Source organism: Antrihabitans stalactiti (assembly GCF_012932915.1).
GTDB lineage: Bacteria > Actinomycetota > Actinomycetes > Mycobacteriales > Mycobacteriaceae > Antrihabitans > Antrihabitans stalactiti.
Genome location: NZ_VCQU01000018.1, coordinates 1 through 57671 on the forward strand (window position 1 = coordinate 1; position 57671 = coordinate 57671).

At 64.8% G+C, this 57671-nt stretch carries 50 protein-coding genes and 1 tRNA gene (1 of these 51 running past the window's edge); 25 read left to right on the top strand and 26 right to left on the bottom strand.

Going from position 1 to position 57671, the window contains the following annotated elements; genetic code table 11:
* Positions 1-149: 149 nt before the first annotated feature.
* Complete coding sequence (locus tag FGL95_RS30990) at positions 150-1016, bottom strand: SDR family oxidoreductase (protein WP_169594686.1); 867 nt, start codon at positions 1014-1016, stop codon at positions 150-152.
* Positions 1013-2596, bottom strand: coding sequence for a bifunctional 3-(3-hydroxy-phenyl)propionate/3-hydroxycinnamic acid hydroxylase MhpA (gene mhpA / locus FGL95_RS30995; RefSeq protein ID WP_169594688.1), 1584 nt, complete (start codon positions 2594-2596; stop codon positions 1013-1015). The genes FGL95_RS30990 and mhpA overlap by 4 nt, the downstream gene beginning before the upstream one ends.
* A gap of 208 nt (positions 2597-2804) precedes the next feature.
* Here mhpA and FGL95_RS31000 point away from each other — a divergent pair, with 208 nt between their 5' ends.
* Positions 2805-4004: a L,D-transpeptidase gene (locus FGL95_RS31000; protein WP_169594690.1), complete on the top strand. Its 1200-nt coding sequence runs from the start codon at positions 2805-2807 to the stop codon at positions 4002-4004.
* Positions 4005-4038: 34 nt separating this feature from the next.
* Here the strand turns inward: FGL95_RS31000 and FGL95_RS31005 are convergent, their stop codons facing one another.
* On the bottom strand, positions 4039-4182 hold the full coding sequence (locus tag FGL95_RS31005; RefSeq protein WP_169594692.1) for a hypothetical protein: 144 nt from the start codon (positions 4180-4182) through the stop codon (positions 4039-4041).
* 87 nt (positions 4183-4269) lie between these two features.
* Between FGL95_RS31005 and FGL95_RS31010 the strand changes: the two genes are divergently transcribed.
* The 3 genes from FGL95_RS31010 to FGL95_RS31020 are packed head-to-tail and all read left to right on the top strand — an operon-like array spanning position 4270 to position 6060.
* Positions 4270-4725, top strand: coding sequence for a GAF domain-containing protein (locus FGL95_RS31010; protein WP_169594779.1), 456 nt, complete (start codon positions 4270-4272; stop codon positions 4723-4725).
* Positions 4726-4754: 29 nt separating this feature from the next.
* Positions 4755-5354, top strand: coding sequence for a DUF2231 domain-containing protein (locus FGL95_RS31015; RefSeq protein WP_206072492.1), 600 nt, complete (start codon positions 4755-4757; stop codon positions 5352-5354).
* A gap of 34 nt (positions 5355-5388) precedes the next feature.
* The gene (locus FGL95_RS31020; RefSeq protein ID WP_169594694.1) at positions 5389-6060 is read left to right on the top strand and encodes a phosphodiesterase; all 672 of its coding nucleotides are present in this window, start codon (positions 5389-5391) and stop codon (positions 6058-6060) included.
* 5 nt (positions 6061-6065) lie between these two features.
* On the opposite strand, the gene FGL95_RS31025 is transcribed toward FGL95_RS31020, so the two are convergent.
* The 6 genes from FGL95_RS31025 to FGL95_RS31050 form a co-directional block, all read right to left on the bottom strand.
* On the bottom strand, positions 6066-7382 hold the full coding sequence (locus tag FGL95_RS31025) for an MFS transporter (RefSeq protein ID WP_169594696.1): 1317 nt from the start codon (positions 7380-7382) through the stop codon (positions 6066-6068).
* Positions 7379-8533 (bottom strand): TDT family transporter, encoded by a 1155-nt coding sequence (locus FGL95_RS31030; protein ID WP_277351843.1) that lies wholly within the window; start codon positions 8531-8533, stop codon positions 7379-7381. The genes FGL95_RS31025 and FGL95_RS31030 overlap by 4 nt, the downstream gene beginning before the upstream one ends.
* A 46-nt stretch (positions 8534-8579) precedes the next feature.
* Entirely contained in the window at positions 8580-9803 is a 1224-nt protein-coding gene (locus tag FGL95_RS31035; protein WP_169594698.1) for a serine hydrolase domain-containing protein, read from the bottom strand.
* Between the two features lie 155 nt (positions 9804-9958).
* Entirely contained in the window at positions 9959-11248 is a 1290-nt protein-coding gene (locus tag FGL95_RS31040) for an ATP-dependent 6-phosphofructokinase (RefSeq protein WP_169594700.1), read from the bottom strand.
* A 21-nt stretch (positions 11249-11269) separates the two neighbouring features.
* Positions 11270-12250: an alpha/beta hydrolase gene (locus tag FGL95_RS31045; RefSeq protein WP_169594702.1), complete on the bottom strand. Its 981-nt coding sequence runs from the start codon at positions 12248-12250 to the stop codon at positions 11270-11272.
* Between the two features lie 188 nt (positions 12251-12438).
* The gene (locus FGL95_RS31050; protein WP_169594703.1) at positions 12439-12660 is read right to left on the bottom strand and encodes a DUF3618 domain-containing protein; all 222 of its coding nucleotides are present in this window, start codon (positions 12658-12660) and stop codon (positions 12439-12441) included.
* A 110-nt stretch (positions 12661-12770) separates the two neighbouring features.
* Here FGL95_RS31050 and bcp point away from each other — a divergent pair, with 110 nt between their 5' ends.
* From bcp to FGL95_RS31065, 3 genes are all read left to right on the top strand, one after another.
* Positions 12771-13244, top strand: a complete 474-nt coding sequence (gene bcp / locus FGL95_RS31055; protein WP_169594705.1) for a thioredoxin-dependent thiol peroxidase — start codon at positions 12771-12773, stop codon at positions 13242-13244.
* A 214-nt stretch (positions 13245-13458) separates the two neighbouring features.
* On the top strand, positions 13459-14868 hold the full coding sequence (locus FGL95_RS31060; RefSeq protein ID WP_169594707.1) for a DEAD/DEAH box helicase: 1410 nt from the start codon (positions 13459-13461) through the stop codon (positions 14866-14868).
* A 248-nt stretch (positions 14869-15116) separates the two neighbouring features.
* The gene (locus FGL95_RS31065) at positions 15117-15659 is read left to right on the top strand and encodes a hypothetical protein (protein WP_169594709.1); all 543 of its coding nucleotides are present in this window, start codon (positions 15117-15119) and stop codon (positions 15657-15659) included.
* A 153-nt stretch (positions 15660-15812) separates the two neighbouring features.
* On the opposite strand, the gene FGL95_RS31070 is transcribed toward FGL95_RS31065, so the two are convergent.
* A complete protein-coding gene (locus FGL95_RS31070) occupies positions 15813-16523 on the bottom strand; it encodes a TetR/AcrR family transcriptional regulator (RefSeq protein WP_169594710.1) in 711 nt (236 codons plus the stop codon).
* Positions 16524-16618: 95 nt separating this feature from the next.
* Here FGL95_RS31070 and FGL95_RS31075 point away from each other — a divergent pair, with 95 nt between their 5' ends.
* Both FGL95_RS31075 and FGL95_RS31080 read left to right on the top strand, forming a co-directional pair.
* Positions 16619-17572 carry an ATP-binding cassette domain-containing protein gene (locus FGL95_RS31075; RefSeq protein ID WP_169594712.1) on the top strand — a complete coding sequence of 318 codons (954 nt, stop codon included), beginning with the start codon at positions 16619-16621 and terminating at the stop codon, positions 17570-17572.
* Entirely contained in the window at positions 17569-18327 is a 759-nt protein-coding gene (locus FGL95_RS31080) for an ABC transporter permease (RefSeq protein WP_240963455.1), read from the top strand. Before FGL95_RS31075 ends, FGL95_RS31080 begins: the two co-directional genes overlap by 4 nt.
* A gap of 66 nt (positions 18328-18393) precedes the next feature.
* Here FGL95_RS31080 and FGL95_RS31085 read toward each other — a convergent pair whose 3' ends face one another.
* Complete coding sequence (locus FGL95_RS31085; RefSeq protein ID WP_169594713.1) at positions 18394-19098, bottom strand: DUF8020 domain-containing protein; 705 nt, start codon at positions 19096-19098, stop codon at positions 18394-18396.
* A gap of 348 nt (positions 19099-19446) precedes the next feature.
* Here FGL95_RS31085 and FGL95_RS31090 point away from each other — a divergent pair, with 348 nt between their 5' ends.
* From FGL95_RS31090 to FGL95_RS31100, 3 genes are read left to right on the top strand one after another with little or no spacing between them, the layout of a single operon-like run.
* Positions 19447-20139, top strand: a complete 693-nt coding sequence (locus tag FGL95_RS31090; RefSeq protein ID WP_169594715.1) for a TetR family transcriptional regulator — start codon at positions 19447-19449, stop codon at positions 20137-20139.
* A 23-nt stretch (positions 20140-20162) separates the two neighbouring features.
* A complete protein-coding gene (gene fusA / locus FGL95_RS31095; RefSeq protein ID WP_169594785.1) occupies positions 20163-22178 on the top strand; it encodes an elongation factor G in 2016 nt (671 codons plus the stop codon).
* Positions 22179-22197: 19 nt separating this feature from the next.
* Entirely contained in the window at positions 22198-22869 is a 672-nt protein-coding gene (locus FGL95_RS31100; RefSeq protein ID WP_169594717.1) for a lysophospholipid acyltransferase family protein, read from the top strand.
* 1 nt (position 22870) lies between these two features.
* On the opposite strand, the gene FGL95_RS31105 is transcribed toward FGL95_RS31100, so the two are convergent.
* The 4 genes from FGL95_RS31105 to FGL95_RS31120 all read right to left on the bottom strand — a co-directional run bounded on the left by FGL95_RS31105 (position 22871) and on the right by FGL95_RS31120 (position 35101).
* On the bottom strand, positions 22871-23671 hold the full coding sequence (locus tag FGL95_RS31105) for a polysaccharide deacetylase family protein (RefSeq protein WP_169594719.1): 801 nt from the start codon (positions 23669-23671) through the stop codon (positions 22871-22873).
* Between the two features lie 111 nt (positions 23672-23782).
* Complete coding sequence (locus FGL95_RS31110; protein ID WP_169594720.1) at positions 23783-25363, bottom strand: FAD-binding oxidoreductase; 1581 nt, start codon at positions 25361-25363, stop codon at positions 23783-23785.
* Positions 25364-25383: 20 nt separating this feature from the next.
* Entirely contained in the window at positions 25384-25803 is a 420-nt protein-coding gene (gene acpS / locus FGL95_RS31115; RefSeq protein WP_169594722.1) for a holo-ACP synthase AcpS, read from the bottom strand.
* An 88-nt stretch (positions 25804-25891) separates the two neighbouring features.
* The gene (locus FGL95_RS31120; protein WP_169594724.1) at positions 25892-35101 is read right to left on the bottom strand and encodes a type I polyketide synthase; all 9210 of its coding nucleotides are present in this window, start codon (positions 35099-35101) and stop codon (positions 25892-25894) included.
* Between the two features lie 444 nt (positions 35102-35545).
* On the opposite strand from FGL95_RS31120, the gene FGL95_RS31125 reads away from it, so the two are divergent.
* The 4 genes from FGL95_RS31125 to FGL95_RS31140 all read left to right on the top strand — a co-directional run bounded on the left by FGL95_RS31125 (position 35546) and on the right by FGL95_RS31140 (position 36950).
* Complete coding sequence (locus FGL95_RS31125; RefSeq protein WP_169594726.1) at positions 35546-36031, top strand: HNH endonuclease; 486 nt, start codon at positions 35546-35548, stop codon at positions 36029-36031.
* 12 nt (positions 36032-36043) lie between these two features.
* Positions 36044-36125 (top strand) — tRNA-Leu (locus FGL95_RS31130).
* Positions 36126-36222: 97 nt separating this feature from the next.
* Complete coding sequence (locus FGL95_RS31135; RefSeq protein WP_169594727.1) at positions 36223-36600, top strand: transcriptional regulator; 378 nt, start codon at positions 36223-36225, stop codon at positions 36598-36600.
* The gene (locus FGL95_RS31140; protein ID WP_169594729.1) at positions 36597-36950 is read left to right on the top strand and encodes a DUF3817 domain-containing protein; all 354 of its coding nucleotides are present in this window, start codon (positions 36597-36599) and stop codon (positions 36948-36950) included. Before FGL95_RS31135 ends, FGL95_RS31140 begins: the two co-directional genes overlap by 4 nt.
* 130 nt (positions 36951-37080) lie before the next feature.
* On the opposite strand, the gene rdgB is transcribed toward FGL95_RS31140, so the two are convergent.
* The 10 genes from rdgB to clpS form a co-directional block, all read right to left on the bottom strand.
* Positions 37081-37698 carry an RdgB/HAM1 family non-canonical purine NTP pyrophosphatase gene (rdgB, locus tag FGL95_RS31145; RefSeq protein ID WP_169594731.1) on the bottom strand — a complete coding sequence of 206 codons (618 nt, stop codon included), beginning with the start codon at positions 37696-37698 and terminating at the stop codon, positions 37081-37083.
* Positions 37691-38473, bottom strand: a complete 783-nt coding sequence (gene rph / locus FGL95_RS31150) for a ribonuclease PH (protein WP_169594732.1) — start codon at positions 38471-38473, stop codon at positions 37691-37693. The genes rdgB and rph overlap by 8 nt, the downstream gene beginning before the upstream one ends.
* Before the next feature lie 27 nt (positions 38474-38500).
* Positions 38501-39262, bottom strand: a complete 762-nt coding sequence (locus tag FGL95_RS31155; RefSeq protein WP_169594734.1) for a cyclic nucleotide-degrading phosphodiesterase — start codon at positions 39260-39262, stop codon at positions 38501-38503.
* Positions 39263-39375: 113 nt separating this feature from the next.
* A complete protein-coding gene (locus FGL95_RS31160; RefSeq protein WP_169594735.1) occupies positions 39376-40077 on the bottom strand; it encodes a rhomboid family intramembrane serine protease in 702 nt (233 codons plus the stop codon).
* A 23-nt stretch (positions 40078-40100) separates the two neighbouring features.
* Positions 40101-41063 (bottom strand): cysteine synthase, encoded by a 963-nt coding sequence (locus FGL95_RS31165; protein WP_169594737.1) that lies wholly within the window; start codon positions 41061-41063, stop codon positions 40101-40103.
* Positions 41064-41065: 2 nt separating this feature from the next.
* Entirely contained in the window at positions 41066-41338 is a 273-nt protein-coding gene (locus FGL95_RS31170; RefSeq protein ID WP_169594739.1) for a MoaD/ThiS family protein, read from the bottom strand.
* 8 nt (positions 41339-41346) lie between these two features.
* A complete protein-coding gene (locus tag FGL95_RS31175; protein WP_338080103.1) occupies positions 41347-41775 on the bottom strand; it encodes a M67 family metallopeptidase in 429 nt (142 codons plus the stop codon).
* A gap of 3 nt (positions 41776-41778) precedes the next feature.
* Positions 41779-42828, bottom strand: coding sequence for a P1 family peptidase (locus FGL95_RS31180; RefSeq protein ID WP_169594741.1), 1050 nt, complete (start codon positions 42826-42828; stop codon positions 41779-41781).
* A gap of 8 nt (positions 42829-42836) precedes the next feature.
* The gene (gene aosR / locus FGL95_RS31185) at positions 42837-43421 is read right to left on the bottom strand and encodes an oxidative stress transcriptional regulator AosR (protein WP_169594743.1); all 585 of its coding nucleotides are present in this window, start codon (positions 43419-43421) and stop codon (positions 42837-42839) included.
* A gap of 45 nt (positions 43422-43466) precedes the next feature.
* On the bottom strand, positions 43467-43799 hold the full coding sequence (gene clpS, locus FGL95_RS31190) for an ATP-dependent Clp protease adapter ClpS (protein WP_169594745.1): 333 nt from the start codon (positions 43797-43799) through the stop codon (positions 43467-43469).
* 125 nt (positions 43800-43924) lie between these two features.
* Here clpS and FGL95_RS31195 point away from each other — a divergent pair, with 125 nt between their 5' ends.
* The 7 genes from FGL95_RS31195 (at position 43925) to FGL95_RS31225 (ending at position 51671) form a co-directional block, all read left to right on the top strand.
* Positions 43925-45178 (top strand): nicotinate phosphoribosyltransferase, encoded by a 1254-nt coding sequence (locus FGL95_RS31195; protein WP_169594789.1) that lies wholly within the window; start codon positions 43925-43927, stop codon positions 45176-45178.
* 12 nt (positions 45179-45190) lie between these two features.
* Complete coding sequence (locus FGL95_RS31200) at positions 45191-45751, top strand: isochorismatase family protein (protein ID WP_169594747.1); 561 nt, start codon at positions 45191-45193, stop codon at positions 45749-45751.
* A gap of 55 nt (positions 45752-45806) precedes the next feature.
* Positions 45807-47843 (top strand): helicase C-terminal domain-containing protein, encoded by a 2037-nt coding sequence (locus FGL95_RS31205; RefSeq protein WP_169594748.1) that lies wholly within the window; start codon positions 45807-45809, stop codon positions 47841-47843.
* Positions 47840-48589 (top strand): alpha/beta fold hydrolase, encoded by a 750-nt coding sequence (locus FGL95_RS31210; RefSeq protein WP_169594750.1) that lies wholly within the window; start codon positions 47840-47842, stop codon positions 48587-48589. Before FGL95_RS31205 ends, FGL95_RS31210 begins: the two co-directional genes overlap by 4 nt.
* Before the next feature lie 57 nt (positions 48590-48646).
* Positions 48647-49933, top strand: coding sequence for a serine hydrolase domain-containing protein (locus tag FGL95_RS31215; RefSeq protein ID WP_169594752.1), 1287 nt, complete (start codon positions 48647-48649; stop codon positions 49931-49933).
* A gap of 64 nt (positions 49934-49997) precedes the next feature.
* Positions 49998-50978 (top strand): GlxA family transcriptional regulator, encoded by a 981-nt coding sequence (locus FGL95_RS31220; protein ID WP_169594754.1) that lies wholly within the window; start codon positions 49998-50000, stop codon positions 50976-50978.
* An 18-nt stretch (positions 50979-50996) separates the two neighbouring features.
* The gene (locus FGL95_RS31225; protein WP_169594755.1) at positions 50997-51671 is read left to right on the top strand and encodes a DJ-1/PfpI family protein; all 675 of its coding nucleotides are present in this window, start codon (positions 50997-50999) and stop codon (positions 51669-51671) included.
* Between the two features lie 7 nt (positions 51672-51678).
* On the opposite strand, the gene glgP is transcribed toward FGL95_RS31225, so the two are convergent.
* Positions 51679-54255 (bottom strand): alpha-glucan family phosphorylase, encoded by a 2577-nt coding sequence (gene glgP / locus FGL95_RS31230; RefSeq protein ID WP_169594757.1) that lies wholly within the window; start codon positions 54253-54255, stop codon positions 51679-51681.
* A 57-nt stretch (positions 54256-54312) separates the two neighbouring features.
* On the opposite strand from glgP, the gene FGL95_RS31235 reads away from it, so the two are divergent.
* Together FGL95_RS31235 and glgB are read left to right on the top strand one after the other, a co-directional pair.
* Complete coding sequence (locus tag FGL95_RS31235) at positions 54313-56316, top strand: maltotransferase domain-containing protein (RefSeq protein WP_169594759.1); 2004 nt, start codon at positions 54313-54315, stop codon at positions 56314-56316.
* Between the two features lie 8 nt (positions 56317-56324).
* Positions 56325-57671, top strand: the 5' portion of a protein-coding gene (gene glgB / locus FGL95_RS31240; protein ID WP_420838104.1) for a 1,4-alpha-glucan branching protein GlgB. It continues 816 nt past the right edge of the window; the window shows 1347 of its 2163 coding nt (coding positions 1-1347); it begins with the start codon at positions 56325-56327; its stop codon lies beyond the right edge, outside the window.

Consider the following 57671-nt stretch of genomic DNA (forward strand, 5'->3'; position numbering starts at 1 on the left):
TCGGCCACCTGATGATCGATCCGACCAAGCGCTACCAAGGCCAATTCCGGGTCGCGGCCTAAAATGTGTCCCACATGTATCTAGACACATCTGTGCCACATGTATCTAGACAGCACAGAGTCCCTGGACTCCAAAAAGACTCACAGGAGTTAGCGTTTGAACGCGCTGGCGTGCTCGGCGGCGAAGCTCTCGATGGTCCGAGGAGCATGGCCGGTGAGGTCGCGCACGGTGGTGCTGACCGTGGCGCCGGCACCGGCTCGGAACAGTTCGGCCATCTCGACGAGATGCTCGACTTTCCAGTCCGGCTGTCCTTGGCGCCGAAGCGCTTTCGCGGCGAGACGGGGCGGGGTGTCGAGATAGCGGACCCGCCGACCGGTCGCCCCGGTGAGAACCGCAGCAAGTTCGGAGTAGCCGAAAGCACGCGGTCCGGTGACGTCGTACACGCGGTCGTAGTGGTCGTCGCTGGTCAGCGCTGCAACCGCGACGGCAGCGATGTCGCGGGCGTCGACCATCGCGATCGGTGCGCCGTTCATCGGCGCCGCGAGCAGTCCGAGTTTGGCGACCATCGGCGCAGCCGTCTCGAGAAGGTTCTGCATGAAGAACCCCGGGCGCAGGAAGGTGAACGGCACGCCTGTCGCCTCGATTCGGTGTTCGGTCTGCCAATGCTGACGCCCGATCTCCGCTGGACCGCCGGGCGAGACCGACGGGGCAATGCCGGAGACCTTGACGATGTGACCGACCTCGGCACGGACCGCGGCATCGACTGCGTTGCCTTGCAATTCGGCCTGCCGCAGGTCCTGAACCGACAGGAGGAACACGCGGTCGACGCCGTGCATTGCCTTGTCGAGCGAGGCGGCGTCGCCGAGGTCGCCGGTTGCCAGCTCGACTCCCAGGTCGGCGAGTGCGACCGCTTTCGACGGGTCACGGACGAGTGCGCGGACCGACGATCCTGCCGTAACCAGTTGGCGTGCAACCTCGCCGCCGATTTTTCCGGTGGCACCGATGACGAGAATCATGCGACACCTACCAACGACGTGTAGAGGTCGGCCGCGTTGTCGAGGTCGCCGGCGTCCGGCATCGCGAACACGATGCGGTCCGGTCGCACGATCGCGAAGTCGCCGCCGTGTCGGTCGAAGAAGTCGAGCACGTAGCCGTCGAGGTCCTCGACCACGACGGTCCCTGCCGCGCAACGCGTCCGGCGATGACCAGGCCGACTGACGGACAGGTAGGCGGCGCCGAGCGAGGCCCACAGCTCCCGGCTCTCCGAGGGCATGTTCGCTTGTGGATCGAGATCGCGACCGACCACCGCCCAACCGCTGCCGATCAGGTCGTCGAGGGGCCGCAGTCGGCCCGCCGACGTACGAACCGTCGGCTGAGGGAACGCGTGTCCTGCGCCGGAGCGGCGTCTCGAACTGTCGAAGGCTCCGGACGAATACCGCAGGTGGGGTTTGAACCGGCCCTCGGTGAAGTAGGACACGCGTGCAGCTTTTGCCAGAGCTATGTCGCGAATCTTGGCGACTCGGCGACGGCGAGTCTGGACCAACGCGCCGGAGAACCGCGTCAGCCGCGTCATGCGCGTGACGTGGGGACGCCGCTCGCTCTCGTAGCTGTCGAGCAGCGATGAGTCGGCCGTTCCGGCGATGACGGCCGCGAGTTTCCAAGCAAGGTTGTGGGCGTCGCGCATGCCTGCGCTGAGCCCTTGCCCTGCGAACGGCGGCATCAAGTGGGCAGCGTCGCCGGCGAGAAGTACACGCCCCGAACGCCATCGGTCCGCCGCGCGAGCGTGAAAGGTGTAGACGATGTGCCGCAGAATCGTCACCCGGTCGGGGTCGACCCATGGGGAGATGAGTCGTCGCGCGTTCTCCAGAGTTGCCAGCGCCGCCTGGTCTTCGCCTGGGAGAACCATGAATTCCCAACGGTGGTGCGTCCCGGGTAGCGGCAGCGTCACGGCTGGACGGTCCGGGTTGCCGACGAACTGGAAACACGTGACATCGTCGAGCGGGGCCTCGAGTTTCGCGTCGACGACGAGCCACGGCTGCGCGTAGGTCGAACCCGTGAAGGCAATGGAGCAGAGGTTGCGAACGGTACTTCGCCCGCCGTCACACGCGACGACGTAACGAGCGCGGATCGCAGTCTGCCGTCCTCGGTCGCCCGTGCGGGTCCACACGGTCACGCCGTCGCCGTCGTCGTGGACCGCCTCGACGCGAACGCCCATCCGGACCGAGACCTGCGGATATCGCGCGACCCCGTCGTGCAACACGCGCTCGAGGTCAGGCTGGTAGAAGAACGCGAGTTGGGGAAAACCGTTGCGGCCGCCGCTCGGACGCATCGTCACCAGCTGGTCGCCGTTCGCAGCGACGAACTGCGTGCTCTGCCCGAGGTCCAGCAGGGGAAGTAGCTGATCGTCCAAGCCTGCCGCCTGAAAGATGCGAATCACTTCGTCGTCTGTCGCGCCTGCCCGCGGCATGGTGTGTGGCTTGACATCGCGCTCGAGCACGATCGTCGCGACGCCGGCTTGGCCGAGCAGGTTCGCGACCATCGCACCCACAGGTCCGTAGCCGACGACCACAACATCGGTGAGTTCAGAATCGGTCATGAGTGAGACCCGCCTATCGTTACTGACGTTTTCGTCATAAATGACTATATCGTCACCAGATGGCAAGTCAACACCCCTGTGAGTCTTTTGCGAGTCCAGGGACTCCGAAAAGACTCACAGGCAGTTATGCCTTTCGCCCAGTGTCGATTCCACCGACCGGTCGCGCCGCCTCGATATGATGAGCGCTCACAGGAAGTGGGTTCGAGCGATGACTAAGCGCGGATATATCGGTGCAATGCTGGCGGCCCTCGTGCTTGCTTTGGCGCTTGCGTCGTGTTCGTCGAACGGTGAGCAGGGCTCGGACGCGCAATCAGCGGACGCGGCGCCCGTCATCTCGATCTCGCCGGACCCGACCAAGCCGATCAACGTGACCGACACTGTGACAATCACCGTGCAGCCCGGCACGCTGACGACGGTGTCGTTCACCAACGAAGCAGGCACCGAGGTCAAAGGCGTGATGACGCCGGACAACCTGACCTGGAAGACCACCGAGCCGCTCGGCTACGACAGGTCCTACACCGTGCATGCCGAGGCCGTGAACTCGAAGGGAGTGTCGACCACCCGGGACGCGGTCGTCACTACTCTGGCGCCGAGCAACCAGACCCAGGTCTACCTCAACACCTCGAACGGCGGATCACTCACGGACGGCGCGACTTACGGAGTTGGGATCGTGGTCGTCGCACACTTCGATGAATCGATTCGCGACAAGGCGAAGGCAGAGGCCGCGATGACGGTGACCACGAATCCGCCCGTCGCGGGCGCGTGGCGCTGGTTCGATGATCAGAACGCGCACTGGCGTCCGGAGAACTACTACACGCCAGGGACCACCGTGACCGTTGCCGCGAAGCTCTACGGCGTCGACGTCGGCGGCGGATTGTTCGGCCAATCCGACACCGAAGTGTCGTTCAAGATCGGCGACGCGCACATCTCGACTGCCGACGACAACACCAAGATCGTCACGGTGACCGACAACGGCAAAGTCGTGCGCGAGATGCCGACGTCGATGGGCCGCGGCGGGACCGAAACCATCGGCGGAACCACTCTCTCGTTCTGGACGCCGGCCGGGACCTACACCGTGCTCGGCAAGTCGAATCCGGTGATCATGGATTCGTCCACCTACGGTCTGCCGGTCAACTCGCGCCTCGGCTACAAGGAATCGATCAACTGGGCCACCCAGATCAGCGGCGACGGAATCTATCTGCACCAACTCGACGAAACAGTGTGGGCGCAAGGCAACACCGACACATCGCACGGCTGCCTGAACCTCAACGGGGAGAACGCCAAGTGGTTCTTCCAGTTTGCTCAAGTCGGCGATGTCGTCAAGATCGTCAACACCGGCGGCGCGCCACAGAACCCATCGAACAACGGCGACTGGTCGATCGCGTGGGCGGACTGGACGCGTCGCTGACGTCGCAACGTCCGTGCCTTGGGGTCGCAGTCGATCAGTCGGCTGATTCGTCTTCGGTCAGCTCAGGGGCGTTCTCCCGAGTCGCCATGCCGCCGTCCCGACCGTGGTCGACAGGTCCTGGACGGCCACCTTTGGGTTCACTCGCCTTGTCGGTGGTGTCCTCGTTCGAGCTGTCCATCGTGTCTCCTCGTCATTCGTGTTTGTAGCTGTACCCATTCGGGCACACCGTCATGTGTCCGAACTCGAATCGATCTACCGCGCGCCGATGCGGTCGAGGCGAGATGACGTCGATGCCGACGAGACGATCGAGCGTGCGATGCGCTTGTCGGTCTGTGGCTTCGGCGGCCGACTGGACCCAGCTCCGGCCACCCTCGAGGAAGCAATTTCTGCGACGAGCGAGCAGTACGACGAACGAACTGCGCGGCGACTCGAACGGTTCGCCCAGGTGCCCGACGGGTCGTTCGTGTGGTCGAAATTGGATGGGCGCTACTTCCTCGGGCGGATCACCGGGGAATGGCGGTACGACGACAGCAGCGCTGCCGCCCGCGTCGACCTTGTTCACATCCGTCCGTGCGTGTGGTCAGCGCAGTCATATTCCGAAGCCACCACGCCGCGTGCCGTGGCGGCGACCTTTGCTCGCGGGGGCCGAAACTTCCAAGAGATCCACAGCGCCGACGTCGTTGAACTCACCTGCCGGCTGTGGAGCGAGCCACCGAGTTAACCGTCGCCACTATTGGGTACACACCTCCAATGAACCTCGGTGAACTTTTCCGTCCGCTGGAATCGCTGTCCAACCTCGATCCGGCCAGCGACGCGATACAGAAGGCGTTGACGACCATCTACGACACGACGCACCTAGGTGGTCTGCTGCGGGGTGAGTGGCTGGGGCACCCGATTCATCCAGCGTTGGTGACGGTGTCTGCCGGGTCTTTCATCGGCGCGTCCGTGCTGGACTACACGGCCGAGCCGAGCGCCGCGCGACGACTGCTGGGGTTCGGCCTGGCCACCGTCCCGGCCTCGCTGGCGACGGGCTGGGCCGACTGGTCGACGCTGGACCGAACCCAGCGTCGAGTCGGTCTGGTCCATGTGGCGTCGAATGCCACCGGCCTGTCGTTGATCCTGGCGTCCTATCTACGGCGACGCCACACCACCGATCGCACGGCACGCGTGCTCAATGTGCTCGGATTGTCCGCCATCAGCGCCGCTGGAGCAATCGGCGGGCACATGGTGTTCAGTCAGGGCACCCGTGTCGAACTGGAAGCCGAACCCGCCCTTGCAGGCGCGGCATACGACCCTGCGCAGCAGCCCATCGCCATGGACAGCGCGAGCGGCCGACATTCAGCTCTCTAGAACGATTCACACTCCTATCGAAGGATCACAACTGATGGATTTGCCAGCGAAACTGTTCGAGACCGCGTTCGACGTGGTCGCAAAAGTCCGGAACGCCCGCGTGTTTCACCCCGGCGGGATAGCCCTCTCCGGCCGATTGCACGCCGAGCCCGAGTTCGAGGACTTGTTCGGCGAGGGCGAACGCGCCGTCATTGCGCGCCTCTCGAAAGGGACCAGCACACCTGGCATCGTCCCCGATATCCTCGGTTTCGCGTTCCGGGTCCTCGACCGCGATGACCGCCGCTGGGATTTCGCTCTTGCGACCACCGGAACCGGAACGCTCGGACGGTTCCTGCTCACTCCGGCGCGCGGTTGGGCAAGTGCGCGCTACGGCAGTCTGATGGCCTACCGATTCGATGGTCAGCCGCTGTGGCTGTTCGCCGAGCCCGACTCCGATCAGCCGTCGACGGCGTCGATCGCAGCAATGACCACGCATCTCCGCGAGAATGCGCTGACCTTCACTCTTTCGGCAAGCAGCTTGCGGGGCCCGTCACGAAAGGTAGCCACGATCACCTTGCATCGCGCCGACAGCACCGAGCGAGCAGTCGTGAACGCTTTCGACCCGATGGAAAACCGGCCGAACGACGTTGAGTTGCTCCCGAAGTTCGTCAGCGACATTCGTGAACTTGCCTACGCCGGAAGTCGACAGGGGCGCGACGCTCAGTAATCCACTCAGGCCGAGATATGTTCGAGCCTGCGCCGCGTGGCGTTGGGGCCTAGCAGTGCGACGACCCCTGCGGCGAGGCCGGTGAGCCCGATCGTGGTGAAGCCGGCGCCGAACGACCAATGTGTGACGAGCACCGGCAGCAGAAGCACACCGACCGCGCCACCGGCGTGACCGATGCCGTCGGAGAGCGCGAAGCCCGTAGCGCGAATGTTCGTCGAGAAGCACTCCGCGGTGAACGTGTAGGCGACCTGCAGGAAGCAGCCGAGCGACATCGACGCGAGCAGGCAGCCGATCGCGATGACGACATCACCGGCAAATGATCCGACCGCCGCCATGGCTATCAGCCAGACGACCGATGCGGCAAGTATGACAAGGCGACGCTCGAATCGGTCCACGGTGCGCAACGCCGCAAGGGCCCCGAGCGGGTAGCCGATCGCGCCGATTGCAAGCAGTGCGATCGACCCGCCGATAGCGGCGCCCCTATCGGCGAGCAATTGCGCGCCGTCGCCGAGAAAGGCGTAATTACCGATGTACCACAGGAACCACATCGCGATGAGGATCGTCAGGCGCCTGTAGAAGTGCTCTCCGCCACGCTGTGGTTCGTCGGGTTCGCTTGCTGATTGTGCGTCGAGGTCGACGCACTTCTCACGGCAACATTGCTCCATCGCGTCGATCGTTCGCGCCGCGGATTCGTCGCGACCGTGCGTCACCTCCCAGCGGGGCGATTCCGGCAGGACCGTACGCACAAGCAGGCCGAGGACCGCGATCGCGCCGCCGATGACGAACATCAGACGCCAGCCGAAGTCGAAGTGCGGCACCAGCGCCCACGCGACGAACGGCGTGATCGCTTGTCCGAGAATGCCGATCATGAAGGTCGCCACCGCGATGCGGCCGCGGACCCGCGCGGGTGCGAGTTCACTGATGTAGGTCGTGACCAGGTTCAGGTCCGCGCCGACGCCCATTCCGGTGATGAATCGGAACACCGCCAGGCTGATCAGGCCCTGCGCTGCAGCGTCGCCGAACGAACCGATGGCCGTCAGCACCATCGTCAGCACAAGCATCCGGTAGCGGCCGAACCGATCGGCGAGCACCCCGATCGACAGCGACCCCAAGGAGTATCCGAGCAGCCCGATCGCCACCGCGACGAACGCGCCCTCCGACTTCGTCAGCCCGTACTCGTCGGAGATCGCAGGCAGCGCATAGCCGATATTCGCGATGTCGAAGAACACGAAGAAGTAGCCCAGGCCGATGATGGCCAGGTAGCGGTGCGGCAGCGCCCAGATCGGGATGCGATCCAGTCGAGCAAGTAGGTCGGTGTTCATGTGGCGCCCTGTCGGGCAACGGGCGGATCCTTGTGCGCCTTGATCGGTCCGGTGCTCGGTGGCGGGAGGAACAAGTTGCCGCGCAAGCCGCCTCGCGCGGTCCGTACGGCGACCAGGCCCCAGGTACCGAGTAGGCCGATGTAGGCGACGACCGCGGCGACCTTGAACGCGGGCAGGCCGGTATGCAGCGCCAATTGCGTTGTGCCGGTGACGAACGTGCCGACGGGGAAGGTAAGGCTCCACCAGGTCAGCGCGAAAGGCATTCCGCGGCGGGCAGTTCGAACGGTCAAGGCGGTCGCCAAGCCGATCCACAACACCGCGAAGCCCCAGATCGGGACGCCGTAGAGGATCGCGAAGACCTCCATGCCGTCGGCGAGGTCCGGGTCGACGGAGATGGCTGCCTTGCTGCCGAGAAGGCCTGCCGCCGTGATGGATTGGCCGAGCGGACCAAGCACGATCCAGAGCGTCGGAACGCGTGCGGTTCCTGATGTGCCGAAGTGTGCGAGCCGGCTCCAGACCATCGTGATGACGATGATCGACGCGAGCAGCGACAACCCGAACATCGCGTAGCAGCCGTAAAGCATTGTCTCCCGGCCGGTCCCGGGCGCCATGTGCGGGATGAGCAGCGCGCCGGTCGCGGCAGACACCATCGGCGGCACGATCGGCATCAACCACCCCCCGAACGCTGCGTCTGGCTCGACGTTGATCTGCGTGAACATCAGATACGGGATCGTCATCGCGGTGAACAAGCCGCCGACCGTTCCCGCGCTCCACAGCACCCAGTCGAGGTTGACCGCGGCCCGCTCCCCGATCAGGTCCTTGCCGATGAGGATGGCCCCGGCGCCGACCGTGAGCAACGCCATCGGCGCCGCGCCATAGAAATGCGCCATCTGAGGGTTGTACGCATGACTGCGCGCGACCGTCGGGTGGCGAATCCAATGTGCCGTCACCGCAACGATCAACACGACGAGCAGCACGGCGGCGAGCACCCAGACGACTCGCCCGAAGACGTGCAGCCCCGGGATCCGGACTGGCAGCGTCGCAGCCGCCGTGGCAACGATGCCGGTTCCCATGACTGACGCGAACCAGTTGGGTCCGAGGTTGCCGAGCACCTGACCTGGCGACTGTAGCGACGACAACAACCAGGGCAGGTTCGTGGACGTGCGCGATGTGGTCACGTCGTGCAGTGTGCCGCGGCTACTTCGGCGGGTCCGTGGTCGGGGTCCCGAGTGTGTAGACGTGATCGGGAGACAGAATCTCCGTAACCGCCGTCGCCACAATCGAGCTCGGCTCGTGGCCCTGGTAGTCCTCGTCGGTGTTGATTTCGATGATGAGCGACGTCTGCTTCTCCGGCAGGTACACGCATACAGTTTGATAGCCGGGCAGGCTGCCGTTGTGCCCGACCCAACCCCCGATGTTGAAGATGCCCATGCCGTAACCGTCCCCCGCTGGCTTACCCGGCAGAGCCACGACCTTCAGTCGGTCCGTCTGCGTTTCGGGCTTCAGCAACTTCCCCGTTCCCAGCGCGGGTGCCCATTTCTGCAGGTCTTCGAGCGTCGAAATCATTGCACCCGCAGCCCATCCCCACGACGGGTTCCAGTCGCTCGCGATGGCTTCCTTGTTGTCCAGCGTCTGAACGGTGTAGCCCTGCGCGTGCGGTTCCGGGAACGTGGCGTCGGTCGGAAAGATGGTGTGGTCCATGCCGAGTGGCTTCGTGATGTGCTCTTTCACGTAGTCCGGCAACATCTGACCGCTGATCTTCTCGATCACCAGACCCAGGAGTATCAGGTTGGTATTGGAATAGAAGAAGTCCGCGCCAGGCGCGAACATGTTCGGAAGCGCGAAGGCGTAGTCGAGCAATTCCTTCGGAGTGAAGGACCGTTTCGGATCGGTGAGCAGGTCTTTCACGAACGCATCCGAGGCGGAGTAGCTGGCCAGGCCGCTCCGCATTTCAGCCAACTGGCGAAGCGTGATGTTCTCGCCGTTCGGCACACCGTCGATGTATTTGCTGATGGGATCATCGACGCCGACCTTGCCTTCGTCAACAAGCTGCAGCACACCGGTGACCGTGAATGTCTTGGTGACACTCCCGATTCGGTGGTAGAAGTCGGGCTTCATCGGCTCTTTGGTGGACTTGTCGGAAACGCCTGTGGTGTAGACGTACTGACCGTCCGGTCCCGAAATGCCCACGATCGCACCGGGAATCCCCGCCTCGCCGATCGCCTTGTCGATCGCGGCGTCGAGCTTCTGGGTGAGGGCGGAGTCCAGCTTCTTCGTCGCCGCGGCCGATGTCGTTTCCGTCGACGATGTCGAATCCTTCGAATCGTCGCCGCACGCCGACGCCGAGATCAACAACGCCGCTGCCGCTACGGTCACCACCATCCGACGCCGATGAATCGCACCCACAGTCCATGCAGCCATTGCGTTTTCCGTTTCCGAGAGGGGCCCGACCAGCGGGAGCAACGCTACTCTGCGGAACCGGCAAATCGGTCTTGAATCGAGCGCGCTCGTGAGTCTTTTTGGAGTCCAGGGACTCCAAAAAGACTCACGAGTAGAGGTTCGTCCAGGTCGCTAGATCAGCGCAGATCCCGAGGCTGTCCGGTCGCCGACAAGACGCCTTGCCAGAGTCGTCCGTCGACGTTGACCTTCTTGCGCGTCGACACGGCCAACGGGATGGGGACATGCGTGAAACGGCGCCGCCACAGCCCGACGACGATGTCGGTCTTGCCTGCCATCCCGGCGTCGACGGCGGCGAACCCGAGTAGCTGACAGAACGCCGCATCCCGAGTGTTGGCCGGCAGGCTGCGAATCATGTAGCTCGGGTCGATGTACTTCAGGCTCACGTCGACACCGTTGGACCTGGCCAGTTTTGGGATCTGTTCCTTGAGGAACACGCCGATATCGCCGTAGCGCACGTTGCCGGACGCGTCGCTCTGGTCGGAGGCTGCAAGCAGATCTTGCCCGGCGCCTTCGGCGACGATGACCACCGCGTGACCGTCAAGTTCGATCCGACTCAACACCGCACGGACCACACCGTCGAGGCTGAACGGGCTTTCCGGAATCAGGCACATCCCCACATGGGTGTCGGCCAGTGCGGCGAAGCCGGCGATGAAACCCGAATCGCGACCCATCAGCTTGACCAGGCCGATTCCGTTGCGGTGACCCGATGCCTCGACGTACGCAGCCTGTGTCGCGTTTCGGGCGGCCGCGACCGCGGTCTCGAAACCGAACGACGTCTCGACGAACGAGATGTCGTTGTCGATCGTTTTCGGAACCCCGATCACACCGATCGACAGGTTGCGCCGCCGTATTTCGAGGGCAACCTCGTGCGCCCCTTTCAGGGTGCCGTCGCCGCCGACTGCGAAGAGAACGTCGATCCCGAGCCGCTCCAGGGTGTCGACCATGTCGGTCGCGGGCTGGGCGCCGCGGGATGTGCCGAGGACCGTCCCGCCTCGCTCTTGAATCCACCCGACCCGTTGCCTTGTGAGTTGAACGGGCTTGTGGCCGTACGACTCGACCAGCCCCTCGAACCCGAACCGGAGCCCGAGCACGTCGTCGACGCCGTACTTGTCCCGCAGGCCGATGACGATCGCCCGGACCGCGTCGTTGAGCCCGGGGCACAGCCCGCCGCAGGTGACGATCGCGCACTTGACGTTGGCTGGGTCGAAGAAGATGCGCTCCCTCGGACCAGCCAATTCGAAAGACAGTGGCGCGACGCCATTTTCGAGAGCGCTCCGCAGCGAGGCGAGGTCGTCCCGGAACAACACCCGATCGCTTTCGGCAACGAACCGCGTGTCGCTCAACGGCGATGCCACGGTGCGCTCACCGAGCTGGGCGACCTCGAATTCCGCAGGTGAGAGGGTCATCGCTCTCCCTTCCCAACCTGGTTAGATTCCAAGCGGCGCAGAGATCACCGGCCATGAATCCTTCAGGTCGTCCTGCCAGTATCCCCATGAATGGGTCCCGGAGTCGCGGAATTTGAACTGCGCGGGTATCCCCAGGCCGCCCAACTTCTCCGCCAACTTGTGGGCGCAAATATTCGTTGCAGCCTCGATCACGCCGCCGATCGCGATCTGTTGCGCGATACCGTCGAGACCAGGGAGGGCGCGGGGCTCGCCTGGATAGTCGTAGCGGCCGGGAATGCCGTTGCCGTTCGAAATGTAGAGCGCCACACCGCGCAGCTTGTCGGCGTGCACGTACGGGTCGTTGGCCGCCCACGCCGGGTCGTCGAGTGGCCCGTACATGTTGAGGGTGTTGCCGTGCCCCCACGTCTCGACTGTGACTTTGACCAGCTGCTGATGAACGGGGTCGCTGATCTCCGCGCACCCGCTGTAGGACGCTGCGCTTTGGTAAAGGCCGGGCGCTGCTTCGGACAACGCGAGCACAGTTGTCCCCGAAGTGGAAATTCCCGCGATCGAGTTCTTGCCATTCGTGCCCAGACCCGCATCGATGATCGGCGGCAGCTCCTCGGTCAGGAACGTCTTCCATTTGTTGACGCCGAGAACGGGATCCGGATGTTTCCAGTCCGCGTAATAGCTCCAGCTTCCCCCGATGGGCGTGACGACGTTGACCTTCTTGTCCGCGAGGAACTGCAGCGCGTCGGTCTTCAGCGTCCAGGACGCCAAGTCCTCGCCACCACCTGCTCCGTTCAACAAGTACAGAACGGGTCGGGGCGCAGACGTGTCGTCGGGGCGCTGCACCTGCACCGGAACCGTCTTGTCCATCGAGGCCGAATGCACGAAGACGTACAGGTGCTGATCATCTACAGCTCTGACCTTCTCTACATACGAGCCATTCGGCGACTGCACATAGGCTTGGAGTTCGCCGGGTACACCGAGTTCGTCCGCAACAGCTGGGCGGACATTCATCACGGGGACCACCACTGCAGCGGCAACCAACGAAACGAGCGAACGTCCTACAAGGGCCGTCCGGACGCGTTCATAGAACATAAATCCCTCTTCACTCACCGGTCCCGAGATCGACAACCTATCACCGCAGACGCGACGAAGCCCCCGGCCGGAAGAGCAGTCGGGGGCTTCGTTTTGCAAACTGAGCGTCAGCGGAAGATCTTGAGCAAAAGCAGCAGGACGATCAGGCCGGCGGCACCGATGAGGCTGTACTTCACCTTCGGTTCGTTGACCTTTGCGATGGCCTTCTGCTTGGCGTTGTCAGCGATTCGCTTCGGGTGAGCGCGGACACTGAGTTCGTCGAGTGTTAGGGCGAGCTGATTGCGAGCGGCCTCGATCTCCCGCTCGATGCGCTCTGTGTCTTTTGACACGTTGTCCTCCAAGAAGTAGCTCGATGTCGTGCAGCTGACACAACCGTAGAGCAGATCCAACCCGCATACGTATGCGCGGCCTCAAAACTGTTCGCCTAGGCTGACGTACTGTGACCGCGACGAGCAGACTTACCGTAGGCGACGACGCCCCTGACTTCACTCTTTCCGACGCCGATGGCAACGAAGTGTCGCTGAGTGACTACCGCGGTCGCAAGGTGATCGTCTACTTCTACCCCGCCGCGTCGACCCCCGGCTGCACGAAGCAGGCCTGCGATTTCCGCGACAGTCTCGCCGAGCTCAACGGTGCTGGGCTTGCCGTCATCGGCATCTCCCCCGACAAGCCGGAAAAGCTCGCGAAATTCCGTGACGCCGAGGCGCTGACCTTCCCGTTGCTGTCGGATCCCGACCGTACGACGTTGGAGGCATGGGCTGCCTACGGCGACAAGATGATGTACGGCAAAACAGTCCGTGGCGTCATCCGCTCGACGTTCGTCGTCGACGAGAACGGCAAGATCGCCGTGGCCCAATACAACGTCCGCGCGACCGGCCATGTGGCCAAACTGCGTAAGGATTTGTCGGTCTGACCTGCGCTTGCGGGAGGGTGACGCGCGCGACACTCGCCCGCATCGAGGCGAAAGTACGTTACTGTCGCTAACAACGGCGCACTCGGTGTGCGCCCCACGTCGTTGATTGCTTCCCTCGCCCGGCCTTTCTGCCGTTTGGCGCACAAGCTCTTTTGCGGCGATCGATTTTGGCCATTGCCAATCTCGCCACAGCTTGAAAGGCACTCGTATTCCTATGTCTTCGTCTACATCCACGTCCTTCGCCGATCTCGGCGTCGGCGACAACCTCGTTCGCGCACTTGCGTCGGCGGGGATCACAGAGCCGTTCCCGATCCAGGTCGATACCCTTCCCGACACGCTCGCGGGCCGTGACGTCCTCGGTCGCGGAAAGACCGGCAGCGGAAAGACTCTCGCGTTCGCCATTCCGATGGTCGCGCGCCTCGCCGGCACCAAGCGCGTGCCCGGCCGCCCGACCGGGCTGATCCTGGCTCCTACCCGCGAACTCGCGACCCAGATCGCCGCCGCGCTCGAACCACTCACCACCGCGCACAATCTGCGCGTCACCACGATCTTCGGCGGGGTGTCGCAGAACCGCCAGGTCCAGGCGCTGGGCGGCGGTGTCGACATCGTCGTCGCATGCCCCGGTCGCCTCGAGGACCTGCTCAAGCAGCGCCACCTCACCCTCGACGGCATCGCCGTGACCGTGCTGGACGAGGCCGACCACATGGCCGACCTGGGCTTCCTCCCCGTCGTCACCCGACTGCTCGCGGCAACGCCTGCGCGCGGTCAGCGTCTGCTGTTCTCGGCGACGCTGGACAACGGTGTCGACAAGCTCGTCAAGCGCTTCATGAACAACCCCGCGACCCACTCGGTCGACGAAGCCAATTCCCCGGTCGCGGCGATGACGCACCACGTGTTCGGCGTCCCCAGTGTCGAAGCCAAGCGCGTGCTCGTGCACAAGCTGGCCTCAGGCAACGGCCGTCGCATCCTGTTCATGCGCACCAAGCATCAAGCGCGCAAGCTGGCGCGTCAGCTCACCGAAGCGGGCATTCCTTCGGTCGACCTGCACGGCAACCTCTCGCAGGTCGCCCGTGACCGCAACCTGGCCGCGTTCTCTGCCGGCACAGCGCGAGTTCTGGTCGCCACCGATGTCGCCGCCCGTGGTGTCCACGTCGACGACGTCGCACTCGTCGTCCACGTCGACCCGCCGGCCGAGCACAAGGCCTACCTGCACCGGTCCGGCCGGACCGCGCGAGCGGGCAGCGCGGGCGACGTCGTCACCGTCGTTCTGCCCGAGCAGCGCAGCGACCTTGCCGCACTGATGCGCAAGGCCGCCATCAAGGTCACCACTCAGCAGGTCACCGCCGATTCGGCGCCGGTCACCGAGTTGGTCGGCGAGGTCGCGGCGTACGTGAAGCCCGAGATTCGGGTCGAGACACAGGTCGGCGGCAAGCCTCGCCCGCACAACGGGCGTAGCGGTGGCCAGAACCGCCCCAAGACCGGCGGCAGCGCCGGTGCGAAGTCGCACAGCTCGGCATCGGGCTCGCGTCGCTCCGGCGGCCGAACCACGTCGACTGCCGGCACCGGTGGCGGCCTCGCAGCCTTCTCACGTGACGGCGGCGGTTCGCGTCGGCGTGCGCGCTAGGTACTGCGACCTGAATAACCAAGATTGAGTTGTTGGGGCGCGAACTGTGCGTCCCCTTGGTTTGTGGACCTGACTTGCTTCCCGGTTTCAGGCTGTAAGGGCGGCGATTGTGACCATCCTCGCAGTTCAGCGCTACTCCAGACGATTCAGCACCCCGACGGTTTTTCAGATCGAATTGGCTAGGCCTGCTCGTGGAAGGTGTGCGACGCTGAGTTCATCCACGCCGACGAACCAGGCGGAAGGCGACCATGGCAATCGAAATCCACCGGCGACCGCGCAGTGTCCTGTTACCTCTCGTCGTCGGCTGCGTGCTGTTCACCGGGTGCAGTACAAGCGACGACGAAAATACACAAGGCGCTTCGGCCGCTAGCTCAGCCCCAGCCTGCGTGATCCCGAACGACGATGACCCCGGCGTCAGTGTCTACAGCTCCAACGGAGTTACTGTCGCCGTCATCATCGCGTCGGATCCCAACGCCGTCACCGGAGAAAATGCGCTCGCTCCGAACCAAATCGTCTACGGGCAGCTATTCGTCATGCCGAACGAGCCAGACACCACACTCACCGGCACAATCACTTACCGGTGGCGTCGCGAGGACCTCCCCAATAACCGAACGCTCTCCGAGAACACGACCACCGAAACGGTGAGCGGATGCAAGCGGATTACGACACAGATCGGACCGCTCGAATCGGGCGGTTGGTACGGCATCTCAGTCGATTTCGCCTGGACCGACCCGAAAAACCCGTCGTGGGGGTTGAGTGCAGGCACCGGAGGTAGCTTCCGAACTACGTGATCGATTGCATCAGGCGCCACCGCAATCCTGAAGCAATAACCGAGACGTAGGCGTCGCGCGGTGACGCTGCCACAGCGGGTCGAAAGCTTGATCGGCGTCGTCGCAGAGCCGGCGCCAGGTGATCTCTTCCGAGCGGTTTCCAGGCGACGCTAGTTAGAAAGACTCCACATAGCGCTCGAATCCGTCGAGGAGTCGGTCGAGGCCGAACTTGAAATCGTTGATTTCCCAGTTGTTCTCGTCCATGTCGAACGCCTGCGCCGATATCGCCTTTAGCAACGCGGGAAAGCGCGCCGGATCGAGCACCCGCCCCAGTACCAACGTGTAGTTGTCCGGCGCGTCGGTCGACGCGGTCATTTGTAGGACCAACCGCGTTCGGCTGATGACGTACAGCGACATGTTCATCACTAGCTGCAGCCGGATCGGGTCGGGCACGGCGGTCTCGCTGAATGCGGCGAGACCGGCCTCCAACCACCCCATGTTGTTGGGTCCGGCCGGTGGCGCAGTGAGTGGAATTTCGAGCCACCAAGGATGGGCGCGGATCGATTCGAATTCCGCCATCGCCCACATTTCGAGCGCTTCTCGCCACGGCGTCGTCGACGCGATTGTCGGCGGCGGACCGATCACCCGGTCGGAAATGAGATCGATCAAGGTGTCTTTGCTGTCGACGTAGCGATACAGCGACATCGTGGTGAATCCGAGCTGCTTGGCCAGCCGGCTCATCGACAGCGCAGCGAACCCCTCGGCGTCACAGACGTCGATCGCGGCGTCCACCACTTGCATGAGGGTGAGCCCCTTTTTGGGCCCCCGGCTGCCGGGTTCGTCCAGCCCCCACAGCAATTGAATCGCTTTGGGTATCTCGTCCATCGTCACCAAATCCCACGTAAGTCTTGCGTCGGTTCTAAAACTGCGTACCGTATACACTTAGTGTAGGTCGTACACAGTTTAGAGAAGAGGCAGAGATGACACTAGCCACTCCCCAACCAGCGATAAGTGCGGTCGGGCTCAGAAAGAGCTTCGGCGACAAGACGGTCCTCGCCGGCATCGACCTCGAGGTCGCTGCAGGCACGATCTTTTCGCTGCTTGGACCGAACGGAGCAGGAAAGACGACGACCGTCCAGATCCTGTCCACCCTGGTCTCCCCCGACGCTGGTGACGTCCGGATCGCGGGTTTCGACCTGCGCCACGACGCCGACGCGGTCCGGGAATCGATCGGTGTGACTGGTCAATATTCGGCGGTGGACGACGTTCTGACCGGCGCCGAGAACCTGACCCTGATGGGCGATCTGCACCACCTCGGTCGGCGTGAATCGCGCCAGCGCGCCGCCGATCTCCTCGAGCGGTTCGATCTGGTCGACTCAGCACGCGCCCGCGCGGGAACGTATTCCGGCGGCATGCGCCGCAGGCTGGACCTGGCGATGAGCCTGGTCGGCGATCCGAAAATCCTGTTCCTCGACGAGCCCACGACCGGCCTGGACCCACGCAGCCGCCGTAACATGTGGCAGATCATCCGGGACATGGCGGCCGGCGGCATCACCGTCTTCCTCACCACTCAATACCTCGACGAAGCAGACGAACTCGCCGATCGCATCGCGGTCCTCGACCGCGGCCACCTGGTCGCCGAGGGCACCGCCGACGAGCTCAAGCGACTCGCTCCCGGCGGGCACATCGCACTCAGATTCGCCGACAGCGCCGGATTGAACTACGCAGCACACACCTTCGGTGAAGTCGCGCGCGACGACGAGAACCTGGTCCTGCAGGTGCCGTCGGACGGCAGCGTCAAATCCCTCAAGGCCATCCTCGACCGATTCGACGACGAATCCATCGCCATCGACGACCTGACCATCCACACACCCGACCTCGACGACGTCTTCTTCGCACTGACAACCCACTCAGAGAAGGCCACTAGGCGATGAGCACGGCAATTATCGACTCGGTGACGATGACGCGGCGCAGCCTCAAGCACACCCTGCGAAGTCCCGACACGATGGTCATGACCATCGCCCTGCCGATCATGATCCTGCTGATGTTCGTGTACATCTTCGGCGGCGCGTTCGACGTCGGTGGCGAATACATCGACTACGTCGTTCCCGGAATTATCTTGCTGTGCGCTGGATTCGGCGCCGGGACCGCTGCCGTGAGTGTCTCCACCGACATGACGAACGGGATCATCGATCGATTCCGCACGATGGCGATATCACGCTCGTCGGTGCTGACCGGTCACGTCGTCGAAAGCGTGGTCAGAAACCTGCTGACCACGAGCATCGTGATCGTCGTTGCAGTCGCACTCGGCTTTCGGCCGACGGCAGACCCGCTGAAATGGCTTGCTGCACTGGCCGTGATAGCGGTGTTCGTACTCGCCTTGTCATGGATCAGCGTCGCTCTGGGGTTGCTGGCTCGCAATCCCGAAGCCGCGCAGGGCTTCACGTTCTTCCTGATGTTCATCCCCTACGTGAGCAGCGCGTTCGTCCCGACCGACACAATGCCGACCTGGCTACGATCATTTGCCGAACATCAGCCGGTCACGCCAGTCATCGAGACACTTCGAGGCCTGCTGATGGGCACCGAAATCGGCAACAGCGCGATGCTGGCCGTTATCTGGTGCGACGCCATCGGACTCGCTGGCTATCTCTCGGCATCCTTGATTTTCAAGCGCAAGACCGCGCACTGAGCCCTGAACACGGGAACGGCCCCCACCCTGACAGGGGAGTGGGGGCCGTTCTCGTCAAGCGTCAGATCAGGCAGCCGGCGGTGCGTTCAGCGTCTGCTGCATCTGGACGAGGCTGGCGATGCCGACCGGGATACCGACAAGCGCGCCGCCGACGACAGCGCCGATTCCGGCACCGGTACCGCCACCGACGATGCAACCGAGGACGGCTGCCGGCAACGCGATCGGGCCGGTCGGCAGTGCGACGAAGCCACCGGTGAGACCGCCACCGACGCAGCCCAGGCCGAGTCCGATAAGGCCGCCGGCCATGGCACCGACACCGGTGGCCAGACCGAACTGGGTCGCCGCAACAGCAAGCGCGCTGTTGAAGTCGGCGGTGGCGTCGACGTTGTGCACGCCCGGAACAGTCGATGCTGCAGCTTCATTCGGCGCGATAGTGGACACGACGTTGGTCGTGGTGTCTGCGATCGCCGTGGTCGCTGCGTTGAACTGCTCAGGCAGCGGTGCACTCACGAGCGGCGTGCCGGAAGCGTCCTTGAACGAGAACTGTCCGTTCTCGGTCGTGAACGATCCGAACGGGGTGTTGATGCTCGCCGCGTTCTCGAGGGCGTTGCTCGTGTACTGCAAACCCGGGAAGAGGTCGGTGACCGAAATTCCAGGCACCGCGGGCACCGGAGCGGGCGCGGCCGGGGCTGCGGTCGACGTGCCTGCGGCGAGGCCGAGGGCGGAGACGACCATCGCCGAGGTTGCGGCAGCACGGGAGATCTTGTTCATCTGGAGCCCTTCTCTGTTCTGTCTGGGTACGTAAACCAAAAGCTCGGACGGCGTAAAGACCGGACAAACTTCTGTTGATCTACGTGAAACCAGGTCTCGTGTCGGTTTCGAGACCTGACCGTAACTCTTGGTCCACTAGCAATGCCTAATCGAGACGGCGATATTTACAACAGGGATACGGCGGTCATAACGGAGTAACTCTTGGTTAACCAGTTGGTGACATAAGGCCCCGAAATCGGGGTTTTCGGCCATTCGGGCTAATTGCGAGCTTCGACCGTTCCTCGCGCCTTCACAGCCGCGCAGCGCCGGATACGCGGTGCGAGCGAATAACCGGCTAGCCTTGAGACCGTGGAGTCGCAAACCGATACTCAGTCGCAGCGACGTCCGGACCCTGCGCTCGACTTGCAAGCCGATCCGCAGGAACTTCTCCCGCGGCGTCGTCCAACTCAGGAACGCAGTAAGAAGAAGTTCGACGCGCTGTTGGCTGCGTCGCGCGAGCTGCTGACCGACGTCGGATTCGAATCGTTCACGTGCGAGGAAGTCGCGACGCGCGCCGAGGTTCCGATCGGGACCCTGTATCAGTTCTTCGCCAACAAGTACGTCATCGTCTGCGAGCTCAACAGGCAGGATCTCGTCGCAGTCTCGCAGGAACTGGCGGACTTCAACGGCGAGATCCCGTCGCTCGACTGGTTGCGGTACATGAACAGCTTCGTCGACCACATGGCCGAGCTATGGACCTCGGACCCGTCCCGGCGCGAAGTGTGGCTGGCAATGCAGTCGACCCCGTCTACTCGAGCGACCGGCGCGATCCACGAGAAGGAATTCGCCGAAGTCGTTTCCAAAATGCTTCGCCCATTGACGCCCCGAACTCCCCGGGATCGGCGCAATATGATGGCGGAAGTACTCGTGCACGTCGTGTACTCCATGCTGAACTTCTCCGTGCAGGACAACCAGAGCCACGCGGATGCTGTCGCCGAACTGAAGCGCCTGATGGTGGCTTACCTCCTGGTAGCGGAGAAAGAGTCCCGCACGCGTCAGTAACTTGCGCCAAAGGAGTCGCCGCCATCGACAGCGAACGGATCCGCAACGTCGCCCTCGTCGGACATCAGGGCAATGGAAAGACGACTCTTGCCGAGGCCATGCTCTACCGCGCGGGCGTCATCACCCGACCAGGTCGCGTGGAGAACGGGAACACAACCCTCGACACGGCTCCCGAGGAACGCGATCGCAACCAATCGCTGACGCTCGGCCTTGCCTCGTTCGAGTGGAACGCGCATCGAATAAATCTGCTCGACACACCGGGGTATGCCGACTTCGCCGGCGACGCGTTGACGGCCCTCCGCGTCGCGGACGTGGCGGTCTTCGTGGTCGACGGGGTCAGCGGGCTGCAGGTCAACGACGAATTGCTGTGGAAGGCTGCCGCAGACCTCGCCAAACCCCGGCTGCTGTTCATCAACAAACTCGACAAGGAACGCGCCTCGTTCGACCGGACCCTGGCCGGAATTCGTGACCACTTCGGCTCCGGAGTCGAACCGGTCGAACTACCGGTCGGCGAAGCCGCAACCTTCACCGGCGTCGCCGACCTACTGACCGACCATGTCTTCCTCTATGACACCGGAACCGCGGTCGAGAAAGACGACGTGCCTGCCGACCTCGCCGAGTTGGAACACACCGAGCACGAACACCTCGTCGAAGACGTCGTCGAAATCGAAGACGACCTGCTCGCGCGCTATCTCGACGGCGAGGAGATCAGCGTCGACGAACTCGAACACGCCTTGCGAACCGGCTTCCTGCGCGGTGATCTGTGGCCTGTGTTGTGCGGTTCGGCCGCCGACGCCATCGCGGTCGATCGGCTACTCGAGTTCGTCTGCCATGTCGCTCCCTCGCCGCCCGACGTGCCTGCCGTGGAAGTCCATTCGGGCGACACCGTGGTCGAGGTCGGCTGCACAGCTGCAGGCGAACCGCTCACGTATGTGTTCAAAACACAGACGGACGACTACGTCGGCCAAGTCGCGTTTCTCAAGGTCCTGACCGGAACGTTGCGCGCCGACGACGTGCTGCACAATCCGCGAACCGGCGGCAAGGAGCGCATGCACAACCTCTTGCGCGTGGTCGGCAACAAGTACACCGCGATCGACAGCGCGGTTGCAGGCGACATCGTCGGCGCAATCAAACTCTCCGCTGTCGCCACCGGAGACACTTTGTCCGCCAACGGAACACCGTTCGTCGTCCCGCCGGTCCCTCACCCGCAACCCGTCCACGGGATAGCGGTCAACGCGCAGCGGGCAAGCGACGAGGACAAACTGGCGACCGCCCTCGCCGAATTGGTTAGCGACGACCCCACACTGCACGTGGTGCGCGGCGGCGAAACCGGCCAGACCGTATTGCGCGGCGCAGGCGAGGTCCACGTACAGGTTGCGCTCGCGAAGCTCAAACGGCGCTACGGCGTCACCGTCGATACCGAACCCGTCAAGATCGCCTATCGCGAGGCCCTACGTGGACCGGCGCAGACCGAAGGCCGACACAAGAAGCAGAGCGGCGGGCACGGACAATTCGGCGTCGCGGTCGTACGGTTCGAGCCATTGGAGCGAAACGCCGGATTCGAGTTCGTCGACGAATCGAAGGGCGGAGTCGTCCCCAAGTCGCTCATCCCCGCAGTGGGCAGAGGAATCTCGGAATCGATGGAGCGCGGCGGAAGCCACGGCTACCCGATGGTCGACCTACGTGCCGTGCTGCTCGACGGCAAACATCATTCGGTCGACTCCGACGAGTTCAGCTTCCGCATGGCAGGCGCTCTTGCACTGAAAGCGGCCATCGACAAGGTCGGCACCCTCGTGCTCGAACCGATCGACCACGTCGAAGTGACCGTTCCGCACGAACTCCAAGGCGACGTGCTGGCCGACCTCAGCCGACGGAATGGGCAGATCGAAGGCACCGAAGACGCTGGTTCCGGCGAGGTCACCGTGATCGCCTCGGTGCCGGAAAGCGAACTCGTCGACTATGCGATCGCGCTGCGCTCGATGACGCACGGGCGCGGCCGATTCACGCTCGTGTTCAGCCGGTATCAGGAGAGTCGTTGAGCCGCTGTAGAAATGGTCTATGACCGACAAGGGGACCGACAAGGGCAAGAAGCCACGGGGACTTGGCAAGCGGGCATGGTTGACCACCCACGCGGTCAGGCGGCTGGCGCGGTTTCTCGCATTCATCAAGGTCGTCGACATCACCGTCGTCAACCGCGGCGCGGTCCCGAAGAAGGGTCCGGTCATCGTCGCGTGCAACCACATCTCCTACACCGACCCGGTGTTTTTGTGGGGCGCGTTGCGTCGCCGCGCAATCGCGATCGGAATGGCGGAGCTGTGGACGATGCCCGTCGTGGGCAGGTTAGTGAAACTGCTCGGCCACATCCCTGTCGTGCGCGGTGATGCGCTTTCCGGTGCCGACGCGGTCGAGCGCGCGACCGCCGTGGTCAGCCGAGGGGGTGTGTTGATCATCTTCCCGGAAGGCAAGATCGTCGGTCGTGGCGAAACCGCGCCGTATCGGCCAGGTGCGGCCCGGATCGCGCTGGCGACCGGCGCGCCGATCGTCCCCGCGGGAATCGTCGGCAGCAACGACGTCATGCCGCTCAAGCGCGACCGGCCCGGCAAGAAGACGTTCTATCGCGACCGCAAGGTCGTCCTCGTGTTCGGCCACCCGATCCAGCCAGAACCAGGCATGACCGAAGACGATCTGATCGACCTCGTCCGGCTGCGGATCAGCGAGCTGACCGCGTGATTCAGCGCGGCGGCAACAGCACGTCGTCGAGCGTGACCATCGACAGTCCGCGTTCCCGAATGATGCCGACCAGCTTGTCGTAGACCCGCGTGACGGGGAGGTGGTTGGCGTGCCCGATGACGATCGCCTGCGCCGTGAAGTACTTCCGCGCGCACTCGAGCAAATAGTCGGTCGTGATGATCTCCGAGTCCGACAGCGACCCGTACCACATCGTCGGAACCGAATAGCCGAGGTCGGCGGCGACCGCGTCGACCGCCGCATTGCGCTTGCCGTACGGCGGCCGGTAATACGGCGCGCCGGTGACGCCGTAGTTGGTCGACAAGAACTTCTGAGTTCGCCGAAGCTGTTCGGCGACCGCCGATTTCGACAGGGTCGTCAGATCCGGGTGATCCCAGGTGTGGTTGCCGAGCTGAATCTGGCCGCTGTCGACCAGCGGGCGCAGGTCCGCACGGTTGGTAGTCCAGGACTGATAGGACGCCGTCACGAAGAACGTGAAGCGGGCGCCGGTGTCTTTCGCGAACTTGATGTAGGCAGCGACGACGTCCGCATCCACACCGTCGTCGATGGTGAGGGCCAGCGACGTTCCAGAGCCGGGTAGCGCGGTCAGCGGGACCTTCCCCGGTGCGACGCGCAGGCTCTTCGACGGCGGCGGCGCGAGCAACGGCGGCGCTGCGCTCGTTGGAACAGCGAGCGACGGAGGGTCGTCGAGGTCGTCCGCAGACCCGGGCGTCGTCGACGCCGCTGCGGCAACTGCGCCGGCAGCCAAGCCACCCATCGTGACAAAGAATCGACGCCTGTTCATCGGGCGCCGCAGCCCTGTCGAGAATCCACAGCGCATTATCCCACGATTGCGCTGTGAAGACGCTGAGAGCCGTTGCCGTTACGCACTTTTCGTCCGATTGATGCCTTTCGTTCAGATTGCCTTCGGCTCGATCGACAGCCTGTGCCGGAACGTGTTCGCGGGATCCCACTTCGACTTGATCTGCTGGAGCCGCGCATAGTTGTCGCCGTAGTACAACGCCTGCCATGGCATGCCCGAGGCGTTCCAGCGCGGGTCCGCAAGATCCGTATCTGGGTAATTGATGTAGCTGCCGCTGCTGACGTCGTTGCGCACCGGGACTCCGCCGGAACTGCTGTACAGCTCACCGTAGAAATTGCGCGCCAGGGCGAGATACCGATCGTCATCGGCTGGGTTGCGCCACGCAGCCACGTAGAGCATCTTCATGAACGCATCTCGGGTCGGCATAGCGGTTGCACCCGCTGCCCGCGAATTGACCGCGCCACCGAACGGCAGAAATTGCAGACCCGATTCATCCGTTGGATCGAATCTCGCCAAATGCCGGTGAATTGCTCGCAGTTGGTCCTCGGAATACGGCTTGCGCAGATACGCGGCTTTGTACTTGCTTCTCGCCGTGTCGGTCAACCGCGGCGTCGCCAGCGCAAGGGTCATGTCCAGGAACGGACCTGAATTTCCCGGAACGACGACGGGCGGCGGCGACACCCCCTCCCCGAGCGCAGCAACGAACTCGGCGAACAGGGCGCCGGCATTCGGGAGTGTGGCATCGATCTGCGTTGTCAGCATCGCGAAACCGGCGGTACGCGGCGTGATCGACAGCGGCGCATCGAGACTGGCGAAACGCGAGCCCGGCTCGTTGTGGCGTTCGTAGAACCGCAGATAATTCCCGACGAACGTGACGAACGAATTTTCGTCAGCGCTCGGCAGGACGATGGTCGCGCTACTGAGGGTGGCGGGTGGAACGGGCAACAGTCGTGCCGGATCGGACCCGTCGCTATCGTGCGACCGCAACAGGAACCTGGTCACGACGCCGAAGTTGCCGCCGCCACCGCCCGTGTGCGCCCACCACAGATCGGCATTCGGACCGTCACGTGTGGCGACGACTGCCGAAGCCTTGCCACGAGCGTCGACGACCACCACCTCGACGCCGTAGATGTGGTCCACCACGGTGCCGAACAGCCGGGACAACGGTCCGTAGCCCCCGCCGGTCGCATGACCGCCGATGCCGACGCCCAGGCAGCTACCGCCTGGGATCGTCACGCCCCAGCCCCGGTAAAGCCGCTCGTAGACCGTGCCGAGGTCGGCCCCCGCGCCGACCGAAATGGCGCGGTGGGCGTCGTCGTAGCGGACCTCCGCCAGGCGGGACAGGTCGACTATTGCCTTGACTTCGGGGTTCGCCACGAAATCCTCGAACCCGTGTCCGCCCGACCGCGCCGCAATTCGCAGCCCCTCCTCGACCGACCTACCGACAGCGTCGACCACCTCGTCGGTCGTTGTCGGCAAGAAGATCCGGTCGGGAGTGGCTGCGAAACGCTTGTTGAAGCCGCGGCCCGCGAGGGCGCCGAACTGTGGGTTCGACGGCCCGACTACCTCGAGCCCTGGGACCGCATTCGCCGACGACGGCCTTCCGAACGTGATGGCCGCACCGGCGAGCGCGGCCGCCCCGACCAGCAGGCGACGACGTGACAGTGCGGGCATCGCGCAATGGTAGCGACGACCTACTCGGCCTCGTTCGACTCCTCGCCCGGATCTTCGAGAATCACCACAGCGGCCGCGGTGTCGCCGTCGTGGGTGAGCGACAGGTGAATCTTGACGCGAGGCAAGAAGTCCTGCGCCAAGCCGTGCAGCTTGATGACCGGACGGCCCCACGCGTCATTCACGACCTCGATCAACAGGTACGGGTTGTCACCCACCTGCGGACGGCGAGAGAACCGCGACGATCCCCACGCTTTGAGGACCGCCTCCTTCGCCGCCCACCGGACCGCGTAGCTACGCGCAGGATCGGAACTCTTGCCCTGGCAGTACCGCCGCTCCCCTGGTGTGAAGCTCTCTTTGATCATCGTCGTGCCCGAGCGTTCCATCTGCTCGGCGAACTCGGAGACCGTCACCAGATCAAGACCTATCCCAATGATGCTCACGCTGTGACACCCCTAGCTCGCCGGCTGGGCTGTGCCGCGCAATCTTCCCTCGTCGAATCGGTCCAGATCACGCGGCCCATCCGCCCGTTCACCGGCAACCCGGACCTGCGGAGTACACGCCGTCTGCACCGAGCCGTGCGTCCTCGGTCAGCAACACGTTCGCCTCCAACTGCCGCGCAGCCTTCTCGTCGTCGCCGAGCCTACGGTCCGCGGGGCGCTCGTACAGCGCGTCGCCGCCGCACATCGCCTGCGCGAGTCGCTGCTTGCCGTTGCGTGACCGTTCGGCCGCGCGCTGGATGTACTCGTCGCGGCGAGCCGGATCGATCGCCTGCACGAATGCCTCCGGGTGCACGATCGCGATCATGCCGGACACGTGACCGAAGCCGAGGCTCGTGACCAGACCGGCCTTGAGCGGGAAGCCCTCGCCGAAACGAAGCGGCTCACGCGCCCAGACGAGGCGGCCGAAGTCGGCCATCTTGTCGTCGACGCAGTCGAGGCTGCGGTTCGGCGGCACGACGCCCTGGCTGAGCACCTGGCACAGACCGATCAGCTGGAAGGCTGCGGCACCACCCTTTGCGTGCCCGGTCAGACTCTTCTGCGAGACGACGAACAGCGGAGCACCTTCGGACCGCCCGATCGCGGTCGCGAGGCGTTCGTGCAGTTCGGCCTCGTTCGGATCGTTGGCAGCGGTCGAGGTGTCGTGCTTGGAGATCACCGCCACGTCGTCGGCAGTGACGCCGAGCTTGCGCAGCGATGCCGCCAACCGCGACTCGCGACCGCCACGGCCCGCGCCGAGAGCGCCGAGTCCGGGAGCCGGGATCGAGGTGTGCACACCGTCACCGAACGACTGCGCGAACGCGACCACACCGAGTACGGGCAGACCCATCTCGAGTGCGATGTCGCCGCGAGCGAGCAGGACCGTTCCGCCACCGTGCGCCTCGACGAAGCCACCGCGTCGTCGATCGTTGGCACGGGAGAAGCGGCGATCGCTGATCCCCTTGGCGTGCATTGCAGCGCTCTCTGCCGTCGCCGACATGTTCGCGAAGCCCATGATCGCTTCGGTGCTGACATCGTCGAAGCCGCCGGCGACGACGAAGTCCGCCTTGCCGAGCTTGATCTTGTCGACGCCCTCTTCGACCGAGACCGCGGCGGTCGCGCAAGCGGCGACGGGGTGAACCATCGCGCCGTAGCTACCGACGTAGGACTGCACGACGTGCGCGGCGATGACGTTGCCGAGCGCTTCCTGCAGGATGTCGTTCGGGTGCGGATCGCCGAGCAGTGTGTCGACGTACATCGACCTGATCGACTCCATGCCACCCATGCCGCTGCCTTGGGTGTTGGCAACGAGGCTCGGGTGCACCCAGCGCATCAGCTCCGACGGTGTGAAGCCGCTGCTGATGAACGCGTCGACGGTCGACACGATGTTCCACGCGGCAACGCGATCGATCGAGCTGGCCATGTCGACCGACATGCCCCACTTCGTCGGGTCGAATCCGGTCGGGATCTGACCGCCGACGGTCCGGGTCAGCTTCGCCTTGCGCGGCACCCGAATCTCGGTGCCCGCCTTGCGAGTGACCTGCCAGTCGCTGCTATCGGCGACGGGCGTGATGACCGTATGTTCGGGATCCGAGCTGAAGAACGATCGGGCCTCGACCTCGTTGGTGACCACGAACGAGAGGTCCTGATCGAGGAACACCGACGTCAGCAACGGCGTCGTGTTGTCGACCATCGGGCCGTCGTCCTCGTAGCGGCGGATGCCGACACGGGCAACCACGGTGTCGTGGTAGCGGTCCGCGATCTCGGACTCCGGAACCAGATCGCCGGTTTCGGCGTCGTACCAGCCCGGTGTCGGATCCTGCTCCCATGTGACCAGTCCGGTCACCCAGGCCAGTTCCAGGACGCCGGCTGCCGACAGTTCTTCGTCGACCTCCATCTCGAAGCGCGTGCGCGCCGAGCCGACCGGCCCGACCTCACCAGCGCCGACGATGACGACCAAGTCCGCCGGGTCGACGTCGACATCGGCCCATTCCGGCCTTGCCAGCTCGTGAAGCAGGGTCGGCGGTGCGGGCAGTGCCGCGATGGTGACGTCAACCTCGGCCTGCTCGGCGTCGGGCGTGTTCGCGGCAGCTTCCATTGCCTGCTTCGCGAGCGCTGGCAGATCCAGCTTCGCCTCTGCGAGACCACCGGTCAGGTCGACCTGATTCGGTCCGCCTGCGGCCAGGGCACGGGCATCTGCCGTGCACAGCGCCAACAGTTCGACCGCCATTTCCTGGGTCGACCAGGTCCTGACGCCAGCCTCCTCGACGGCATCGACCATCGGGTCGTTCTGACCCATCAGTCCGGTGCCGCGCACCCAACCGATGAGCGCGTGGGCAAGGGTGACCCGGTCAGCCCAGCCGCGTTCGACGCCCCACTTGGCGACAACCGCGTCCAGAGCCGCCTTCGACTCGCCGTATGCACCGTCACCACCGAAGATGCCGCGGTTCGGCGAGCCGGGCAGGACGACGTGCAGTCGAGAATCGACGTCGCTGTCCTGGCCGACCTTCGACAGTCCGCCGATCAACCGCTCGACCGACCACAGCAGCACGCGCATTTCCATCTCGGCGCGCGAACCGGCATCGGACAGGTCACCTGCGACGCGCGGTGCCGCGAACGGGAAGAGCAGCGTCGGTGTCATGGCCTTCTTGACGACGGTCTTGGCACCGCCTGCGCTGTCGATCTGTTCCCCACCGATCCAGTCGATCAGTGCGTCGACGTCGGCGTACGACGCCATGTTCGCCGGAACCACCCACAGGTTCGCACCCGCTCGCGCGGAGTTGCGATACAGGTCGCGGTAGAACGCGAGTCGGTCGTCGTCCAGGCGCGAGGTCGTGACGAACACCGTTGCTCCGCCTGCAAGCAACTTGCCTGCGACCGCCGCGGCGATCGAGCCCTTGCTCGCGCCGGTGACGACCGCGATGTCATCGCTGTAGGCGCCGGCGACATCGTCGCGAAGAGCCGCTTCGGCGATCTGGCCGTAGCCGGCGGCCAAATCGTTGCGGCCCACCTTCTTCGCCCGTTCCTGCCACCACAGTGCTTGCGCTGCAACGTTCTTACCTGCGCCGACGAAACTCTGGGCCGAATCCAGATCGCTACCCAGCCACAACCGGGCCAGGTCCTCACGTGCGCTCGCCCAACGGTCGTCGAACAGGACCGCGCGCTTGGCGTCGAATGCCGGCGCCACCAGGCGCGGCCAATCGGAGCCGAGTTCGGCGGACACCAGATCGATCAGCTCGTTGTCGGTCGACTTCTCGGGTGCCGAGACCTGGTCGACGAGGCCGAGCTGGTCGAGCACCAAACGTGCCGCCGATGCGAGCACGCCGTCGCGCCCGGTGACGTTGGCAGCGAACTCGTCGAGCGCTGCCGAGTCGATCGCACCGCCTGCACCGCCGCCAGTCGACGGGAGTGCCACAGCAATTCCGCGACGAGCTGCGACGGCCTGCACACCTGCGTCGATTGCGGCGTCCACTGCGGCGCCGTCGCTGAGTGCGCCTTCGACTAGCCCGCCGAGGCTGCCACCACGAACGCTGACGCCGTCCCGCGTGCCGAGGGTGACCTCGATAAGCACGTGACTCGCCCAGCCGTCGCCGAGCTCCCAGACCTTCTTGACGCGTTCGGCGATTGCAGCCGGGCGCTTGCCCGACGGACCGAACACCTTGCGCAGATGGTCGCCGGTCGAATCCGACAACACAGAGCCGAACGGACGGTAGGTGCGGGCCAGCTTCTCGACCGTGCCTGCCAGCGCGACCATGTCGGCATCCGCGGCACCGTCGATCGCACCGAGCGACAGCTCGGAACCGAGGTCGACGAGCAGCTGGTTACGCCGTGACGACACGCCGTCGCACAGTGCCTCGATCGTGTCGACCGGACCGATCTGGTCCAGACGGAGCTTCGTCCACGACGCGATCAGCGCCTTCGTTGCGTCGGCCGCGGTGAACGGGATGTCGTCGGGACGCGGTCCGCCTGCCGGGGCAGTCGGTGCTGCGACCGGCGCCGCGACCGCGGCCGGTGCTGCTTCGGCGACCGGGGCGGCCTCTTCGACCTCTTCGATCGGCGCAGCGTCGGTGTCGGTCGCAAAGACGACAGCGGCGTCACGCTCGAGGTTGAGCACCTCGACCGGCTTGCCGATGCGACCCGGCAGCTTCAGCGTGTTGGTTGCAAGGTTCGCAACGGTCGGCGCCGAACCGAGGCCGATCTCGATGAAACGCTCGATGCCGAGTCCGCCGTGGGCCTCGTCGGTGAAGAGCAGATCCTGCGTCTCGATCCAGCGCACCGGGCTGGCGAACTGCCAGGCGAGCAACTCGATCAGCACAACGCGGCACAGCTGAGCCGGCTTCGCGGCCCATGCGTCGAAGTCTGCGAGGACCTCGTTGAGCGGCTCGGACGGGACGAGGTCCGCGATCTCCTGGACGAACGCGCGCTCGAGCGAGAACGGCTTCGGTACCAGGTTCGGGATGTAGCGACCCTCGAGGATCTCGGGGTGCAGGTCCTCGGGGAGGAGTCCGTCGAGCTTGCGACGGAACTCGGGCACGCCGTCACGCAGGACCGTCGAGTGGAACGGAACGTCGATGCCGGGAACCAGGATGAACGCACTCTTGCCGCCGAAAGCCTCTCGACGAGCGGCGATTTCGGCCTCGAGTGCCTCCAGCCCGGCGATGGTGCCTGCGATCGCGTACTGCGAACCACGGAGGTTGAGGTTCACGACCTCGAGGAACTCACCCGAAGTCTGCGCGACCTCGTTGACGAAGCCGATCACGTCCTCGTCGGGCAGACCGATCTGCGACGGCCGAATAGCGGCCATCCGGTAGTTGCTCTGGCCCTCTTCGTCGCGCGGGACCAACTCGTGCATGGCCGTGCCGCGCTTGAACACGACCTCGAGGACCGCTTCGAGCGGGAGCACACCGGCGGCAGCGGCGAGGGCGTTGTACTCGCCGACCGAGTGGCCGGCCAGGATCGCACCTTCGACGAAAGCGCCCGACTCACGAAGTTCTGCGATCTGCGCAACACCCAGCGTCGCCATTGCCACCTGGGTGAACTGCGTCAGATGCAGCACGCCGTACGGGTGCCGATGCTCGACGCCGCGGGCCTTGATGTAGGTCGGGTTGTCGCGAACGACTGCGAGGATCGAGAAGCCGAGCGCCTTGCGGGTGTGCTTGTCCGCGCGGTCCCAGATCTCCTTGGCTGCTTTCGAGCGAGCGCGGGCGTCGAGGCCCATGCCCGGCTTCTGAATGCCCTGGCCTGGGAATGCGTAGATGGTCTTCGGCACAGCTGTCTTGGCGCTTGCGACCATCACGAGGTCACCGTCGACCCGGCAAGAGACCTCGAGGATCTCGGCGCCCTTGTCGATTCCCGTGCGGTCGACGCGAACGTCGACCTGTGCGCCCGGACGAACCATGCCGAGGAAGCGTGCGGTCCATGCGGTCAGTCGACGCGCAGGCACCTTCTCGCTCGCATCTGCAGCGCAGACGACGTGCTGGGCGGCGGCCGACAGCCACATGCCGTGCACGATCGGGCTGCCCAATCCCGCCAGGCGGGCGGCTGCGTCGGACGTGTGGATCGGGTTGTGGTCGCCCGACACCTTTGCGAACGCCGCCATGTTGCGCGGCGCCACGATCGTCGTGTCGCGACGACGCTTACGCGGCGTCTCGGATGCAGCGTCGGTCACCGTGCCCGCAGCGCGGGCTGGGTCGGTGAGTTCGCCTGCGCCGGTGCGGCCGCGGATGGCAAAGCGCTCCACCAGTTTCGCGACGGTCGGGGTCTCGAGGCCTTGATCGCCGTGCATCACGCCGATCTCGACGGCAACCTCGACGACGCGACCGAGGTCGGTGTCGAGCACCTCGCGTGATTCCGCGCGGACCGCGAAAATGCTTGTCTCCGAAGGCAGGTCACGGACCAACTGCGCCTGGTGATCGAGGTGGACCAGGTCGAGCATGCCTTCGATGACGCTGAGTCCGCTTGCCGTCTGCGTCGCGCCGAGCACCGCGAAGACCGCGGGCCAGCATGCGCCGACGACGACGTCGGGCACCGTCGTGCCGACCGAGTCCAGATTTTCGGGCATGCCGGCAGCCGTCACGCCGGCGTGGTCGGCGACCGAGTCGGGTGCCCACGCGACGTTCAGATGTGCGACCGGACGGCCCGTCTTGCCGATCTTGACCTCGGGCAGTCCGCCTGCGGCGGCGACACCGAGAAGCGCGGACATCGACTCTGCCGCATCGTCGGCCGTGACGAGCGGTGCGCCGCCGTCCAGCGTCGTTGCAGGCACGGTGATCCGGATGCGGACCGACTTCTCCCCTGCCACCGGCACGGCGAGTTCGACGTGCGTCTCGTCGAGTTCGGTCAGCGTCGCACCTGTCTGGACGTGCGTCGCGTGCCGCTCGGCGACGGTCCATTCGGCGATCTCACCGATGCGCGCGACCGGGTTCTGCGTGAGCCGGTTGGCCCACGTGACGTCGGGTGCGCTGAGCACGATGTCGACCGGACCTGCGACGAGGCCAGCGTTGCGACGGCTCGCGACCGCAGTGGGCAGTGCGCCCGCCGCGAGTAGCGCGTCGGTCGTTGCCTTTTCGAAGCGGTCGAGCAGCTCGCCGACCGGCTCGTCCAAGCGTGTGATGCCTGCGACGGCAACGGTTCCCGGGATGACGCACACCTGGTCTGCCGGGTATCGCGGATCGTGTGCCTGCCACAGCGAGTCCGACCGCCACCAGCGACGGACGTCGCCGTCGACGACGGGAACGAAGTTGACCGGCTTGCCCGGGGTCTTGCACAGGGTGACGAAGAAGGACACGTCCGCCGGGTGCAGGATCGCGGTCTCGGCGTCGGGGTAATGCGCGAGCAAGGCAGCCAGTGCGTCCGCCGGACGCTCCAGAATCGCGGCGTCGCCGAACAGGGTCGGGATCGGTCCGTTGTCGATCGGGTTGAGGCGAGCCTCGGTGCGCTGGAGCATGTCCAGGAATCGGTCGCGCCAGGTGTGGTCCAGCCACGGTGAGTCGGCGTCGACGTCGACGGCCAGCTCGACGTAGCGACCCAGCCACTGCGCGTACGTCATCGTTGCGACGTCGCCGAAGTACGGCTTCGCCGTTCCATCGAGAGCGGCGATGATTTCTTCGCGACGTTCGGCGACAGCTTCGGCGTTGCCTGCCACCTCGTCGAGGAGACGGCCGCAGCGTGAGGCCGTGTTGTCGATTTCATGGATGTCGGCGCCCAATTGGCTACGGCCCGAGGCCATTCCGCCTTCTGCGGTGCCTGCGCCGACCCAGTCCGGCGTTCCGGGTGTGTCGACGAGGAGCTGCTTGACCTGCGGTGACGTCGTCGCTTCGAGCGTCGCCATCGCGGCCGTTCCGACCAGAATGCCGTCGAGCGGCATTTCGGGGTAACCGTGCGCAAGCGACCAGCGCCCGGTGAGATAGTCCGCTGCGCGCTCCGGGGTGCCGATGCCGCCACCGACGCAGACCACGATGTTCGAGCGGGTCCGCAGCTCGCCGTAGGTCTCGAGCAGCAGGTCGTCGAGGTCTTCCCACGAGTGGTGACCGCCTGCGCGACCGCCCTCGATGTGCATGATCACCGGGAAGCTCGGGACCTCGTTGGCGATGCGGATGACCGCGCGGATCTGTGCGACCGTGCCGGGCTTGAACGCAACATAGGTGAAGCCGACTTCGGACAGCTCGGCGATGAGCGCAACGGCCTCTTCGAGCTCCGGGATTCCGGCAGTGACGACGACGCCGTCGAGCGGGGCACCGGCGGTCCGGGCGCGCTGCACGAGGCGCTTGCCGCCGAGCTGCAACTTCCACAGGTACGGGTCGAGGAACAGCGAGTTGAACTGCACCGAACGACCAGGCTCGAGCAAGGTGCGGAGCTCGGCGATGCGGTCGTCGAAGATCGGCTCGGTCACCTGGCCGCCGCCGGCGAGCTCGGCCCAGTGGCCGGCATTCGCTGCTGCTGCAACGATTTTCGCGTCGACGGTGGTCGGGGTCATGCCTGCGAGCAGGATCGGCGAGCGGCCCGTCAGCTTGGTGAAGGCCGTCTCGACGACGACGCGACCGTCCGGAAGTTCGACCGGCTCCGGAGTGAACGTCGACCACGCTGGGCGAACCTCCGGCGTCGCGCCGGGAGTCAGCAGGTTGCGCTGGCCGCCACGGGTCGCGACGGGAATCACGCCGATACCGGTGCCGCGCAGAGCGCCTTGGGTCATGCGGGACAGCAGGTCGCCGGGGCCGAGGTCGAGGACCCAGCGCGCGCCGCTGTCGACGACTTCCTGTACCGATTCGACCCAGTCGACCGGCTCGTACAAGCAACGCGACGCAATCTCGCGGGTCCGTGCAACGTCCATGCCGCACTTGGCCGCCCAGTTGCCTGCGATGTCGACGCATTCGGCAATCGTTGGGTGGTGGAACGCGATTCCGACCGTGATCGGCTCGAAGACGGGGGCGAATACAGCTCCGCCGCGCTTCTTGGCGTCGCGCTCTTTGTTCTCTTGCGCGGTGATCTCCTTGCACCGGTCGCGCAGGCGCTCGAGTAGTTCGGGAGCACCGGAGACGACGCAGCGACGCAAACCGTTGCGGATGGAGACAAACGGAGCGATCGTCGGGTCGAGATCGCGGCCGAATTCTTCGACGACTGCGCGGAGCGCATCGGGGTCGACATTGGACACTGCCATCATCGGCGACCGTTTTGCCGTGCCGATCAGTCCGCGACGACGCGCAACGAGCAACGCAGCCGCGCCGGAAACCTGGGCAATCGCGAGAAGTTCGGCATCGCGAGTGCCACCGTCGCCGACCGAGTAGACACCCAGCAGGCCCTGTGAGTGGCCGATGGACGCGACAGGCGGCGTCACGGCAGGATCGATACCTTGCAATGCCAGCGCACGCATAGCGGCGAGCTGGGCAAGGAAGATTCCGGGCGGGGCAACCGAGCCCGACGCCAGGATCGTGTCGGACGGTCCGGCAGACTCGCCCTCTTCTGCGAGGTCGCGTTCGAGCATCCATCCGATCGGGTCGAAGCCCATCGGACGGACCACGAGTAGTTCGTCGGCAACGGGCGCCACAATGCGGGCTGCCTCATTGACGAGCTCAGTTACTTCGGGCTCCAACCCGCTGTCGCGGGTGATCTCCTCGAGTACGTCGAGCCACGACGCACCCTGCCCACCGAATGCCAATGCATACGGTTCGCCCGCGAGAAGTCTGTCGATCAGGGCACTACGCTCGGGGTCTCTGGGGGACGAACGCCGTCCGCTGCCAGCCCCCGTGCTCTCGTTGATCGTCACGCCAAACTTCCTCTCCTGGACACCACATCTGCGCAAAGAACGACCACTACGTCGCGCTTTGCGTATTTCAAGGGTGGCACAGAATCATGAGGAAATCCTCACGTTTGCTCCCGGGTACCGACGAGTAACGAAGCAATTCTGGTACGAACGAACCAGTAACTTACGGCTACGTAAGCGGATCAGCGCAGGCACCGCCGGTGGACACACGACCGAAACCTGAGGAAACCCTCATGTTGATCGTTATCAATTCGTTATCAATCCCACAGGGTGCCGCGCGCGATTTGCGGGTCGGACGAGGCGACTCGGCTAGTGACGTCCCGCGACGCGCACTTTCTGTACGGATCACGCACGTTGCAACGCGCGCGACGCGGAACAAGATGGGAGTCCTCACGAGATCCGTCGGCGACACCCATTCTTGTCGGCAGCGCTGGCTACCGTTGGGGCGTGAAGTACCCGAGAGAGCTGCTCGAAGAGGCCGTCCGCAACTCGACGAGTTACGCCGGCGTCATCCGATACCTCGGACTGGTGCCAGCCGGTGGAACGCACGCGAACCTGAGTCGCCGGATCAAGAAGGAGGGAATCGACACCGCACACTTCACCGGGAAGGGGCACAACCGAGGCAGGCCGACAAGCAACCGCTATTCGTGGCAACAGGTGCTGGTCGTTCGACCCGCGGGGAGTCCGCGCGCCAAGCCGAAGATGCTTCGCCGCGCCCTCGTCGAAGCCGGAGTTCCGTATGTGTGCGCGCTGTGCGGGGTCGGCGACGAATGGAACGGCAAGCAGTTGACGCTTCACGTCGATCACATCAACGGCGACTATCTCGACAGTCGCCTGGAGAACGTCCGATTTCTGTGCCCGAATTGCCACAGCCAGACAGCGAGCTGGGCCGGAAGGAATCGTTGGGCGCGTCCCGAAGGTGAGGTGGCGTAATCTATGTCCGACGCGCGAGTGGCGGAATGGCAGACGCGCCACACTTAGGATGTGGTGTCCAACGGACGTGGGGGTTCAAGTCCCCCCTCGCGCACAAATAGCTGAGTCGCCGAGCGCATAGTTTTGGCGGCTGATTCGACCTTCTGAGCGACCATTTCTATGCGCTCGAGGGTGACCGGTAGATTCATAGTGTGACCAGTTCCCGTAACCGACGTCGACCAGCACTGATCGTGCTGGTGATAGTCAGTTTCGTGGGCTGCCTGGCTTTGGCTTGGTGGCAGTGGGACCGCTTCGAATCGGCAAGCGGGACGGGCCAGAACTTGGGTTACGCGCTGCAATGGCCGCTTTTCGCCGCCTTTGTGCTTTATGCCTACCGCCGCTTCGTTCAGCTGGAGGCCGAGGCCGCGGATACGGATGCGGCGCCGAAGGTGGAGGGCCCCCGCGAGATTCCTGCGGACCTGTTGCCCCAACGGCCAACTGCGCGAACCGAACTCGATCCAGCCATGGTGGAATACAACCGCTACCTCGCCGAGCTGGCCGCTCGCGAGAACATTAGGAGCGATACGTGACAGCGAGCAATTCCACCGATGCAGCAGTGGACAAAAAGCAGCAGACCCGAGTGGCTGGTGCGCTCCTCCGCTACCGCGTGCTCGCGTGGACGACCGGCATCTGGCTGCTCGTCCTCACTGCCGAAGTCATCGCCAAGTACGGCTTCGACGTCGACCGATTCGGATGGGTCGGCATCGTCCACGGCTGGGTGTACTTCGTCTACCTACTGGTGACCGTCGACCTCGCTGTGAAGGTCCGCTGGCCAGGTCCGAGCACGGTTGTGACGCTGCTGGCAGGAACTATTCCGTTCCTGTCGTTCTGGATGGAGCATCGCCGCACAGCGCAGGTCAAACGCGATTTCGGCGTCTAGAACTCACGCGATACAGACCATCCCCGGAATCCAGTGACACAGCTGCAAGAGCAGCCACTGGATCGGGTTGGTAGGCACCATTTGCAACATCGGAGGCATACCTAGTGCGTCGCACGCAGGCCGCCGCGCGTTAGCCCGCTGCCAGTGTCGTCAAGGCGGGCAACAGCTTCCGCAATGCCCGACCGCGATGCGACGCCGCATCCTTCTCGTCCGGCGTCAGCTCGGCCGAAGTACGCGATTCGCCTTCCGGGACGAATACTGGGTCGTAGCCGAAGCCACCGTCACCTCGCGGTGCGCGGTTGATGACGCCTGGCCATTCGCCACGCACGACGACCTCTTCGCCACCGGGCACTACCAGCGCACAGGCCGATACGAACCGGGCACCACGACGCTCGCCCGGGACATCGGCAAGCTGACCCAGCAACAGTGCGGTGTTCGCGTCGTCGTCACCATGCCGGCCCGACCAGCGCGCGGACAGCACGCCCGGCATGCCGTTCAACGCGTCGACTTCGATGCCGGAATCGTCTGCAACACAAGCTAATCCGGTAGCAACAGCACCGTCGCGCGCCTTCAGCAACGCATTTCCCTCGAAGGTGGGTTCGGTCTCCGGGGCTTCGGCGTACGGCTCGACCTCGTCCAGCCCGATTACCTCGATACCGGCTACCCCACTGTCGGCGAGGACGCGGCGAAGCTCGCGCAGCTTCTTCGCGTTGCGGCTGGCGACGAGGAGTTTGACCGGCTCAGCCACCGAACTTCTTTTTCGGCGGCTCCGTTGGCTCCGGCAGCACGCCCGGATACGGCAAGGCCAGCGCTTCCTTCTGCACGACGAACAACTGCTCGCAACCCTCCAGCGCGGAGTCGAGCAACTTGTCCAGCGTCGACCGCGGGAACGTTGCGCCCTCGCCCGTGCCCTGGATCTCGACAAGGGTGCCGGTGTCGGTGGCGACGACGTTCATGTCGACCTCCGCGCGAGAATCCTCTTCGTAGGGCAAGTCGAGGCGAACGCGGCCGTCGACGACGCCGACGCTCACAGCCGCGATTGCGCACGAAATCGGTTGTGGGTCCTTGAGTCGGTTTGCGGCGCGCAGGTACGTCACTGCGTCGGACAGCGCGACGTACGCGCCGGTGATCGCGGCAGTCCGGGTGCCGCCGTCGGCTTGCAGGACATCGCAGTCGATGGCGATGGTGTTCTCACCGATCGCGGCCAAGTCGATGCACGCGCGCAGCGAGCGCCCGATCAAGCGACTGATTTCCTGCGTGCGGCCACCGATTCGGCCCTTGACCGACTCGCGATCGTTTCGACTGTGGGTTGCGGCAGGCAGCATCGCGTATTCGGCGGTCAGCCACCCCAGGCCAGATCCTTTACGCCAGCGCGGCACGTCCTCTTCGACGCTCGCGGTGCACATCACCCGCGTGTTGCCGAACTCTACGAGCACCGAACCTGCTGGGTGAGTAGTAAATCCACGGGTGATTCGAACTTCGCGGAGCTCGTCGTCCGCGCGGCCATCGGCTCTTCTCGACACTCGTCAAACACTAGCCGGTCTCACAAATCAGAGATCGAAGACCTCACCAGGCGAGACCGCGTGGACCGGCCCCGAGAACGCTGCCTTCGCTTCGGCGATCACATCTTCGCGCGAGGTCCACGGTGGAATATGTGTGAGCAGCAACTCCCCCACCTCAGCCTTAGCAGCCAATTGGCCGGCTTCTGTGCCGGAAAGATGCACTCCCGGAGGGCGATTGCCGGGATCGTGGGTCCACGACGCTTCCGCCATCAGCACGTCGGCGCCAGCTGCCATGTCGTCGACCATGGTGCATGCACCGGTATCGCCGGTGTAAACGAATTTCGTTCCGGTGTCGGTGAGGAAGCGAAGACCGTAGGACTCCGGCGGATGATCCATCCGGTACGGCGTGACCGTGTTACCGCCGAACGTCTCTGCCTTGCCTTCGGTCCACGGCCGCATGTCGATCGTGTCGGACCAGTCGTCGGTTTCGCCACCGTTCTCCGCGGACGCGTTCCCGATTCGAAGCGACGTATCCGACGGTCCGCGCACAATTGCGCGTCCTTTCGGCGGATTCGGGTGGTAGCGACGCCACACCAACAGGCCCGGCAAGTCCAGGCAGTGGTCGGCATGCAGGTGGGTGAGGAAGATCGAGACCTCACCGGGATCGGCGTAGCGCTGCAGCGCACCAAGAATTCCTGGACCGAATTCGAGCACGACGGGAGTCATGCCTGGAGAGGTGACGAGGTATCCCGACGCAGCGGAATCCGGGCCGGACACACTGCCCGAACAACCGAGCACGGTAAGACGCATGAAAGTCATGCTGCCACGAAGCGAGCGCCGCCAAAAAGCTTCCGACGGATTCGCCCGAGACTGCGCCCAAACGCGGCGCAAATGTGACCAAATTTTCGCCCGAGATGACGTTTTCAGGCGGCTATGGCGTTTTGTTTCTTTGCGCCGCTGCCTCGTGAGGACACCACCCAAGCGGCAATCACACCGCCGATCGCGCCGAACAAGTGGCCTTGCCAGGAAATCCCCTGCGCCCCGGGAAGCACTCCCCACAACAAGCCGCCGTAGACGAACAGCACGACGAGTCCGATCGCAATCTGGGCGAGGCTGCGGGTGAACAGCCCCCGGGTGATCAGGAAAGTCAGCCAGCCGAAGATCAGCGCAGAGGCGCCGAGGTGGACGCTGTTCGTCTCACCCGTCAGCCACGTGCCGACTCCCGCGACCAACCAGATCACCCCGGTCGCTGCCACCCCACGCGCTATACCGGCGAGCAGCGCGAGGAAACCGAGGACGATCAGCGGGAGGGTGTTGGCGATCAAATGACCCCAGCCGTAATGCAATAGGGGCGCCCACAGGATTCCCCACAGTCCATCGAGGGTGCGCGGACGAATGCCGTCCTGATCCAAGGCGTTGTCGTCGAGCACGTCGATGAACTCGATCGCGTACAGCAGCGCAGTGAACGCGAGAATCGTGATCCCCGCGTTTCGCCACAGTGCACGCGACGACGACTTCGGCTTTTCCGGTGACGCCGGAGTGCTGACCGTCGAGCCGCTCGCGATGGACGCGCGCAGCGCATCGATGCGAGCCTGGTCGAACGACGGTCCCAGACTTCCCGTCATCCGGTCCTCCTAGGTGCGTGCAGCTAGGCCCACAGTTGGCCTTCGAGCCGATCCTCGGCTTCCTCCAGCGTACCGTCGTACGCGCCGGTCGAGAGGTACTTCCATCCGGCGTCAGCGACGACGAACGCGATATCGGCCCTGGTACCGGCCTTGACCGCCTTCTTGGCTACACCGAGCGCCGCATGCAGGATCGCCCCGGTGGAGATGCCTGCGAAGATGCCCTCTTCGGCAACGAGTTCGCGTGTCCGGCGCACGGCGTCGAACGGACCGACCGAGAACCGTGACGTCAAGACCGACTCGTCGTACAACTCCGGGATGAATCCCTCGTCGATGTTGCGCAGGCCGTACACCAGCTCGCCGTAGCGCGGTTCCGCAGCGACGATTTCGATGTTCGGCACGTGTTCGCGCAGGTAGCGTCCTGATCCCATCAACGTGCCCGTCGTACCGAGTCCGGCGACGAAGTGCGTGATTTCGGGGAGGTCGGCCAGCAGCTCCGGACCGGTCCCTTCGTAATGGGCCAACGCATTGGCCGCGTTGCCGTATTGGTAGAGCATCACCCAATCGGGGTGCTCGGCGGCAATCCCCTTGGCCATCGCGACCGCTTGATTGGAGCCGCCCGCCGCAGGTGAATCGATGATCTCCGCGCCGAACATCGTCAGCAGCTGCCGCCGCTCGACCGAGGTGTTCTCCGGCATCACGCAAATCAGCTTGTAGCCCTTGAGCTTCGCCGCCATCGCGAGCGAAATACCGGTGTTGCCGCTGGTGGGTTCGAGAATCGTCGCACCGGGAGCGAGCAATCCGTCCGCCTCGGCTTGCTCGATCATGCGCAGCGCCGGTCGGTCCTTGATCGAGCCGGTCGGATTACGGTCCTCGAGCTTGGCCCACAGTCGGACCGACGGGTCGCCATCCCATGCAGGCGACAGGCGCTGCAGGCCGACGAGGGGGGTGTTGCCGAGGGTGGCGATCAGTGATTCGTACCGCGCCACCCTCAGCCGCCTGCGACGGCCGGAAGGATGGTGACCGAGTCGTCAGCCCCGACCTCGGTTTCCAATCCGCCCGAGAAGCGCACGTCTTCGTCATTGACGTAGATGTTGACGAAGCGATGCAGCTTGCCGTTCGCGATCAGCCGATCCTTGAGTCCCGCATGGTTCGCATCGAGGTCGTCGATGACGGCGAGCAACGTGGAACCTGTTGCCTGCACCCGCTTTTCGCCACCCGTGTAGGTGCGCAGGATGGTCGGAATCGATACGGTGACTGACACGAATACTCCTATTGGGATTCTGGGCTGTAACTGTCGACGATCTTGACGGGCTCTTCGGTGACGACGCTGTCCACGATGCGGTAGCTGCGAAGCTCGTGCTGGTCGGGATCGCGGGTCGAAATCAGGACGTAGTGGGCGTCGGGCTCGGAGGCGAATGAGATGTCGGTCCGGCTCGGATAGGCCTCGGTCGCTGTGTGAGAGTGATAAATGACGACCGGGGTCTCGTCCAGATCATCCATTTCGCGCCACAACCGCAGTTGCTCGCCCGAGTCGAATCGGTAGAACGTCGGCGACCGCTCGGCATTGACCATCGCAACGAAACGCTCCGGGCGATCCGATCCCTCCGGGCCTGCGATGATCCCGCAGGCCTCGTCCGGATGGTCCGCGCGGGCATGCGCGACCATGGCGTCGACGAGATCCGTTCTCACGACAAGCACTCGTTACCCTTCCTCTGGGCGAAACACCGACGACAACAGCTCACGATATGTCGGTATTCCCGCGACCGAGGTCGCAGCAAGGACAGCGTCGGCGATCGCGCGCTCGACAGCGATCGCGGCGGCCGCACACACGGAGTCGACGATCGGCAGCTCGTCGCGAAAAGCCGCAGGCATCGGCGGGTACTCTGCGGTGCTGGCCGCAGTGCCGGTGGCCAGCGCAAACATCGTGTCGCCGTCGAGCGGCGAGTGCGCGGGGCGGATTGCACGGGCGAGGCCGTCGTGGGCTGCCATCGCCATTCGTTTGCAGCCGTTCGAGCTCAATCGAGCGTCCGTGGCGACGACGCCGATCGTCGTATTGAGCGGAGTGCCCTTCGGGTCGAGCGCGTTCGCGGCCGCAAGTTGATCCGGGTCGGCCTCTCGCAGACCGAAGAAGCGAGGATCGCCCCACGTCAGACCGGTGTGGGGATCGAAAACCGACCCGACCGGATTGGCGACGACCAGCGCGCCGACGGTGAATCCGTCTGCGGTCAGCACGCTCGCGGTGCCGACGCCGCCTTTCAACGTCCCGGCGCGAGCGCCGACTCCGGCGCCGACCGAACCGGTTTCGAACTGCTCCCCTGCTGCCTCGACTGCTCGGTAGCCGAACTCGGCGGTCGGGCGGGTCTGCCAATCCCCCACCGGCAGATCGAAGATCACCGCACCGGGAACGATCGGCACGACATGCCCGTCCTCGTCCATCGGAATGCCTTCGCCCTGCTCTTCGAGCCACGCCATGATGCCGTCGGCCGCGGCGAGCCCGTACGCGCTGCCGCCCGAGAGCAGGATCGCGTTGACCTGCTGGACCGTGTTCGACGGATCGAGCAGGTCCGTTTCGCGTGTGCCTGGTCCGCCGCCTCGTACGTCGACTGCCGCGACCGCGCCGCCCGGAACGCGAACGACCGTCGAGCCGGTCGCCGCTCCGGACCCGAGGGTGGCGTCGTCGTCACGGACGTAATGATGGCCGACGAGTACGCCCGCGACGTCGGTCAGCGAATTTCGATTGCCCGGTCTCACCGAATTCCCTACGGAGACATGGCCTGAAGCAGAGAATCCTGCATCCAGGTGAGCCAGTGATAAACATCCAGATGGGGCGCGCGTGGATCGTCCGGCGGGTAATGGTCCGGCGTTTCCGGATCGATTCCCAGGGTGGTGCCCAGCGCGAGGCGGACGTCGTTCAGGCCGGCGAGCCACGCATCGGCCTGCTCGGGCGTCAGGGTGACCCGGCCACCTTCGGCGGGAAGGGTGTCCAGAATGACCGCCCCTGCGGCGATCTTGTCGTCGATGATTTCGGGCTCGTGCAGGCTGCGCAGCGCACCGTTGATGTCGGCGCGTTCATCGGCAGCTTCGTCTTCGCCGTCTTTTGCCGGTTCCTTGCGGTGAAAATCGGGCAGCAGACGAGCGAGAGCTGCGTCTTCCGGTGGTGTACTTGGCCCGACCCGCAGGCCGGTGAGTGCCGCGAGATCGTCCTCCGGTGCCGCGGCTGCACGCTCTTGCAGCAGCCCCAACACCGACCCGACCAGGGATCGAAGGACTGCAGCCTCGCGCGCATCCATTTCGGAGCGCAGCTTAGGCCCGCCCAGCGAGTTCTTTCGGCTCCAAGTCCGCACGTTGGGTACCTGTTGATCCTTTGCTTGACCCCTTGGCTAGCGGGGTTAGTCGTCGCGCTGCATGGTGGCCCAAAGTCCGGCCGCATGCAGCCTACGGACATCGTGTTCCATCTTGTCGCGCGAGCCCGACGAGACCACAGCCTTGCCCTCCTGGTGCACCTTCAGCATCAGTTCAGTTGCCTTGGCTTTGCTGTAGCCGAAGAGCTTCTGAAATATGTAGGTGACGTAATGCATCAGGTTGACCGGATCGTCCCAGACCACAGTGACCCAGGGGCGATCCTCGGATTCGACGACCTGTTCGACCTCGGCCGTCTCCGGGGTGGCCTGCGGCGCGCCCGAAAGTCGCACATTCGGGGCCGTCGTCATCCTCCAAGCCATGACTCAAGGGTACGACCACGCAGGACGGAGACACCACCCGGACATGACAGAACTCGTAAGGTGGTCGTGTGGTGGACCTTCCCGAGTCGAGCACAGCGCTGCTGACCGACCAATACGAACTGACCATGCTCGCCGCCGCGCTTGCCGACGAGTCGGCGCAGCGCACCTGTACGTTCGAGATCTTCGCGCGTCGACTCCCGAACGGCCGTCGCTACGGCGTCGTCGCGGGCACGGAGCGTTTCGTCGAGGCAGTATCGCGGTTCCGATTCGGTGAATCCGAGCTCGCGGTGGTCGGCAAGTTTCTCGACGACCGCACGGTGGAGTGGCTGCGCAACTACCGCTTCTCCGGCGACGTCGACGGCTACCCGGAGGGTGAGCTCTACTTCCCGAACTCCCCGATCCTGTCTGTTCGCGGCACGTTTGCCGAATGTGTGCTGCTGGAGACGCTCGCGCTCTCGATCTTCAACCACGACAGCGCAATCGCGTCCGCTGCGGCCCGAATGGTGAGCGCTGCCGCCGGTCGCGTGCTCATCGACATGGGCTCACGACGCACCCACGAAATTGCTGCGCCTGCGAGTTCCCGGGCCGCCTACCTCGCCGGATTCACGTCGACCTCCAATCTCGAAGCGGTCCGCAGGTTCGGCATCCCCGGCACAGGGACGAGCGCGCACGCGTTCGTGTTGCTGCACAGCGCCACCGATGGCTATCACGAGGCGACGGCGTTCCGGAGCCAGGTTGCAGCGCAAGGCGTCGGCACCACCTTGCTTGTCGACACGTTCGACATCGCGCAGGGAGTCAAGACGGCAATTGAGGTTGCCGGGCCGGAACTCGGTGGCGTGCGCATCGATTCGGGCGATCTCGGCGTGCTCACACGGCAGACGCGCGACCAGCTCGACGCACTCGGAGCAACGAAGACCAAAATCGTCCTCTCCGGCGATTTGGACGAGTACGCGATCGCGTCGCTGCGCGCCGATCCGGTCGACGTGTACGGCGTCGGAACGCGCCTGGTCACAGGCTCAGGGGCGCCCACCGCGGGCATGGTCTACAAGCTGGTCGAAGTCGACGGCATACCGGTCAGCAAGCGGAGCAGCCACAAGGGTTCGCGCGGCGGTGCGAAGCGCGCGGTCCGGCTGGCGCGCAGCACGGGGACGATCGTCGAAGAAATCATCTTCCCCGCGAACGCAGCGGTACCCGAATCGGACGAGTTCACGGTCTCGGAACTGGCGATTCCCTTGATTCGGTCGGGCGATCCGGTCGATTCGTTGCCGACCCTGCAAGACGGGCGCCAGCGCGTTGCAGCCGGACTTCTCAGTCTGCCTTGGGAGGGTCTCAAGCTGTCCGAGGGTGAACCCGCAATTCCGACGACTTTCGCCGAGTAGGGAGACAGACCAATGAGTAAGACGGCGTTGATCATTGTGGACGTGCAGAACGACTTCTGCGAAGGCGGTTCGCTCGCGGTGGCGGGCGGGGCCGCAGTGGCGGCGAATATCAGCGAATTGCTGCGCAGCTCAACCGATTACGACGCGGTTGTCGCAACGCGGGACTATCACATCGATCCCGGCGCGCATTTTTCCGAGACGCCGGACTTTGTCGACAGCTGGCCGCCGCATTGCCGGGTCGGCACCCCGGGCGCCGATTTCCATCCGAATTTCGACACCGCACGAGTCCAGGAAGTGTTCTCGAAAGGTGCGTACGAAGCTGCGTACTCCGGTTTCGAGGGCAGCGCGACCGACGGTGGCACCTTGGTCGGTTGGTTGCGCGACCGTGGCATCGACACCGTCGACGTCGTCGGAATAGCCACCGACCATTGCGTCCGGGCGACCGCGCTCGACGCCGTTGCCGCGAATTTCGAGACCCGGGTGCTGCTCGACCTCACCGCAGGCGTCGCCCCCGCCACGATCGCCACAGCGTTGGACCAACTGCGCGCTGCCGGTGTCACGCTGGTCGGCTGACCCGCGGGTGTGCGTCGATCGTCGGTATGACGGTGTCGAGCGCTAACCTGCTTCGGTGCCCGATCTCCCGAATGTCCCCGCGCTGCTCGCGCTTGCAGTGCGGTCCCTCGGCGGGACGGAGCGAGCCAGCCAGCTGACGATGGCGTCGGCCGTGGCTCATTCGATCGACACTGGCGAACACCTCGCGGTTCAGGCCGGCACCGGAACAGGCAAGTCCCTCGCGTACCTGGTTCCGAGCATTCGGCATGCCGTGGAATCGGGCCGGACCGTCGTGGTCTCGACGGCGACGATCGCGCTGCAACGCCAGCTGATCGATCGCGACCTGCCGCGCCTTGCCGACGGCCTGGAGTCCGCGCTCGGCCGTAAGCCAGTATTCGCAATTCTCAAGGGCCGCAACAACTACCTGTGCCTCAACAAGATCGAGAACACGATCGAGGAGCCTGCGGACGACCAATTGTTCGACGCCTTCGCCGTGTCCCGACTGGGCCGCGAGGTGCAGCGGCTGCATGCCTGGGCGGCGAAGACCAAGACCGGCGACCGCGACGAGGTCGTTCCCGGCGTCACGGACCGCTCATGGCGACAACTCAGTGTCAGTTCCCGCGAATGCCTCGGCAAGTCGCGTTGCCCCTCTGGCGAGGATTGCTTCGCTGAGAAGGCCCGCGGGCGGTCCGCACAGGCAGACGTCGTCGTCACCAATCACGCCTTGCTCGCCATCGATGCCATCACGGGCATCCAGATCCTGCCCGAACACGACGTCGTCGTCATCGATGAGGCTCACGAACTCGTCGACCGTGTCACCGCCGCTGCGACGGCCGAGCTCAGCGCACAAGCCATCACGATCGCCGCGCGACGCTGCACGAAGTTGGTCGAGGAGCAAGATGTCGACCGACTGGAAGGTGCAGGTGAGGCTTTCGGCGGCCTGCTCGACGAGTTGAACGCGGCTCGCTGGGACGCGATGCCCAATGGCGCTGCCGCCGCGCTGGCGTTGGTTCGCGATTCGGCGTGGGCGGTCCGGACGGCTGTGGCACCGACGAGGCCGGGAATGGCAGCGGCGGACCCGGACGCCGGCGCAGCCCGCAGTGCCGCATTGGCCGCCGTCGACGAGGTGCACGACGCAGCGGTGCGCGCCTTGACCGCCTTCGACGAGCCCGACCCTGCTAAGCGGCGCGATGTCGTGTGGCTCGCGGTGGAAGAGACGAAGTCGACCACCCGGCGGGTGCTGCGAATGGCGCCCCTCTCGGTCGGCGGACTGTTGCGGTCGCGGCTGTTCGCGAACTCGACGGTCGTGTTGACGTCGGCGACCTTGCAGGTAGGCGGCTCGTTCGACAATCTGGCGATCAACTGGGGTCTGCCTTCGCAGTCGTCGGCCCGCAGCGACACCGCCATGGCGTCGGGCGCCGAACCGCCTGCCGACGATTCCAAGATCAAGTGGAATTCGCTCGACGTCGGGTCCCCTTTCGACCATGCAAAAGCCGGAATTCTCTACGTCGCAAAGCATCTCCCGGCACCAGGCCGCGACGGATTGCCCCCTGCCTACCTCGACGAGATCGAGGAGCTGGTGAAAGCAGCGGGCGGGCGAACGCTCGGACTGTTCTCGTCGATGCGCGCGGCGAAGGCGGCCGCCGAGGCGTTGCGCGAACGGCTCGACACACCGATCCTGTGCCAGGGCGACGACTCGACCGGCGCGCTGGTCACGCAGTTCGCGGCAGACGAAGCGGTGTCGCTGTTCGGCACGCTGTCGCTATGGCAGGGCGTCGACGTTCCTGGTCGCTCGCTCACGCTCGTCATCCTGGACCGCATTCCCTTCCCGCGCCCGGACGATCCGCTGCTCGTCGCCAGGCAGCGAGCGGTCGAGTCCCGCGGAGGCAACGGCTTCATGGCGGTCGCGGCCAATCACGCCGCATTGCTGCTCGCGCAAGGCACGGGCCGGTTGTTGCGCAGCGTCGACGACCGCGGGGTCGTCGCGATCCTCGATCCCCGGCTCGCGACCGCTCGATATGGCGGCTACCTGCGCGCGTCGTTGCCGCCGTATTGGGAAACGTCCAATCCGGCTGTCGTTCGGAAGGCACTCGAAAGGTTGGCTGCAGAATGAAATGGCTTCTATTGCGCGGACTTACGCGTGACCAGCGGCATTGGGGCGACTTTCCCGCGCGGCTCGGTGCGGCATTGGGAACCGAGGTCGTGTGCATCGACCCGCCCGGATTCGGCACCGAGTACAAGCGGCAATCCCCGAAGTTGCTGTCGCAGATCACCGACGACATTCGCGGTCGGTTCGCGCAATTACGTGGCGACGACGAATGGTCGATACTCGGAATCTCACTCGGTGGCATGCTCACGCTGGACTGGTGTTCACGCTTCCCCGACGACTTCGCTCGGGCTGTCGTCATCAATACCTCGGCATCGAACTCCGCGTCGATCCAGGACCGGTTCAAGCCGTCAGCAGCGTTCGGCCTGGTCACCAGCGCGTTCCGTTCGCCGGCGGCGGTCGAGCGGACCGCACTCGCCGCCTCCTCGAACAAGCCCGCCGCCGAACTCGACGTGCTGGCCGAACAATGGACGCAGTGGAAGGCGCAGACCCCGCCGAGCAGGTCGAGCATCATCGGCCAGATCGTTGCCGCGACGCGGTTCACACTTCCGGAGACCGTGAATGTGCCGCTGCTCGTGTTGAATTCGCGCAACGACCGGCTCGTCTCCTACAAGAACTCCGCGGCGATCGCGCAGCGCTTGCAGGCGCCGTTGAAAGTTCACCCCACCGCCGGTCACGACCTTCCGACCGACGACCCGGACTGGGTCTGCCAACAAGTCGCCGACTGGGCGGAGTCACACCACCCCTCGTGAGTCTTTTGGGAGTCCATAGACTCCAAAAAGACTCACGACGGCGCATACGCTGCAGAGATGCAATTGCCGCGCATTCCTGGGCTTCCCGACCTGTTTCGGCGGAGCTGGGTACCCAAGGACATCGACTCGATCGTCACCGTTGGGCACGAGGACGATCCAGCCGCCGCTGGCATGACGCAAGAAGGTGTCGATCGAATCTGGCGCGCGGCCATCGCGGCATACCGGACCGGGCTGTATCCAGCGTTGCAGATTTGCGTACGGCGCGAAGGCGTCGTCGTTCTCGATCGCGCGATCGGCCACGCCAGCGGAAACGGTCCGGACGATTCGCGAGACACCGAGAAGGTTCTCGCCACACCCGACACGCCATTTCTGACCTACTCGGCCAGCAAGGGCATCACTGCGGCAGTCATTCACATGCTGATCGACCGAGGAGAGCTCGGTTTGCATGATCGGATCAGCACCTACATTCCCGAATACGGTTGTCTCGGCAAGGAATCCATCACCATCGGGCAAGTGCTCTCACACCGTGCAGCCGTGCAGCAGATCCCGGAAGGAATTTCGCCCGACCATTGGCACGACCGCGAGTTCATCGTCGACGCGCTGTGCCGGATCAAGCCAGCAGGAAAGCCTGGTACCTATCAGGCCTACCACGCGCTGACCGGCGGGTTGATCCTCGGCGAGGTCGTGCATCGGGTGACGGGCAACGATATTCGCACCGTGCTGGCGAAAGAGATTCTCGAGCCCCTCGACTTCCACTGGACCAATTACGGTGTGGCGCCGGAGTCGACCGATCAGGTCGCCCGCAATTACGTCACCGGCCTGCCCCTCCTACCACCGATCACGCACCTCGCGCAGCGGGCGCTTGGTGCGAGCTACCGCGATGTGACGGAACTCGGCAACGACCCCCGATTCCTGACCGCAATCGTTCCGTCCGGAAATCTCGTCTCGACCGCCAACGAACTGTCCCGGTTCTACGAGATCCTTCGGCGCGGTGGCGAAATGGACGGCGTTCGAATGATGTCGCCGGAGACCCTTCGCCAGGCGCTCGTCGAGCAGGGCAAGTTCCAGCCGGACTTCACTCTGGGCGTCAACTTCCGGTTCGGCTTCGGTTTCATGCAGGGCGGCAAGCGTGTGAGCTTGTTCGGGCCCGATACGGTCCGCGCATTCGGCCACCTCGGCTTCATCAACATCGCTGGCTGGGCCGACCCGCAGCGCGCCCTGTCCGCAGCGGTCATGACGAGCGGGAAGCCGTTCCTGCAGTACGACACGACCCGTTTCTTCGCACTGATCCTCGCTATTCGCAACGCAAGCCCGAAGGTCGACCCTGGCGACATCCTGTTCTGATCGTGGCTGAAATCGTCAGAAGCTTGGCATTGCAGCCAGTAGGACGGTGCTCGATGATCGGTACATGGCCGATTCGAGGACAGTCGTCACCGTCGTCTACGACGATCACCAATTGCTCGACTTCGCCGGGCCGGTCGAGGTCTTCGAAGCTGCGAACAGGCTGCTCGGGAGGCCCGCGTACCGACGCATCATCGTCTCCCCCGACGGCAAGCGGTCCCGGTCGTCGAGCGGCGTCGACATCGGCGTCGACGCGGCACTCGGCTCACTCGCGCGCGACACCGGCGCCATCGACACTCTCCTCGTAGTCGGCGGCTTCGGCGCATCGGACCTGGCCGACAATCTGCAGGTAGGGCGCCATATCCGGACCCTTGCCGCACGGTCGAACCGCATCACTTCGGTCTGCACCGGCGCACTCGTACTGGCAGGCGCGGGCCTTCTCGACGGCTACCGTGCAACCACACATTGGAGTGCCTGCAAGGCGATCGCGCGCCGCTATCCCTCAGTCGCGGTCGAAGCGGACCAGATCTACGTCCGCGACGGCAACCGCTGGACCTCGGCCGGTGTCACGGCTGGCATCGATCTCGCCCTCGCCCTGGTCGCCGAAGACCACGGCGCCGAACTGTCGCACACGATCGCTCGTTGGCTGGTCGTATTCGCTCAACGGCCGGGAGGGCAAGCGCAGTTCAGCGCGCAACTGCGTAGCCAAGCGGCGCGTACCCCAGCGGTCCGGGCAGTGCAGTTGTGGGCGCCTGACCATCTCGACGAGGATCTCGGGGTCAGCGCGCTCGCCAAACGTGCCGAGATGAGCGAACGAAACTTCGCCAGGGTCTTTCGAGCCGAGACCGGTGAGACCCCGGCCGCATACGTCGAGAATCTGCGCGTCGAAGCCGCGCGGCGGCTACTCGAAACCACGGACCTCACGGTCGCGGCGATCGCCCGCACGGTTGGTTTCAAGCACAGCGAAACGTTGCACCGCGCTGTCGCACGACGGCTCGCCACCACCCCCGACCGCTATCGCCAACACTTCGCGACCAAAGCGTCGTAACCCACGAAAGGCTCCACCATGCAATTTGCGTTCGGTCTCTACCCCGGCTTCACCTCGCTCGACGTCATCGGGCCCTACCAGGTGATCAGCAACATTCCTGGCGCCGAAGTCGTGTTCTGCGCTGCGCACAGGGGCCTACTACCCGACGAGCACGGCCTGCTCAACGTCGACATCGCACACACGTTCCGCGATGTTCCCGAACCTGCAGTAATCGTCATTCCTGGTGCCCCGCATACGCGTTCGCTCGCCCGTACCTCGGACCCGATCATCGACTGGATCCGAAACGTCCACACGACAACGACATTCACGACGTCGGTGTGCACAGGTGCATTGTTGCTGGGCGCAGCGGGAATTCTCGACGGCTTGGACGCGACAACCCACTGGGATTCCTACGACGACTTGAGTTCCTACGGCGCCGAGCCGACCGAAACGCGAGTTGTCCAGCAAGGAAAGGTGATTACCGCGGCCGGCGTGTCTTCCGGCATCGACATGGCCTTCACCTTGACCGCGAAGCTGTACGGCGACGAGGTCGCCAAGGCAATTCAGCTCGGGGTCGAATACGATCCGCAGCCGCCGTTCGACTCCGGCGCGCCGTCGAAGGCGACGCCGGAGATTCGCCAGCTTGTCGAGGCGGTCATGGCCGCCAACCGCGACGCCTCGCCGTACGGCAAGGCGTTGACCCCGATCCGATGAAGCACGTCTACAGGTGCGGCGTGGCGACCAACCCGAGTTCCGCATCGCTGGCGAGTAGTTCGTGGTGCGGCAGCACCCGGACCGTGTAGCCGACCGACCCGGAAAGCGGCACCGGCGTCTCCGTCGCGAAAACGTCGACGCCGGAATCATTTCCGACGTGGGCCATCGGGACGATCGTCGTCTCCGACAGGTCGTCCGACGTCGAGACTCGACCCAGAACCGCTTGCACGACGACGTCGCTGGGTGCCAATCCGCCGAGCTGGACGTGTGCGCGCAACGACAGCGGTGAGCCGATTTCCGGCGTGTCGGGCAGGCCAGCGCTGTCGACTTGCGCGACGCGGACATCCGGCCACGCGTTCTCGACGCGACGCCGGAAGTCCGCCACTGCACGAGCCCCGGCGAAGTTGTCGGCCGATGCTCTACGTGACGCGCGAGCGGCGGGCGCGTAGTACTCCACCGCATAGTCGCGAACCATCCTCGACGCCAGTACTTTTGGCCCGAGGGTTTGCAGCGTGTGCCGGACCATCTCGATCCACCGACCGGGTACGCCATCGGCATCGCGGTTGTAGAAGCGCGGCAGCACGTTCTTTTCGAGGAGGTCGTAAAGCGCGCTGGCTTCCAGATCGTCGCGGCGGTGCTCGTCGACTACTCCGTCGGCAGTTGGTATCGCCCAACCGTTTTCGCCGTCGAACATCTCGTCCCACCAACCGTCGCGGATGGACAGGTTCAGTCCGCCGTTGAGCGCCGACTTCATCCCTGACGTGCCGCATGCTTCGAGCGGTCGCAGCGGATTGTTCAGCCACACATCGCAGCCCCAGTACAGGAAGCGCGCCATCGACATGTCGTAGTCGGGCAGGAACGCGATGCGATGCCGCACGTCCGCCGCGTCGGCAAAGCGAACGACCTGCTGGATCAACGCTTTTCCGCCGTCGTCTGCGGGATGACTCTTGCCGGCGACGACGAGCTGCAATGGACGGACCGGGTCGAGCAACAACGCACGCAGCCGCTCGGGTTCCCGAAGCATCAGCGTCAATCGCTTGTAGGTCGGGACGCGACGCGCGAAGCCGACGGTCAAGACGTCGGGATCGAAAACGTCAGCGGTCCAACCGAGTTCGGCCTCGGACGCGCCCCGCTCGAGCCAGGACGCGTGAACCCGCCTGCGGACCTCGGCAGCCAATTTGGCGCGCAAGACATTTCGGGTCGACCACAGGCCTTTCGGATCGATGTCGTGCAATTGCTCCCAGCCGCGTGCTTCTTCGACCAGCTCCGGACCGACCAGCTTGCGAGCCTTCTCGAGCCATTCGCGTGCCGCCCAGGTCGGGGCGTGCACGCCGTTGGTAATCGACCCGATCGGCACTTCCGCCGCGTCGAACCCAGGCCACAGCGCGGCGAACATGTCGCGGCTGACCTCACCGTGCAACTTGGAGACACCGTTCGCGCGCTGGCCCAGCCGGAGACCCATGTGGGCCATGTTGAAGACCGACGGGTCGGCTTCACGCCCCAGCGATACGACTCGATCGACGGAAAGCCCTGGCAGCAGACTGGATTCGGAACCGCCGAAGTACTGCCGAACGAGGTCGGCCGGAAACCGGTCGATGCCTGCAGGCACCGGCGTGTGCGTCGTGAAGACCGTGCCAGCACGAACGGCTGCAAGCGCAGTGTCGAAATCGAGGCCGTTCGCGGACACGAGTTCGCGAATACGCTCGACGCCGAGGAAGCCTGCGTGGCCTTCGTTGGTATGGAACAAATCTGGATCGGGCAGGCCTTGGGCATGCGTGAACGCCCGGACCGCTCGCACTCCCCCGATGCCCGCCAGGATCTCCTGCTTGATGCGGTGGTCCTGGTCGCCGCCGTACAGCCGGTCGGTGACCCCTCGAAGCTCGGGATCGTTCTCGGCGATGTCGGAATCGAGCAGCAGCAACGGCACTCGCCCGACCTGCGCGATCCAGACTCGCGCTCGAAGCACCCGGCCACCCGGCATCGCGACATGGATCAGCACCGGCGATCCGCCGTCACCCTCGGTGAACAAGCGCAGCGGCAAGCCTTGCGGGTCGAGTGCCGGGTAGTGCTCGGCCTGCCACCCGTCAGCGGTCAGCGACTGCCGGAAGTAACCCGATCTGTACAGCAGTCCGACACCGATCAACGGCAGCCCGAGGTCCGACGCCGCCTTGAGGTGATCGCCGGCCAAGATGCCGAGGCCACCCGAGTAGTTCGGCAGCACTTCCGTGACGCCGAATTCCATGGAGAAGTAGGCGATGCCGGCGGGCAGTTCGGCGCCTGCTTCCACTTGACGCTGGAACCACTGTGGACGCGTCAAGTAGTCGTCGAGATCGGCAGCCGCGGCATCGAGCCGCGTCAGGAATCCCTCGTCGACTGCCAACTCGTCGAGGCGCCCGGCGGCAACCTCGCCGAGCATTCGCACCGGGTCGTGGCTCACCTCCGACCAACGCTGCGGGTCGATCTCCGCGAACAAATCCTGCGTCGGCGGGTGCCATGACCAGCGCAGGTTTGTCGATAGAGTCCCGAGCGCAGACAAGCGCTCCGGAAGATGAGCACGGACGGTGAACCGACGCAGGGCCTTCACCCCGCGAAGACTACCTGTGTCGTTACACATTCTCGTGGGCTCCACTACGGTTGCCTCGTGACAGGTCGCATTGCCATCGACGAGACCGCCCCTGCCATCCCCGGCGGGCACCCGGCGAAGGCCGTGGTCGGCGAGGTATTTCCCGTTCGAGCAGTCGTCTGGCGCGAGGGCCACGACGCCGTCGCAGCAACATTGTGTGTGCACGAGCCCGGTGCCGCGAAAACGTCGCGGACCCGGATGAGCGCCGACTACCAACCCGATGTCTTCAACGCCGTCTTCACACCGACGACCGAGGGCATCTGGACCTTCCGCATCGAAGCCTGGGGCGATCCGATCACCACCTGGCGCCATGGCATCGAGGCGAAGCTGGCGGTCGGCCAGAACGCCGCGGACCTCGCGAACGATCTCGAAATCGGCGCGCTGCTGTTCGAACGCGCCGCGCGGAAGGTACCTGCAGCCGAACGCAATCGGCTCACCGACGTCGCTGCATCGCTGCGCAGCGACGGTCAGTTGCCCGCCCGCGTGGCCCCCGCAGTCGACGCCGACGTGGCCGAACTCCTGCGGCTGTACCCGCTGCGTGAGCTGGTGACCCGCGGTGCGACGCACTCGGTCCGCGTCGAGCGCAAGCGCGCGCTGTACGGCGCCTGGTACGAGTTCTTCCCGCGGTCCACCGGTGGCGTAGACGCCGACGGCAACGCAGTGCATGGCACGTTCGAGACCGCGTCGCGGGATCTGCCACGCATCGCCGCGATGGGATTCGACGTTGTGTACCTGCCTCCGATTCATCCGATCGGCAAGGTCAATCGCAAGGGTCCGAACAATTCGCTGACCGCGGGTCCGGGTGACGTCGGCTCACCGTGGGCGATCGGCTCCGACGAGGGCGGGCACGACGCGGTCCACCCGCTGCTCGGCGACGAGGCATCCTTCACGCGGTTCGTGGCCGCCGCGCACAAGCTCAATCTCGAGGTCGCGCTCGACCTCGCTTTGCAGTGCGCACCTGATCACCCTTGGGCCACAGCGCATCCCGAGTGGTTCACGGTGCTGCCCGACGGCACCATCGCCTATGCGGAAAACCCGCCGAAGAAGTACCAGGACATCTACCCGGTGAACTTCGACCGCGATCCGCACGGCATCCGAGCCGAGGTGATGCGCATCGTTCGGCATTGGATCTCGTTGGGCGTCAAGATCTTCCGCGTCGACAATCCGCACACCAAGCCTCCGGACTTCTGGGACTGGCTGATTCGGCAAGTCCACGAATCAGATCCCGACGTCATCTTTCTGTCCGAAGCGTTCACCCGCCCCGCGCGGCTCTATGGGCTCGCCAGGCGTGGTTTCAGCCAGTCCTATACGTACTTCACCTGGCGAACTGCCAAGTGGGAGTTGACCGAATTCGGAAACGAAATCGCAGCGAAGGCCGACGAAGCTCGTCCGAATCTCTTCGTGAACACCCCGGACATCCTGCACGAGAGCCTCCAATACGGCGGGCCCGCGATGTTCGCGCTCCGGGCCGCGCTCGCTGCCACGATGGCGCCGACGTGGGGAATGTATTCGGGCTTCGAACTTTACGAGCACGAGGCGGTTCGGCCGGGCACCGAGGAGTACCTCGACTCGGAGAAATATCAGCTGCGTCCCCGGCCGTTCGCCGAGGCGCGCGCAAACGGGGACTCGCTGGAGCCGTGGATCACCCGACTCAACGAGATCCGGCAAGCGCATCCTGCGTTGCAGCAGCTGCGCATCATCCATTTCCATCACATCGACAACGACGCCCTCATCGCGTATTCGAAGATCGATCCGTCGACGGGCGATGCCGTACTGACGATCGTGAACCTCAACCCGCACGACGCCGAACAGGGCACCATCTGGCTCGACATGCCCGCGATCGGCCGCGACTGGCAGGACCGCTTCACCGTCGACGACGAGGTCAGCGGCGAGCAGTACCTCTGGGGCGAGGAGAATTTCGTCCGCCTCGAGCCGTGGCGAGCCGTTGCCCACATCTTGACGCTGCCCCAGGTCGCTGCCCCGATTCGACTCGAACGCGCGTATCGAAGGTCGTTCCATTGAGCGGTCGCGTGCGCGCTGCGGCGCCGAGCAAGTCCGACCTCGGATTGCTCGCGAAAGGTCTACATCGCAGCCCGCATTCGGTGCTGGGTGCACACCCCAAGGGCAAGAGCACCGTGATCCGCGCGTTGCGTCCGCATGCCAAGTCGGTCGCAGCGCGCATCGGCGGAGTCGACTATCCACTCGTGCACATCGACAACGGCCTTTTCAGCGCACGTGTTCCGATTGCAGACCTGATGGATTACCGGCTGGTCGCGACCTACCCAGACGATTCGACGGTCGTATCCGCCGACGGCTACCGCTTCCTGCCGACCATCGGCGACGTCGACTTGCACCTGTTCGGCGAAGGCCGCCACGAACGCCTGTGGGAAATACTCGGTGCCCACCCACGCACCTTCACCACAACGGACGGCGAGGTCAGCGGGACGGCGTTCTCGGTCTGGGCGCCCGAAGCGCGCGGCGTCACCGTGATCGGCGACTTCGATCTTTGGGGCGGCAACACAGCGCCTATGCGGTCGCTGGGCAACGGCGTCTGGGAACTGTTCCTCCCCGACGTCGGCGCCGGGTCACTGTACAAATTCCGGGTGCACGGGTGCGACGGCGTCGTCCGCGACAAGGCGGATCCGATGGCCTTCCGAACGGAAGTTCCGCCTGCAAACGCATCCGTGGTCGATTCGACCACCTACGAGTGGAACGACGCCCAGTGGCTCGCCGCACGCGCCGACCTGGACCCGACCGGTGCGCCGATGAGCATCTACGAGGTCCACCTCGGGTCGTGGCGACCGGGCCTGAACTACCTCGAACTTGCCGACGAGTTGTCGATGTATGTGGTCGACGCAGGCTTCACGCACGTCGAATTGCTACCCGTCGCCGAGCATCCCTACGGAGGGTCGTGGGGCTATCAGGTCACGTCGTATTACGCCCCGACCGCGCGGTTCGGCGATCCCGACGACTTCCGCGCCTTCGTCGATACGATGCACTCCGTAGGCATCGGCGTCATCGTCGACTGGGTTCCCGCGCACTTCCCGAAGGATGAGTGGGCACTCGCTCGTTTCGACGGCGCGCCACTGTACGAGCACGGCGACCCGACGCGCGGCGAGCAGTTGGACTGGGGCACATACGTCTTCGATTTCGGTCGCAGCGAGGTCCGCAACTTCCTCGTCGCCAACGCGCTTTACTGGTTGGAGGAATTCCATGTCGACGGTCTTCGGGTCGACGCGGTCGCGTCGATGCTCTACCTGGACTACTCGCGCCCGGAAGGTGGCTGGACGCCGAACATTCACGGCGGCAGAGAGAACTTGGAAGCAGTCGCTTTCCTGCAGGAGATGAACGCAACCGTGCACAAACTGCACGCGGGC

What these genes read in the sequence shown, in the direction of transcription:
- FGL95_RS30990 (WP_169594686.1), bottom strand. Translation starts at nt 1,016, where the DNA reads ATGATTCTCGTCATCGGTGCCACCGGAAAAATCGGCGGCGAGGTTGCA.
- mhpA (WP_169594688.1), bottom strand. Translation starts at nt 2,596, where the DNA reads ATGACCGATTCTGAACTCACCGATGTTGTGGTCGTCGGCTACGGACCT.
- FGL95_RS31000 (WP_169594690.1), top strand. Translation starts at nt 2,805, where the DNA reads ATGACTAAGCGCGGATATATCGGTGCAATGCTGGCGGCCCTCGTGCTT.
- FGL95_RS31005 (WP_169594692.1), bottom strand. Translation starts at nt 4,182, where the DNA reads ATGGACAGCTCGAACGAGGACACCACCGACAAGGCGAGTGAACCCAAA.
- FGL95_RS31010 (WP_169594779.1), top strand. Translation starts at nt 4,270, where the DNA reads ATGCGGTCGAGGCGAGATGACGTCGATGCCGACGAGACGATCGAGCGT.
- FGL95_RS31015 (WP_206072492.1), top strand. Translation starts at nt 4,755, where the DNA reads ATGAACCTCGGTGAACTTTTCCGTCCGCTGGAATCGCTGTCCAACCTC.
- FGL95_RS31020 (WP_169594694.1), top strand. Translation starts at nt 5,389, where the DNA reads ATGGATTTGCCAGCGAAACTGTTCGAGACCGCGTTCGACGTGGTCGCA.
- FGL95_RS31025 (WP_169594696.1), bottom strand. Translation starts at nt 7,382, where the DNA reads ATGAACACCGACCTACTTGCTCGACTGGATCGCATCCCGATCTGGGCG.
- FGL95_RS31035 (WP_169594698.1), bottom strand. Translation starts at nt 9,803, where the DNA reads ATGGCTGCATGGACTGTGGGTGCGATTCATCGGCGTCGGATGGTGGTG.
- FGL95_RS31040 (WP_169594700.1), bottom strand. Translation starts at nt 11,248, where the DNA reads ATGACCCTCTCACCTGCGGAATTCGAGGTCGCCCAGCTCGGTGAGCGC.
- FGL95_RS31045 (WP_169594702.1), bottom strand. Translation starts at nt 12,250, where the DNA reads ATGAATGTCCGCCCAGCTGTTGCGGACGAACTCGGTGTACCCGGCGAA.
- FGL95_RS31060 (WP_169594707.1), top strand. Translation starts at nt 13,459, where the DNA reads ATGTCTTCGTCTACATCCACGTCCTTCGCCGATCTCGGCGTCGGCGAC.
- FGL95_RS31065 (WP_169594709.1), top strand. Translation starts at nt 15,117, where the DNA reads ATGGCAATCGAAATCCACCGGCGACCGCGCAGTGTCCTGTTACCTCTC.
- FGL95_RS31070 (WP_169594710.1), bottom strand. Translation starts at nt 16,523, where the DNA reads ATGGACGAGATACCCAAAGCGATTCAATTGCTGTGGGGGCTGGACGAA.
- FGL95_RS31075 (WP_169594712.1), top strand. Translation starts at nt 16,619, where the DNA reads ATGACACTAGCCACTCCCCAACCAGCGATAAGTGCGGTCGGGCTCAGA.
- FGL95_RS31080 (WP_240963455.1), top strand. Translation starts at nt 17,569, where the DNA reads ATGAGCACGGCAATTATCGACTCGGTGACGATGACGCGGCGCAGCCTC.
- FGL95_RS31085 (WP_169594713.1), bottom strand. Translation starts at nt 19,098, where the DNA reads ATGAACAAGATCTCCCGTGCTGCCGCAACCTCGGCGATGGTCGTCTCC.
- FGL95_RS31100 (WP_169594717.1), top strand. Translation starts at nt 22,198, where the DNA reads ATGACCGACAAGGGGACCGACAAGGGCAAGAAGCCACGGGGACTTGGC.
- FGL95_RS31105 (WP_169594719.1), bottom strand. Translation starts at nt 23,671, where the DNA reads ATGAACAGGCGTCGATTCTTTGTCACGATGGGTGGCTTGGCTGCCGGC.
- FGL95_RS31110 (WP_169594720.1), bottom strand. Translation starts at nt 25,363, where the DNA reads ATGCCCGCACTGTCACGTCGTCGCCTGCTGGTCGGGGCGGCCGCGCTC.
- FGL95_RS31155 (WP_169594734.1), bottom strand. Translation starts at nt 39,262, where the DNA reads ATGCGTCTTACCGTGCTCGGTTGTTCGGGCAGTGTGTCCGGCCCGGAT.
- FGL95_RS31160 (WP_169594735.1), bottom strand. Translation starts at nt 40,077, where the DNA reads ATGACGGGAAGTCTGGGACCGTCGTTCGACCAGGCTCGCATCGATGCG.
- clpS (WP_169594745.1), bottom strand. Translation starts at nt 43,799, where the DNA reads ATGGCTTGGAGGATGACGACGGCCCCGAATGTGCGACTTTCGGGCGCG.
- FGL95_RS31195 (WP_169594789.1), top strand. Translation starts at nt 43,925, where the DNA reads ATGCTCGCCGCCGCGCTTGCCGACGAGTCGGCGCAGCGCACCTGTACG.
- FGL95_RS31200 (WP_169594747.1), top strand. Translation starts at nt 45,191, where the DNA reads ATGAGTAAGACGGCGTTGATCATTGTGGACGTGCAGAACGACTTCTGC.
- FGL95_RS31210 (WP_169594750.1), top strand. Translation starts at nt 47,840, where the DNA reads ATGAAATGGCTTCTATTGCGCGGACTTACGCGTGACCAGCGGCATTGG.
- FGL95_RS31215 (WP_169594752.1), top strand. Translation starts at nt 48,647, where the DNA reads ATGCAATTGCCGCGCATTCCTGGGCTTCCCGACCTGTTTCGGCGGAGC.
- FGL95_RS31220 (WP_169594754.1), top strand. Translation starts at nt 49,998, where the DNA reads ATGGCCGATTCGAGGACAGTCGTCACCGTCGTCTACGACGATCACCAA.
- FGL95_RS31225 (WP_169594755.1), top strand. Translation starts at nt 50,997, where the DNA reads ATGCAATTTGCGTTCGGTCTCTACCCCGGCTTCACCTCGCTCGACGTC.